Here is a 57,061-nt window from a genome sequence, read left to right as displayed (position 1 = left end):
CCAGACAGAATTTGGCGCTCACCCGGCGCGTAGGAAAAGTTCACGTCTTTTATAGAGACAACAACTTCACCTGCAAGTCGATTGCTTGCGTCCAAAGGGTTTGGCTGGCTTGAGTTCATATCCTCGCCATTATCGAGGCAAAACAGATGACCCCATTAAATACTGGTCGACTGCTTGGGCGCACTGACGACCTTCACGAATTGCCCAAACTACCAAAGATTGACCGCGACGCATATCGCCTGCAGCAAATACCTTAGGAACATTAGTTTGATAAGCATTTTGACCTTCTTCAGTCGCTTTTGCATTGCCCCGGGCATCTTTTTCAACGCCAAAAGCATTTAATACTTGCTGTACTGGGGATACAAAACCCATCGCCAAAAGCACTAGATCTGCCTTCACCTCAAATTCAGAATTAGGCACTTCTACCATTTTTCCGTCTTTCCACTCTAAGCGCACACCAATGAGTTTTTCGACTTTACCGTTCTTACCCTCAAAGCGCTTGGTTGCTACTGACCAGTCACGCTCGCAGCCCTCTTCATGAGAGGAGGATGTGCGTAATTTGGTTGGCCAGTAAGGCCATACCAATGGCTTGTTTTCTTCTTCTGGAGGTTGCGGCAACAATTCAAACTGTGTAATTTGTTTAGCACCATGGCGATTAGAGGTGCCAACACAATCTGATCCTGTATCACCACCACCGATAACAACGACATGTTTGTCAGTTGCACGAATTTCATTTTTAAAGTCGCCTGCGTTCTCTTTATTTTGAGGAATCAAAAATTCCAAGGCATAGTGAACGCCAGATAACTCACGGCCAGGTACTGGTAAATCACGCGGTTGCTCAGCGCCACCGGTAATTACTACAGCATCAAAATCTTTCATCAATTGCTCAGGTGAAACACTCTTAGTGGAATAATTCTTTACTTCAATACCCATCGCTTCTTTACCAACAAAGATACCTGTTTCAAATTTAACGCCTTCAGCCTGCATCTGCTCAACGCGGCGATCGATCAGCCACTTTTCCATTTTGAAATCAGGGATACCGTAACGCAGTAGGCCGCCAACGCGATCGTTTTTTTCATATACTGTGACATCGTGACCTACACGTGCGAGCTGCTGAGCAGCAGCCATACCTGCAGGGCCAGCGCCGACTATCGCTATTTTTTTACTAGTCTTGGTTTTAGAAGGTTGTGGTTTAACCCAACCGCTTTCCCAGCCCTTATCAATAATTGCATGCTCAATGGACTTGATGCCAACTGGCGCACGGTTAATTCCTAATGTACAAGCTGCTTCGCAAGGTGCTGGGCAAATACGGCCAGTGAACTCGGGGAAGTTATTGGTAGATTGCAAAACATCTAAGGCATTTTTCCAGTCATTATGGAAAACCAAATCGTTGAAATCTGGAATGATGTTATTCACTGGGCAACCGCTATTACAAAACGGAATACCGCAGTCCATACAACGTGCACCTTGAACCTTTGCCTCTTCATCCGTTAAAGCAACAATAAATTCCTTGTAATGATGCAGACGTTTAGCGGGCGCTTCGTATGTTTCATCGACACGCTCAAACTCCATAAACCCAGTGACCTTACCCATATCTAATCCTTAGTATCATTTCTTACTAGCCGTATTTATTAAGCAGCAACCGTTTTGTTTTGATCCTTTTCCCACAACTCACCTAAAGCACGCTTGTACTCAGTAGGAAGAACTTTGATAAAACGACCGCGTGAATTTTCCCACTCAGCTAAGAGTGCTTTTGCGCGCTCTGAACCGGTATGACGGAAATGGCGCTCAATCAGCGCTTTCAAAATTTGTTCATCTGTCAAACGTTCGCCACCATCTTTGACATCCACAGGTGCGTGCCATTGGGACTTAGGCATCTTGGCAATTTGCTCTGCTGAAGGTAGAACTTTTTCTAAAGTAGCCATGCTGGTATTACAACGCTTTTCAAACATGCCGTCCTCGTCATAAACATAAGCAATACCGCCACTCATGCCTGCTGCAAAGTTTCGGCCCGTTGCGCCCAAGACCACCACTGTTCCACCAGTCATATATTCGCAGCCATGGTCACCAGTACCCTCAACAACAGTAGTAGCGCCAGAGTTACGAACTGCAAAACGCTCGCCTGCAACGCCGTTAAAGAAGGCTTCACCAGCAATAGCACCATACAAAACGGTATTACCGACAATGATGTTCTTAGCAGTATCGCCACGGAATTCATGGGGGGCGCGCACAATTACCCGCCCACCTGACAAGCCTTTACCAACATAGTCATTACCATCACCCACTAAGTCCAGAGTGATGCCATGGGCCAAGAAAGCTGCAAAGCTTTGGCCTGCAGTGCCATTTAATTGAATATGGATCGTGTCATCAGGCAAGCCTGCGTGACCATAACGCTGAGCTACTTCTCCAGAAAGCATTGCACCAACTGTACGGTTCACGTTTTTCACAGGAACGATGAAGGATACTTTCTCGCCACGCTCAATAGCGGGCTCACTCTTTTCGATCAAGATATTGTCGAGCGCACTTGCTAGGCCATGATCTTGTGTGAGTACTTGATAACGTGGCACATCGCTTGCTACTTGAGGGGTAGCAAAGATCTTACTGAAATCTAAGCCATGTACTTTCCAGTTATCAATACCTTTGCGAGTATCTAAGAAATCAACGCGTCCAATTAAATCGTCAAACTTGCGAATACCTAATTGCGCCATGATTTCACGCGCCTCTTCTGCAACAAAGAAGAAGAAATTAACCACGTGCTCTGGCTTTCCAGAAAACTTCTTACGCAACTCTGGATCTTGAGTAGCTACTCCAACGGGGCAAGTATTCAAATGACACTTACGCATCATGATGCAACCCTCAACGACTAATGGGGCCGTTGCAAAACCAAACTCATCCGCGCCCAACAATGCGCCAATAACCACGTCGCGGCCTGTCTTCATTTGACCATCAGCCTGAACACGAATACGACTACGTAAACCATTGAGAACCAATGTCTGCTGAGTTTCAGCTAAACCTAACTCCCATGGTGAACCCGCATGTTTAATCGAAGATAGTGGTGATGCACCAGTACCGCCGTCATGCCCAGCGATCACAACGTGATCTGCTTTGGCCTTAGCGACACCAGCGGCTACCGTACCAACACCCACCTCAGATACCAGCTTCACAGATACATCAGCCTTTGGATTGACGTTCTTTAGGTCATGAATCAACTGAGCAATATCTTCAATCGAGTAAATATCGTGATGCGGAGGAGGGGAGATTAGGCCTACGCCTGGCACTGAAAAGCGCAACTTACCGATATAGTCAGAAACCTTACCGCCTGGTAATTGACCGCCCTCACCTGGCTTAGCGCCCTGCGCCATTTTGATCTGAATTTGATCCGCAGAACGCAAGTACTCAGTAGTTACACCAAAACGACCAGAGGCTACTTGTTTAATTTTGGAGCGCAATGAATCACCATCAAGCAATGGAATATTCGCTTCCACTACATCACTACCCAAAACGCTGGCTAAGGTTTCACCCTTCTTGATTGGAATACCCTTGAGCTCATTGATATAGCGATTGGGATCTTCGCCACCCTCACCAGTATTGGACTTGCCACCGATGCGGTTCATCGCAATGGCCAGTGTTGCATGTGCTTCTGTAGAAATTGAACCCAAAGACATCGCGCCCGTAGCAAAACGTTTTACGATTTCCTTAGCTGACTCTACTTCATCCAATGGAATCGCTTTCGCTGGATCAATCTTGAACTCAAACAAACCGCGTAAAGTCATTTGACGTTTGGTTTGGTCATTAATGATATTGGCGTACTCTTTATAAGTCTGATAACCCTTATCCGCTCCGATACGCGTAGAGTGCTGCAATTTTGCAATGGTGTCAGGAGTCCACATATGGTTTTCACCACGAATACGGAATGCATACTCACCACCGGCATCAAGCATATTGGTTAAGACTGGGTCATTACCAAATGCTGCACTATGCATACGTAATGCTTCTTCAGCCACCTCAAAGACACCAATACCACCCACGTTTGATGGGGTTCCCTTGAAATAGTGATCAATCACATCGTGATTCAAACCGATAGCTTCAAATATCTGTGAGCCGGTATAGGACATATAAGTTGAGATGCCCATCTTAGACATCACTTTTTGTAAGCCCTTGCCAACTGCTTTAACAAAGTTCTTCACAGCCTTTTCACCAGATAGATCACCTGACAATCCTCTAGCCATCTCAGCCAATGTTTGCATCGCTAGGTATGGATGAATTGCTTCCGCGCCATACCCCGCCAAGAGTGCAAAGTGATGGGTCTCACGAGCACTACCGGTTTCCACTACCAAGCCAACGCTTGTACGCAATCCTTTTTGTACTAAATGCTGATGAATTGCTGAGGTTGCTAGTAAAGCAGGAATGGCCACATGCTTTTCATCAACCTGACGATCACTCACGATCAAGATGTTGTAACCAGAACGAACAGCGTCGGCAGCTTCTGCACACAGGGAAGCCAAGCGTGCCTCAATACCGGCTTTGCCCCAAGATGCTGGGTAGCAAATATCTAACTCATAAGAGCGGAATTTACCGTTGGTGTAATGGCCAATATGACGGATCTTAGTAATGTCATCAAAATCCAGAATTGGCTGACTTACTTCCAAACGCATTGGTGGATTGATGTTGTTGGTATCTAATAAGTTAGGCTTAGGCCCAATAAAAGACACCAATGACATCACCATGTTTTCCCGAATAGAATCAATCGGAGGATTAGTCACCTGCGCAAATAATTGCTTGAAGTAGTTATAAAGCGGTTTATTTTTATTAGAGAGAACGGCCAAGGGACTATCGTTACCCATAGAACCAATGGCTTCTTCACCATTCATGGCCATTGGGGCCATAAGGTATTTAATATCCTCTTGGGTATAACCAAATGCTTGCTGACGATCGAGTAATTTAGCTGCTGGACGGATAGTCATTTTTTCGTCTATCAAGTCAGTCTTGCTCGCATCTATTTCATCTAATTTCACACGAACCGCATCAATCCAGCTTTTGTAAGGCTTCGCATTTGATACAGTATTCTTAAGCTCAACGTCATCAATGATGCGGCCTTGCTCCATATCAATCATGAACATCTTGCCTGGTTGTAAGCGCCATTTTTGAACAATCTTGCTCTCAGGAATAGGCAACACGCCAGCCTCTGAACCCATGATGACTAAATCATCATCAGTCACGTAATAGCGTGCAGGACGTAAACCATTTCGATCCAAAGTTGCGCCAATTTGACGACCATCAGTAAATGCCATTGCAGCAGGACCATCCCATGGCTCCATCATGGCAGCGTGATATTCATAAAAAGCACGACGGTTATCATCCATCAAGGTGTGTTGTTCCCAGGCCTCTGGAATCATCATCATCATTGCTTGAGCCAATGGATAACCAGACATTACCAATAACTCTAGGCAGTTATCAAAGCATGCAGTGTCAGACTGGCCAGGATAAATTAATGGCCATAATTTTTTTAAATCGTCCCCCAATACTGGGGAGCTAATTGCACCTTCACGTGCATTTACCCAATTGACATTCCCTTTAACGGTATTGATCTCACCGTTATGCGCAATCATCCGGTAAGGATGCGCTAATTCCCATGCCGGGAAGGTATTGGTGGAAAAGCGTTGATGGACCAGAGCCAGGGCCGATACAGTACGTGAATCTTGCAAATCCTGGTAATAAGCGCCAACCTGATTTGCTAAGAGCAAGCCTTTATAAACAATCGTACGTGCTGACATTGATGCAACAAAATATTCTTTGCCATGCTTTAGATGCAAATCTTGAATCGCATGACTTGCTGTTTTACGAATGACATACAACTTGCGCTCAAGCGCATCAGTGGTCATGATGTCACGACCACGACCAATAAATATTTGACGTATAAATGGCTCAGTCATTTGTACGGTTGGAGACATCGGCAACTTCACATCCACCGGCACATCTCTCCAACCTAATATAACCTGACCTTCTAAGCGAACTGTACGCTCGAGTTCTTGTTCACATGCCAAACGTGATGCATGTTCTTTAGGCAAGAAAATCATGCCGACACCGTACTCACCCAATGGCGGCAAAGTGATTCCTTGCTTAGCCATCTCTTCGCGATAGAGGGTGTCAGGAATCTGAATTAAGATTCCGGCGCCATCGCCCATCAAGGGATCTGCACCAACAGCACCGCGATGGTCTAGGTTTTCAAGAATTTGTAAGCCTTGAGCAACAATCTCGTGCGATTTTTTGCCTTTGATATGCGCGACAAATCCTACGCCACAGGCATCATGCTCATTACGTGGGTCATATAGACCTTGAGCAATTGGGCGAAGATCTGAACTCAATTGTGTAGTCATAGTGTTTCCGAGGGGCGACAAAGGCCTAATTACTTTTGGAGGATCAAATATAGGTGAATACCCATACCGATGCAATAGAAATAAAATGAGTCTGTCCCATTTATTTATAGCTAGCACCAGAATGAATTACTTAAAAAGGGACAGAGTCGAAAAAATGAGACTTGCAGTGCAATCTCAAGCCAATTTATAAGAGCCCTAAGCTACTGAATTTAAAGTATTTATTTTTCTTGGGCGGCCGCGATGACGAATCTGGGTAATTTCTGGGCTGTCTTTAAAGATCTTTTTGGCGTAAATATCACTCACCCAAGGCTTGGAGCGTATTAAAGATTCTGTGATTTGTCTGTCTTCCCAATGGGGTGCACCCTCTTTTACAAAGTTGGCCCAACCTATTTGTCTTTCAAAGGGCGTATTACCTAATCGCCAAAAGTTCTCATGGTCAACTAGCCAAGGTTCAGAATTTCCACCGATATGGCTAGCATAACTAGTCCAGCTTGACTCTTGCGGACTCGACTCATAGCCAGCCCTTACAGGATTTAATTCGATGTAACGCTGACAACGCAAAAAATAATCAGGGTCAATTAAGGAGGAGCGATAGCGTCCCTCCCAAATAGTTCCAGATCGTTTGTGTTGTTGATTGAAATACTGCGCATAGCGCCTACCTAAAGACTGCATGGTTTTTGCGAGCGAGTCTTCTTTCTGCGGAGTTAATAATAAATGCACATGATTGGGCATTAATGCAAAAGCATGCACCGAGCAAGCAAACTGCTTAGCTGCTTCTCGCAACCATTCTAAATAAATACGACGATCTTCATCACTAAAAAAGAGGGCTTCTCGGTTATTGCCTCGCACCATGACATGCATAACTTGACCTGGTATGACTGTGCGTGCTTGCCGAGCCATGATGTCAATTCACTATTGCAGTTCGCGAACGCCGCCAGCATTGGAGAACTCAGGGATAAACCAATCACCATCAACCTGTGTTACTCCACTAGGTACTTCGCGTGATTCTTGAGGCACGTCCCTTAAGGCTGTACCCATATAAGAAATCCACATTGGTAAAGCCAAACCGCCACCAGTCTCACGATCGCCCAAGCTTGCTGGCTTATCAAAACCAATCCATGCAACTGCGACAACTTTGGGGTTGTAGCCTGCAAACCAAGCATCGTGTGACTCATTGGTAGTCCCCGTTTTTCCAGCAATGTCGTTGCGGCCTAACTTGGCGCGAGCTGATGCTGCAGTACCTGTCTTTGTAACTTCTTGTAGCATGCTATCCATCACAAAAGCAGTGCGTGCATCCAAAACTCTCGTTGCATCCTCACGAGCATGTGTTGGCTTCGCTTCGAATAAAACAACTCCTTTGGAGTCAACCATCTTATCAATCAGAAAGGGGTCGACACGGTAGCCACCATTTGCAAAGACGCTATAGGCTGATGCCATTTGTAAAGGGGTCACAGATCCCGCACCCAATGCCATTGTTAGATAGGGTGGATGCTTCTCTGGCTCGAAGCCAAAACGCTGAATATATTCCTGAGCATAAGATGGACCGATAGCCCGAATGATACGAACTGAAACTAAATTTTTAGATTTTGCCAAGGCATTACGTAAGCGCATCATGCCGTCATATTTGCCATCGTAATTCTTTGGCTCCCACACCTGGCTCCCAGTCTCCATACTACCAATCGATAAGGGAGCATCGTTTACGATAGTGCTTGGAGAAAAACCTTTTTCAATTGCGGCTGCATAAATAAATGGCTTGAATGAGGAACCTGGCTGACGCAGGGCTTGGGTTACGTGATTGAATTGATTACGCCGGAAATCAAAACCACCAACCAAAGAGAGAATTGCGCCTGTTTCTGCGTTCATAGAAACAAAAGCTGCTTCTACTTGCGGTAACTGCGCTAACTTCCACACTCCTCCATCAGACAACAATCTCACAATCGCGCCTGGGCGCAAGCGCTTTTTAGGTTGCGCACTATCCGTGAGGGATGCCGTTGCCAACTTCAGGCCTTCACCTTTAATAGCAATCACGTCACCAGTTGAAGTCATCACCTGCATTTCCTTTGGTTTGACCTCAAGTACAACTCCTGACTGCAAATCATCTAACTGGGGATAAGCCAGTAGCGCTTCATCAATCGCACGCTGACGTTTTACTGGATCTTCCGGAAGTGTGATGAATCCCTCGGGTCCACGATAGGCATGACGCAAGTCATACTCAAAGATGCCGCGGCGCACTGCTTTATAAGCCGCTTCCTGGTCAGCCTTCAAGATTGTTGTATAAACATCGATGCCTTGGGAGTAGATTGCTTCGCCATACTGCGTAAAGAGTAATTGCCGCACCATCTCAGCAGGGAAATCTGCTCGCACATTAAATTCGTTACCCAGACCCCGAATACGCAATTCTTCAGCCATTGCTTTTTGATAGTCCTCTTGAGAGATATAGGATAAATCACGCATGCGCTGCAAAATATATTCCTGACGAATCTTGGCACGACGGAAATTGGTAACAGGGTTATAGGCCGATGGCGCTTTGGGTAAACCTGCCAACATGGCAGATTCTGCAATAGTGATGTCTTTTAGCTCTTTGCCAAAGTAGATCTGTGCGGCACTAGAAAATCCATAAGCCCTTTGGCCCAGGAAAATCTGATTCATATAGATTTCCAGAATCTTGTCTTTGGTCAGCTGAGATTCAATTTCCCAAGACAACAGGACTTCATAAATTTTGCGACTAAATGTTTTTTCATTGCTAAGGAAAAAATTTCGTGCTACTTGCATCGTGATAGTGGAGGCGCCCTGAGAAAGATTCCCGCGAAGATTGGTTATAGCTGCTCTTAAGATGCCGACGTAATCAACCCCACCATGAGAGTAAAAACGATCATCCTCAATTGCGAGGACTGCATTACGCATACTTTGCGGAATCTCATTTAAAGGAATCACCTTGCGGCGCTCTTCGCCAAACTCACCAATCAAGACCTTATCAGCCGTATAAATACGCAAAGGCGTTTTTGGGTTGTAATCCGTCAAAGCAGAAATTTTGGGTAAATTGGGCTTCGCTATTAAAAATGCGTAGCCCATCAACAAAGCAAGCACAACGGCAAAGACCACGCCAATAATAAGCACGGCTTTGACCAAGGGATTGCTTGATGACCTTTGAGGGTAGGCTTGTGCCCCATATTGCCGAGGACGCCTGTCAGGCTGACGGGAAGATCGCTGATTGATCGGCGGCTTGTCTTTGGGGGGTAGAGCCATATTGACAAATTATAGGGCGCTTAAGTAATTTCCCTGAAAGCTCCAAAATCCTTATTTGGCAGATCCCTAAAAGGCAGGTTCTGATGTCAATTTCAGTTCTGGCTGATGGTTTTTGTATTCGAAGAAATGAAGAATATTGCCATGCCATCACGCCATATTTCCCCCCAATCTTTCGACGCCATTTTGAGTGAGCTTGGTGATGATCCAGCCATCCCAGACCCACATGGAATCCGAAAGCCGAGCGCGCCAAAAAGCAACATTCCTGGAGCCCCTAAGCCGGCAAAATCTCCCTCTTTTCTCGAGCCCTTAAGTCAGCCGGATCTCATCAATCAAATTAAAAAAATGGGGGCTTTCTTAGTTGTGGCTCTGTGTTTTGTAGGCTTGATTTTCGGTTTATTTTTAGCTTACGACAGCTCTAAAAGCACCTCAGATACACAGCTTGAAGACTCCAATATTCAGATTTTAAAGCTACAAACGGACTTGGCCTTAATTCGCAAGGAACTTGATGAAGATTTTAATTCTCTATATGAGGAAATAGACTTGTTGGAAGTAAGTATTCACTCTTTAGAGGAAAAGAAGTCCAAAAATAAGGCTTTACTAAAGCCAAAACCGTATCCTCATGAGAAGGAGATACGCAGTTGGCGTTATTTGGGGAACAGCCAAATGGGGGATGCCCAACAGGCTTTTTTTCAACAAGGCAAGTCCCAAGCAATGTTTTCCAAAGGTGCTTTGGTCTTGGGTGAATGGCGCCTTTCCCATATCGAAAAAGAGGGGGCTACTCTTACCCACCCACAAGGTAAATCCATTGTTCTTCACCCAACGAAAAGCGAATGATCAAAGCCAAAAAAAGATCCCCCTACATCATCCTGATGGCAGTTATATGCATCGTTTTTTTGGCAGGCCCAAGCCAAGGAAATATGCCCAGCCAGAACCTAACTCAACTGCCCATTAGCCTTCATTTTTCAGATATTGAAGTTACAGAACTTTTGCAAATTTTGGCAAAGCTTGGTGGTAGTAATTTTTTGCTAAGCGATTCCATTAAAGGAAAAATCACCATCAATCTCAATAACACCCCCTGGCAAACTGCACTGCACTCTATATTGGCCAGTAGGGGTTTGCGGATTATTCGTCATGGTGATATTTACTGGATTGGACCTCATGCGGAAATCCAGGCCTTTCAAAAGTTTCGCCGTGAGGATGCAGCCCTGCCATTTGGGGGTGATCACATCAACAGCCCAAGACAGATTTTGATTGAAGCGCGCATTGTTGAAGCTGATGAACGCTTTGCACGCGAACTAGGGGTGAAGCTCGGCTCCCAAGCCAATACCTTGGGTGGCAATGCAGATCAAAATATTCTAGCTAGCCAAGATTTAGGCGTTTCCGGTCTCAATGGGTTTAATCCTGCGACTATGGCTGCCACACTAGTTTCCAAAAACGCCCAGCGCCTTTTGCAAATAGAACTCTCCGCCCTAGAGTCGGAGGGGCAAGGCAAAATTTTATCTAACCCCCGCATCATGACTGGGGACCAGGTAAAGGCCACTATTGAACAAGGAACTGAGCTCCCATATCAAACCACTTCACAAAGCGGCAGCAAACTTCAGTTTAGAAAAGCAAATTTACGCCTAGAGGTGCTTCCTAAGATTCATCCAGATGGAAAAATTTCTATGTTGGTTGGAATCAATAAAGACACTATTGGCATGAAAACTGAACAGGGCTATGCAATTGATACGAAAAGCCTCAGTTCGGAAGTCACTGTTGAAAATGGGGGCACTGCCATCATTGGGGGAATTTTTCAAACCACTGAACGCGAGGATGAGGTGAAGGTTCCCCTCTTGGGAGATATTCCCATCATTGGTCACTTATTTCGCCATAAATCCAAATTACAAGATAAAACTGAGCTCCTGGTGTTCTTAACACCCACAGTTCTCGACAAACCCTAATAAAATCGAAAGGTGAACTCTTCAACTAACAATATCTTCCTGATTGGCCTTATGGGCGCCGGAAAGTCAACCGTTGGAAAAGTTTTAGCAAAAAAATTAGGGCGCCGGTTTTTAGATGCAGATCACATCATTGAAGAGCGCTGTGGCGTCAAGATTCCTGTCATCTTCGAAATGGAGGGAGAAGAAGGATTTCGCAAACGTGAAGCACAAACTATTCGCGAAGCTACCGCTGAACATGACCTGATATTGGCAACTGGTGGGGGGGCAGTTTTGCTACCAGAAAATCGCCAAGCACTGAGTGAACGTGGCACTGTCATTTACCTTCATGCCAACCCTATTGAGCTATGGCATCGCACTAAAGGCGGTGAAGGACGCCCCCTGCTAAAAAGTGGTGACCCAAAAAAAATTCTAGAAAATTTATACGCGATTCGTGATCCTCTCTATCGTGAAATTGCTGACCATATCATTGAAACTGGAAAGCCCAGCGTAAACCAATTAGTCAATACCTTAATCATGCAGCTTGAACTTTCCAACTAAATACTATGATGAAAACACTTGAAGTTGATCTTGGTAGTCGCAGTTATCCTATTTATATTGGGGCAAACTTAATTGATCAGCCTACTTTATTTAGCGCATGTGAAAAAGCCACCTCTATTTACATTGTTACCAATACGACTGTGGCCCCTCTATATGCCGAGCGCCTCAGTAAAACCTTAGCAAGTTATGGCAAAGCTATTAGAACGATTGTTTTGCCAGATGGAGAGTCATATAAGGATTGGAAAAATCTTCAGCTGATTTTTGATGATCTATTAAAGTTTGGCGCTGATCGCCAAACCATGTTGGTGGCATTGGGTGGGGGTGTGATCGGTGACATGACTGGCTTTGCAGCGGCAAGCTTTATGCGGGGCGTGCGCTTTATTCAAGTACCTACGACCTTATTGGCGCAGGTAGATTCCTCAGTAGGTGGAAAAACTGGTATTAATCATCCGCTTGGAAAAAATATGATTGGGGCTTTTCATCAGCCCGTTGCAGTGGTTGCTGATTTAAACACCTTAAAGACATTGCCGCCGCGTGAACTCTCGGCTGGTCTGGCTGAAGTAATTAAGCATGGTGCTATTGCCGATGCAGTATTTTTAGATTGGATTGAAGCGAATGCTTCAGCCTTATTAGCATGCGATACTGATGCGATGGCTCACGCTGTTCTTCGCTCTTGTGAAATTAAATCCGCCGTAGTTTCAGCCGACGAACGAGAAGGTGGTATTCGTGCAACCCTAAACTTTGGCCATACTTTTGGTCATGCGATCGAAGCAGGCATGGGATATGGCGAATGGCTCCATGGAGAGGCAGTCGGATGCGGCATGGTGATGGGCGCTAACTTATCACGCCAACTTCATTACATCAGTCAAGCAGATGTACAACGCCTAACTAAAATTATTCAGTCCATGAACTTGCCGATAGTGCCTCCAAAATTTGGAGCTGAGCGATATTTGGAACTTATGCAGGTTGATAAAAAAACTGAGGGTGGGCAAATTCGCTATGTGATTTTAGAGAAGATCGGCAAAGCACAAATTAAGAGCGTGCCAGATGCACAGGTCATTGAAACTTTAGTAGCTACGGGCGCCGCTTAAAAAGCTGTACTAATCTTTTTTCAATGCAATATTGATAGTTTGCCCAGCTTGAGCACTAGAAAACTGAGATAGATCGCCTAATAACTCACGACCTGTTTTAGTATCCAACCATAAGGGTTGGGCAATGGATCCAGCCCAACGGTAGTGATAACCACCGGATTTAGCAGCAACCCAAATCTCATGCAAAGGCGGCTGTGTATTAACAACGATCACGCTTTTATCTCGAAAGCGAATATTGATGACGTTGCCCCCTTGGCGCTCTATATCCAAATCTAGGTCGAGCGTATCATCTGCCGCTTCCAGGGCCATTTCAATAGATTGCAATAAATGAGCCCCCAACTGATGAAATTGCTTGTCATCAATACTTTCAATGCTCAAATTATTTGGATTCATCTCAGTGCCCTGCATGCTATATTCAATCATTCGTTTTAGAGACATTCATGATAGCGATTATTAATAGAGCCTTTGGTATTAGCCTCCTAATATCCCTTGTTGGATGTGGGGTTAGGGGGCCATTAATTTTGCCCATTATTCCGCCAGTTCCCCCAGCGCCTACAGTGCCTGAACCCAAAGGAATACTTTATCCACCCCAGGCCCCAGAAGCTGCCCAAACACCAACCAGCAATGACAAGTAAAGCTATTCCACTTCCTCATTTAGTTGGATTTGAAGAGCGTAATGGCTCTTGGTATGCCGAAGATGTCCCTATGGCAGATTTGGCAAATGAATTTGGCACCCCGCTCTATGTTTACAGCAGGAAAGCGCTAACAGAAGCCTATCAAGCATACGACCGAGCATGCGTGGATGCGAGTGGTAAGCGACGCGCCCGCGTTCATTACGCCATGAAAGCAAACAGTAATTTAGCGGTGATCGATTGCTTTAAAAAATTGGGTGCTGGCTTTGACTTAGTGAGTGGCGGAGAGCTGGCGCGCGCCTTAGCAGTGAATGCAGAATCTCAAAGCCTTGTCTTTGCAGGCGTTGGTAAATCAGCCGCAGAAATTGCGCAAGCACTTGAGGCTGGGGTGAAATGTATTAATGTGGAATCCATTGCAGAGCTCCATCAGATCAATCGCATTGCCACCAAACTCAATTGTCGTGCACCGATTTCTTTACGAGTGAATCCCGATGTGGATGCACAAACACATCCTTATATTTCCACTGGATTAAAAGGTAATAAATTTGGTATTGCTTATCACGAAGTTTTAAAAACCTATCGTGAGGCAGCGCAACTTCCTCAAATTGATGTGGTTGGCATTGACTGTCATATCGGCTCTCAAATCACCACTACAGCACCCTACTTAGATGCACTCAATAAAGTCCTAGACTTAGTAGAGAACTTAAGGAAAGAAGGAATTGTTATTCACCATTTAGATCTTGGTGGTGGATTGGGCATTTCTTATGGCGATGAGATACCGCCTGATATCACCGAGTTCACCAATATCCTGCTTGATCGTGTAGCTGAGCGGGGCTTTGGACATCTCGATGTTGTATTAGAGCCAGGCAGATCTCTTGTCGGCAATGCTGGCGTACTGCTGACCAAGGTGGAATACCTGAAACCTGGCATCGAAAAGAATTTCTGCATTGTGGATGCCGCCATGACTGAACTCATGCGCCCTGCTCTCTACGAGGCACATCATGGCATTGTTCCGGTCAAAACTAAACCTGGAAAGGCTTTAACTTACGATGTCGTTGGCCCTGTTTGTGAATCAGGAGACTGGCTTGGAAGAGATCGACAGCTTGCTGTAGAAGAAGGCGATCTACTAGCAATACTATCGGCAGGCGCCTATGGTTTTGTGATGGCCTCTAACTACAACACTCGCCCAAAGCCAGCTGAAATTATGGTCGATGGCAAGAATGTATATGTCATTCGCAAACGTGAAAATACAAAAGACCTCTTTGCAAGTGAGAACACTCTGCCAGAGTAATTTGTAAAAATTTCAAATGAAGACTCTAGAGTTTCAAGAATTTTTGGGCAATAAAAAACCCCGCTGATGGAGCGAGGTTTTTGTTTTAGTTCGATTATTTAATACAGGCCAGCCATATAGTCTGAAACGGCTTTCATTTCATTATCAGAGAGCTTTGTGGCAATCATATTCATCTGAATATTTTTGCGAGTACCCTCACGAAATAACATTAATTGAGTGTTTGAGTATTCAGCCCATTGACCACCCTGACGAGGGTACTGTGCCGGAATTCCGGCGCCGTTGGGGCTATGGCAGCCAGAGCAAGCTGGAACATTCTTAGCCGCTATTCCGCCACGGTAAATACTCTTACCCAACTCAATGGTGTCTTTGTTTTCAGCAACACCTTGAGAGGGCTGCTGTTGTGACAAGTAAGCAGCAATATTATTCATATCTTGATCGGTTAATGCAGCAGCCATACCCATCATAATGGCGTTAACGCGAATACCTTCCTTGTAGTTCTTCAACTGTCGGGCAAGATAAGTCGGGTGTTGGGCAGCCAATTTGGGCCATGTGCCTGCTGCACTTTGGCCTTTAGGTCCGTGGCAAGTAATGCAGGCAATCACCCCACGCGTTGCATCGCCAGCAGAATATAAGGCCTCACCAGCAGCTGGATCGACCTTTGGCTTGCTAGGTACAGCGGCTTTGGCTTCAGCCACCGGTACTGCAGAAGCAGCATCAGCAGCGTTAGCAAGACCAGTCATGCTGGACAAAGCAAAAAATGAGAGGGCTACAAATACAGCACGAAAGCTAGTTAATTTGGAGATTTGGGTGGTTTGACGCATTATGTTTACCTTGGCAAAAATTCCTAAAAGTGTTTGGGCCCTGCATTTACAACCTTTTCCCCAACACCATGAGATATTTCATGATTTTGCGTGATTTTACAATAGCTTCTGGACATGTCTAAACTCTTTCAAGCCCGTTTCGCGACCACAGTCAATGATACCCATTGCCTACCTGCCACCCCACTGCGTGAGGTGGCTTTTGCCGGTCGATCGAATGCTGGTAAATCCAGCGCCATTAATGTCCTATGCAACCAAAAAAGACTAGCTTTTGCGAGTAAAACTCCGGGTCGCACACAACATATCAATTATTTTGGTCTTTTTGCCAAAGATGACCTTCTAGCCTATTTGGTGGACTTACCTGGCTACGGCTATGCTGCAGTCAATCATGAGACCAAATACCACTGGAATGAACTCCTAAGCGATTATTTGCAGGAGCGGGAGCAGTTAGTTGGCATGGTTCTGATTGTGGATGCTAGACGCGGCATTACTGATCTGGACGAACAAATGATTAAATGGTTTGTCCCTACGGGCAAGCCTATCCATATTTTGCTAAGCAAATGCGACAAACTGAATAAAAGTGAGTGCAAGCATGCCCTTGAGGCTGTTCAAAAGCAGCTCCAACAATATGACCCTGCTTTGCCAGATGGCACGGGAGAGTCAAAGCAACTTACGGCACAATTGTTTTCCAGCACCAAACGCATCGGTCTTGAAGAAGCGGATAATTTAGTGATTAAATGGTTATTTGAAGCAGAAACACATGAAGATGAAATCCCCAGCTAATTCTGTAATGCAATTTCCGGCTCACCGTCCGCGTCGCATGCGTCGGGATGATTGGTCAAGACGCTTAATGCAAGAAAATCGCCTTGCAGCGGATGACTTAATCTATCCCGTATTCTTACTTGAAGGCAAAGGTAAATCTGAAGCCGTTGCTTCGATGCCAGGCGTCAATCGTATTTCATTAGACTTGCTGTTTAATGCTGCACAAGAGTGTGTGGATCTAGGAATTCCTGTGCTAGCTTTGTTTCCCGTGATCGATCCTGCATTAAAAACACCAGATGGTAAAGAGGCATACAACCCTAATGGTCTGGTGCCCAATGCCGTCCGTGAGCTAAAGAAACGTTTTCCTAATTTAGGGATCATGACTGATGTTGCCTTAGATCCCTATACGAGTCACGGTCAAGATGGTGTCCTTGATGATCATAGTCGCATTCTCAATGATGAAACTTCAGCTATCTTGGTGCAACAAGCAATTACTCAAGCCGAAGCGGGTGTCGATATTGTTGCGCCTTCAGACATGATGGATGGTCGCATTGGAAAGATTCGTGAAGCGCTTGAACAAAAGAAATTAATTCACACTCGCATCATGGCTTACTCAGCTAAATATGCTTCTGCTTTTTATGGTCCATTTAGAGATGCCGTAGGCTCTGCCAAGAATCTAGGTAAGGCTGATAAAAAAACATATCAAATGGACTTCGCCAATACTGACGAGGCTTTGCGGGAGGTTGGCATGGATATTAGCGAGGGTGCAGACATGGTCATGGTCAAGCCAGGTATGCCCTATTTAGATATTGTTCGCCGTGTTAAAGAAGAATTTGATTACCCCACTTTTGCCTATCAAGTGAGTGGTGAATACGCCATGCTAAAAGCTGCCGCACAGAACGGTTGGCTAGATCATGATGCAGTAATGATGGAGTCTCTCATGGCGTTTAAGCGTGCTGGTGCTGATGGTGTTCTCACTTACTTTGCGCTAGAAGCTGCGCGCTTAATCAAAGCGGCAAAATAAATCTCAAGTGCTTTATTGCGACTCAGAAATCTTTTTGAGTCGCTCAAAAAAACGTTGTGGTGGCATGTAACCAATCACGCGCTGGTCTTGTAGTTCTTTAGAATCTAAATTAAAAAATAGAATTCCTGGCGGGCCAAATAATCCAAAACGTTTTAATAACGCTTGATTTTCAGGGCTGTTTTTAGTGACGTCGGCTTGAAGCAATACAAACTGTTGCAAGAGTTTATTTACCTCAGCATTTGCAAAGGTATTAACTTCCATTTCTTTGCAACTAATGCACCAATCTGCATAAAAATCTAAGAGCACTAATTTTTTATCTTCGCTTGCTTTGCGCAGTTGTGCTTCTAGTTGTGCCGTCGAAGAAATCACTACAAAAGACAGCTCGCCAACCTGATGTACTTTCTGGCCATTTACTATTTTTGCAGAGTCTGCAACATCGTTTTTTTGTAGCAAGGGTGATGCGATCCAAGCGGCCGTTGCTACTAACAAAACACCCAAGGTGCGTTGCAGCCAGATCATCCAAATTCCTGTTGAGGGAATCAAAATACGCGCCTCAATGGCAATAAAGAGCAAAGGCAGGCCCATCCCCAGGGCCATGACAAAGAGCAGCCCCGCGCCCAAGCTCATAGAGCCTGTCTGCGCAATAAAGGCCAAAACACCCGCTAAAGGGGCTGTAATACAAGGACTGGCTACTAATGTAGAAATGCCCCCTAAAGCAAATGCCCCTATTACATTGCCGCCTTCATGACGCCCTGCTAGCCTATCTACCCGCTGATGCCAGGAGTGGGGCAATCTGAGCTCATATAGGCCAAACAAACTGCCTGAAAGGGCTAATAGCAGGGTTGCAAAGGCTGCCAAAGCAATTGGGCTCTGCAAAGCCCTTTGGACACTAGCACCAAGAGCAGCCATCAAGATGCCCGCCAAGGCGTAGACCAAAGCCATGCCCAAAACATAGGATAACGCTAAAGCACTGGCGCGGGCTTTGGAAACCGTTTTGCCACCTTGGGCGCCAAAGATGACGCTAGACAGGATCGGTAACATCGGCAATACACAAGGCGTAAAGGCTAAAGCTAGACCCAAAATAAAGAAGGCTAAAAATAAATATGTGGTGGAAGTATTTTCTAAAAAACGGCCGATGGCATTGACATCATCTCGTTCACGCCATAAATCGGTCAGACCAAATTCTGCTTGTTTAGATATCGATGGTGATGCCTCCAATACCTCAGGTATTGGCGCTGCTTTTACACCGGGGCCCGTTAATAAAAAAGGTAAGGTCATTGGTGGATAACAAATTCCCGCTTCTGCACAACCCTGCAACGTTACCTCTACATGCATTGGGCTACCGGCCTGCGGCTTGATGTCAAGGAGCACCATAAAGGGTTGTTTATAAACCTGCAGTTTCTTTTGAAACGTTTCATCAAATTTCTCAATGCCCAATGGCAATGAAGGCTTGATGCTGCCTAGCTTGCCGGTTTGGCTACCCGCCTGAAATTTCAGGGATTCTTGGTAAATGTAGTAACCCTTCGCTGGGTGAAATTCGATTTCGATTTCATTGGAATTCTCAAGCCATGTCGCCTCTACTCGAAATGCTTTTTCTGGAGGTAGAAAATCAGGCGCAGCAAATACCGGTATTGATACTAGTGCCAGCACCAGCAAAACCTTTTTCAGAAATGATTGCATTCTCATGTCTTCGAATTTACCTCAGACTCCACCCACTTGCCGTATTGCCTTTCATATTGCTCTGGTGAATAAGCCAAAATTTCTGGCAAGTCATAAGGGTGAGCGCTTTGAATAAATGCAGAAATCTCTGGCCACCTCCCAGCAGTCGTCTTTGCGAAGAGCAGTACTTCTTGCTCTACGCAAATCTTTCCTTCCCAGCGATAAATCGATTGAATACCACCCATAAGCTGCACACAGGCAGCTAAATTGCTCTCTACTAAAGCATTAGCCATACCTTTAGCAGCCTCCAAATCAGGAAGACTAGTTACCACCACCAAAAGCTTGCTGGGACTAACTGGGGCGTTTTCTGACATTATGTATTTATAAACCCATCAATGAAAAAAGCCAGACCGAAGCCTGGCTTTTTAAATAGCTGCAAGACTTAAGCCTCTTGCGCTACTGCTGCTGTTTCTTCAACTTCTGGACGATCAACCAACTCAACCAAAGCCATTGGTGCATTATCGCCATGACGGAAGCCAAACTTCAAAATACGAAGGTAGCCGCCTGGTCTTGTTGCATAACGTGGTCCAAGCTCTGTAAAGAGTTTAGCCACGATATCGCGATCACGAGTGCGATTGAATGCCAAGCGACGGTTAGCTAAGTTGTCTTTTTTACCCAAGGTAATCAAAGGCTCAACAACCATGCGCAATTCTTTTGCTTTTGGCAAAGTCGTTTTAATGACTTCGTGCTCCAAAAGAGAATTGGACATATTGCGCAGCATCGCCAAGCGATGTGAAGATGTTCTATTTAGTTTGCGTAAGCCGTTTCCGTGACGCATGATGCTTCCTTTCTAATTATTTCTCGAGGTTAGCTGGAGGCCAGCTTTCGAGTTTCATGCCAAGACTTAAGCCACGAGCAGCCAATACGTCTTTAATTTCATTCAAAGACTTACGACCCAAATTAGGCGTCTTCAACAATTCATTTTCTGTACGTTGAATCAAGTCACCGATGTAGTAAATATTCTCAGCCTTCAAGCAGTTTGCAGAGCGCACTGTGAGCTCGAGGTCATCAACCGGACGCATCAACATTGGATCAACCATTGAAGAGCGGCTTGGTGCGAGATCACCAGAAACTTCGCTGCTTTCGAGGGCTGCGAATACAACTAATTGATCAACCAAGATGCTAGCCGCTTGACGAATTGCTTCTTCGGGGGACAACACACCGTTAGTTTCAATAGTCATCACGAGACGATCGAGGTCAGTACGTTGCTCAACACGAGCAGACTCAACAGCATAGCTAACACGGCTTACTGGACTAAATGAAGCATCCAATACGATACGACCAATGATCTTGGTAGTTTCGTCGTTATATTGACGAACATTACCTGGAACATAGCCACGGCCTTTTTCAACCTTGATCTGCATGTCCAACTTACCACCAGCAGATAAGTGGGCAATGACGTGATCAGGGTTAATGATTTCGACATCGTGTGGCAAATCAATATCTTTTGCCGTAACAACGCCTGGGCCTTCTTTACGCAAATTGATAGTGACTTCGTCACGAGACTGCAACTTAAATACGATACCTTTAAGGTTGAGCAAGAGGTTAACTACGTCCTCTTGAACTCCATCTAATGTGGAGTACTCATGAACTACGCCTGCAATAGCTACTTCAGTTGGCGCATAACCTACCATCGAGGAGAGAAGTACGCGACGTAATGCGTTTCCGAGTGTGTGGCCATAACCACGCTCGAACGGCTCCATAACAACCTTAGCTTGGTTGGCGGTAAGCGCTTCAACAGAAATAATTTTTGGCTTGAGCAAATTTGTTTGCATATTTTTCCTTGATAGTGCCTAATTAGCGTGAATACAATTCGACGATCAAACTTTCATTAATTTCACCACTGATGTCTTCGCGGTCGGGCACCTGCTTAAATGTTCCTTCTAGCTTAGTTGCATCAACAGACACCCAAGTAATAGCGGTCATTTGCCCAACTAAATTCAATGATTCAGCAATACGAACTTGCTTTTTCGCTTTTTCACGAATAGCAACGACATCGCCAGGCTTCACCTGAATGGATGGAATATTCACAGCGCTGCCATTTAATGTGATGGCGCCATGAGAAACCAACTGACGTGCTTCGGCGCGAGTTGAACCAAAGCCCATGCGATAGACCACGTTATCGAGACGTGACTCTAATAACTGGAGCAATGTAGAACCAGTATTACCCTTACGACGCTCAGCTTCTGCGAAGTAACGACGGAACTGGCGCTCTAAAATTCCGTACATACGCTTAACCTTTTGCTTTTCACGCAATTGATTACCGTAGTCAGATGTTCTTGAGCCAGATGTACGGCCATGTTGACCAGGCTTAGTATCTAACTTGCACTTGTCCGACAGGGCGCGACGTGCGCTCTTTAAAAATAAGTCGGTACCTTCCCGACGTGCTAACTTGGCCTTAGGCCCTAAGTAACGTGCCACGATGCTTTCCTTTCTTTGCCGCAGTCTTTCGACCGGCGGTGAGTTCACCTTTTAAATCAGATGAACAGTGGGCTTTAAAAAACTACTAAAACTTAAACTACCAACTTCCCAGCTTAAATACGACGACGCTTAGGAGGACGGCAACCATTGTGTGGAACTGGAGTTACGTCTTGAATCTCAGTGATCTTGATACCCAATGAGTTCAATGCGCGAACGGCTGATTCACGACCTGGGCCTGGACCCTTGATCTGAACTTCCAAATTCTTAATGCCGCATTCAACGGCAGCTTTACCAGCAACTTCTGCAGCTACCTGAGCAGCAAAAGGTGTTGATTTACGTGAGCCCTTAAAGCCCTGACCACCAGAAGTTGCCCATGAAAGCGCATTTCCTTGACGATCGGTAATCGTAATAATGGTGTTATTAAAAGAAGCGTGAACGTGTGCAATACCGTCAGCAACGTTCTTTTTAACCTTCTTACGAGTGCGCTGTGAAGCTGCAGAAGCGGATTGTTGTTTTGCCATGTCAATAAACTTTCTTGATTATTTCTTCAGTTGCACGCCAGACTTGCGTGGGCCCTTACGGGTACGCGCATTAGTCTTGGTACGTTGACCACGTACTGGCAAGCCTTTGCGATGACGTACGCCACGGTAGCAACCCAAGTCCATCAAACGCTTGATGCTCATAGTTACTTCACGACGAAGGTCACCTTCGGTGATGAACTTACCTACTTCATCACGCAACTTTTCCAAGTCAGCGTCAGTAAGATCTTTTACTTTTTTGTCGATAGCAACACCTGTGGTTTTGCAAATTTTGTTAGCACGAGTTGTACCAATGCCAAAAATTGCTGTCAAACCAATGACAGTGTGTTGATGATTTGGGATATTTACCCCAGCGATACGTGCCATGAGATTTCCTCTTAATTAATCAATCAGCCTTGACGCTGCTTATGACGTGCATCTGAAGAACAGATCACACGCACAACGCGTTTGCGCTTAATGATCTTGCAATTTCTGCAAATACACTTAACGGATGCTAAAACTTTCATAACTCACCTCTTAAAAATAGGTACAACTTAATCTTTACTTCGCTCGGAAAATAATTCTGGCTCTCGTCAGGTCGTATGGAGTCATCTCCACCGTCACCTTATCTCCCGGCAAAATTCGGATGTAATGCATCCGCATCTTTCCGGAAATATGGCCTAAAACTACATGTCCATTTTCCAACTTCACGCGAAACATCGCATTCGGCAAATTCTCTACAACTTCTCCCGCCATCTGAATTACATCGTCTTTAGACATTCAGTTAGGCGCCCATCTTAAAGTTAGCTTTTTTCATCAAAGAGCCGTACTGCTGCTGCATGACAAATGACTGTACTTGCGCCATGAAATCCATTGCAACAACAACAATAATCAACAATGAAGTACCGCCAAAATAGAACGGCACGTTGTACTTCAACACTAAGAATTCTGGTAACAAGCAAACCAAAACCATATAAATAGCACCGGCCAAAGTCAAGCGCACCAAAATCTTATCGATATAACGCGCTGTCTGATCACCGGGACGAATACCTGGAACAAAGGCGCCGCTCTTCTTCAAGTTTTCAGCTGTCTCACGACTATTGAATACCAATGCGGTATAGAAAAAGCAGAAGAAAATAATTGCAGCTGCGTACAAAATTGTATAAACAGGTTGTCCTGGAGCCAATGTTGCCGCCAAATCTTTAATGATTCTGCTAAACATATTAGTCGGCTCACCAGAAGTAAACCATCCAGCAATCGTTGCAGGGAACAAAATAATTGATGATGCAAAAATAGGAGGAATAACGCCTGCCATGTTCAGCTTCAATGGGAAATAAGAAGATTGACCACCATAAATCTTGTTACCGACTTGACGCTTAGCGTAGTTAACCAAGATACGGCGCTGACCGCGCTCTACAAACACCACAAAATAAGTCACTGCTACGCAAATTACCACGATGAGCAATGCGGAAATAATATTCATTGAACCAGTACGTACTAGTTCTAATAAGCTAGCTAAGGCATTTGGCAAACCAGAAACAATACCGCCAAAAATAATGATCGAAATACCATTACCTAAACCACGCTCTGTAATTTGCTCTCCAAGCCACATCAAGAACATCGTGCCAGTCACTAAAGTTACGACCGTATTTACTTCAAACATCAGGCCTGGATTAATCACCAATCCTGGCTGAGCTTGCAATGCAACTGAAATTCCCAGAGCCTGGAATGTCGCCAAGAGCACAGTACCGTAGCGAGTGTACTGAGTAATCTTGCGCTGGCCGGCTTGGCCTTCTTTTTTCAGGGCCTCTAAAGATGGAATCACAATCGTCATCAACTGCATGATGATCGAAGCAGAGATATACGGCATGATTCCCAAGGCAAATACAGTAAAGCGGGATAAAGCACCACCTGAGAACAGGTTAAACATTCCCAAGATTCCATCTTTTTGGCCAGAGAATAATTGCGCCAACTGATCAGGATCGATTCCAGGTACCGGGATATGAGCACCCAAACGGAACACGATCAAAGCCAACACCAGGAATATCAAGCGCTGGCGTAATTCGCCAAACTTGCCCCCTGTTGCTGCAGTGCTTGCGTTATTGGTAGGTGCTAATGCCATGTCTAATCAGTGAACCTATTAAGCTAACTCAACTAATTTGCCACCAGCCGCTTCAATAGCAGCTTTTGCACCAGCTGTTGCTGTAAGACCCTTAAGGGTTACAGCAATCTTGAGTTCACCAGTTTTGATAACCTTAACTGAAGTAATTTGCTCGCCTGCAAAGCCATGAGCCTTCAATACCAAAAGATCTACTTCTGGTAAGTTAATTTTTGCTAAGTCGTTCAAGGTAATTTGACCAACGTGACGACGTGTCAAAGACACGAAACCGCGTTTTGGCAAACGACGATACATAGGCATCTGACCGCCCTCGAATCCAACCTTGTGGAAACCACCAGAACGTGATTTTTGACCTTTATGACCACGGCCAGCAGTTTTACCAAGACCAGAGCCAATGCCGCGACCTACGCGACGACGGTTTTTCTTGGAGCCCTCTGCGGGCTTGAGTGTATTGAGTTCCATATTCTTCGCCTATTTACTTGCTAGTTATTAGCCAACGACCTTAACTAGATAAGAAACTTTATTAATCATGCCGCGAACAGCTGGCGTATCTTCTAATTCAGAAACTGAATTAATACGACCAAGGCCTAAGCCACGTACAGTTGCACGATGGCTTTCGCGTGTGCCGATCAAGCTGCGAACTAATTGCAGTTTGACTTTAGAGTTAGATGTTGTCATTTATAGATTCCTAATCTTTTGGTCTTAGCCCAGAATCTCTTCAACTGATTTGCCGCGCTTAGCAGCAATCTCAGCAGGAGTACTCATCTTGCTCAAACCATCAATCGTTGCACGAACCAAGTTGTATGGGTTTGTAGAGCCAAGTGACTTAGCTACCACGTTTGTTACGCCCATTACATCGAAAATCGCGCGCATTGGGCCGCCAGCAATAATTCCAGTACCGTCTTTAGCAGGAGAGATCAAAACGCGTGAAGCGCCATGCTGACCAGTAACTGTATGCTGCAAAGTGCCCTTGCGTAAGGAAACTTTGATCATCTTGCGACGAGCTTCGTCCATTGCTTTTTGAACAGCAACTGGAACTTCTTTAGATTTACCTTTACCCATGCCGATGCGGCCATCACCATCGCCAACTACAGTGAGCGCAGCGAAGCCGAGAATACGACCACCCTTAACCACTTTAGTTACACGATTGACAGCGATCATCTTCTCGCGAAGACCATCATCACGCTCTTCGTTTTGCATCTTAGTTTGCATTTTTGCCATGTTTTTTCCTAAACCCTTTTAGAACTTCAGGCCGGCTTCACGCGCAGCTTCAGCTAAGGCCTTAATACGGCCGTGGTAACGATGACCGGAACGATCAAAAGCAACATCAACAATGCCTGCCTTAACAGCACGCTCAGCAACTAACTTGCCGATTTGTTTCGCAGCTTCAGCGTTGCCGCCGTTTTTGATCGCCTGGCGTAATTCTTTTTCCATTGTTGAAGCAGCTGCAACAACTTTGGTTCCGCATGGGCTATATACCTGAGCAGAAATATGTGTATTGCTACGGATGACTGTTAAGCGATTTGCCAATGCTTCGGCAATGCGAATGCGAGTCTGCCGAGCACGTCTTTGTCTGGATTCGTCTTTATTCATTTTCTAATCTCGCTTACTTCTTCTTGGTTTCTTTCAGATGCACAACTTCGTCAACGTAGCGAACACCTTTGCCTTTGTATGGCTCTGGTGAACGATATGCACGAACTTCAGCTGCGACCTGGCCAACTTGCTGCTTGTTGGAGCCTTTAATAATGATTTCTGTTTGCGATGGAGTCTCTGCTTTTACACCTTTTGGAAGGTTGTAAATAATGTCGTGCGAGAAACCCAACTGCAATTTCAATGTATCGCCTTGTGCAGCAGCACGGTAACCAACGCCTACCAAGCTGAGCTTGCGCTCAAAGCCAGCAGTTACGCCCACAACCATGTTATTAACCAAAGCACGCGCCGTACCTGACTGAGCACCAGCTTCTGGTGAGTCGTTATTAACAACAACTGTCAATACGCCATCTTCTTGTTTTAAACCAACAGAAGGATGCAAGTTATGTGTCAAAGTGCCCAATGGACCTTTAACAGTAACGGTTGCGCCGTTGATGTTGATTTCAGCGCCCTTAGGAACTGTGATTGGTGATTTACCTACGCGGGACATATTTCGCTCCTTAAGCTACGTAGCAAATAACTTCGCCGCCCACGCCTGTTGCACGTGCTTTACGGTCTGTCATTACGCCTTGAGGGGTTGAAATAATTGCAATGCCCAAGCCATTCATTACTTCTGGAATGTCATGACGGCCTTTATAGATACGTAGACTTGGTGTAGAAACACGGTCAATACGCTCAATAACAGGACGGCCTGCATAGTATTTGAGATCGATGTGGAGCACTGGCTTAGCTGCTTCACCTTTGATTTCAAAACTCTCGATATAGCCTTCATCTTGCAACACTTTTGCGATGGCTACTTTAACTTTTGACGACGGCATCAAGACTACGGGTTTCTGCACTGCTTGCGCATTGCGGATCCTTGTCAACATGTCGGCGATTGGATCGCTGATACTCATGAGTTCTCCTAATTCTTTCGCCGCTTACCAGCTGGCCTTGGTTAAACCGGGGATTTCGCCACGAAAGGCGATTTCACGAATCTTGCTACGAGCCAAACCGAACTTGCGGAATGTGCCACGTGGGCGACCGGTTAATGAACAACGATTTCTTTGACGAATCGGGCTTGCGTTACGTGGAAGTGCCTGTAGTTTTAAGCGAGCTTCATAGCGCTCTTCATCGCTACGTGCTTGATCAGCAATGATCGCTTTCAATTCAGCACGCTTTACAGCGTACTTCTCTACAGTTTTTGCGCGCTTATTCTCGCGCTCAATCAGGGATAGTTTTGCCACGTTAGCCTCTTAATTGCGGAAAGGGAATTTGAACGCTGCCAACAAAGCTTTTGCTTCTTCGTCGGTTTTAGCGGTCGTCGTAATACTAATATTGAGACCACGGAGGGCATCAATCTTGTCGTATTCGATTTCAGGGAAAATGATCTGTTCTTTAACGCCGATGTTGTAATTACCGCGGCCGTCAAATGCTTTACCAGAGATTCCACGGAAGTCACGTACGCGTGGCAATGCAACAGTAACGAAGCGATCTAAGAATTCATACATGCGTTGACCACGCAATGTCACCATGGCACCGATTGGGTAGCCTTGACGAATTTTGAAACCTGCAATCGCTTTTTTGGCTTTAGTTACTACTGGCTTTTGGCCTGCAACTTTAGTTAAATCGCCAACTGCATTTTCGATAATCTTCTTGTCGTTCACTGCATCACCCAAGCCCATATTCAGGGTAACTTTAGTAATGCGTGGAACTTCCATTGCAGACTTGTAGCCAAATTTGGCAATCAAATCAGCAACAACTTTAGCTTGATAGTGCTCTTGAAAACGTGTGCTCATAATTTGTCCGTGCCCCTTATGCGCTCAATGTTGCGCCAGTGGTTTTGAGGAAACGCTGTTTTTTACCATCAACGAGTTTGATACCAACACGTGATGGCTTGCCGTTACCGTCAACCACAGCCACATTAGAAATGTGAACAGGCATCGTCTTGTCAATCATGCCGCCGGTTATACCTGCAGCTGGGTTTGGCTTAACGCTCTTTTTATAAATATTCACGCCTTCGATCACTAATTTGTTTTCGAGAACGGCAGTTACAGTTCCTTGCTTGCCTTTATCGCGGCCAGTCAATAGAACTACGGAATCACCTTTACGAATCTTTTTCATATCAGCCTCTTAAATAACTTCGGGGGCGAGAGAAACGATCTTCATGAACTTTTCAGTACGCAACTCGCGTGTTACTGGTCCAAAGATACGTGTGCCAATTGGCTCTAACTTAGCGTTAAGCAATACCGCAGCGTTTGCATCGAACTTAATCAATGAACCGTCTGGACGGCGAACACCCTTAGCAGTTCTCACTACTACGGCGTTATAAATATCACCTTTTTTTACACGGCCACGTGGAGCAGCGGATTTCACGCTAACTTTGATGACATCACCGATACTGGCGTAACGACGCTTTGAGCCGCCCAATACCTTGATGCATAAAACTTCACTGGCGCCAGTATTATCGGCGACCTGTAATCTACTTTCGGTTTGTATCATTTCTAATCCCCAACTTATTGGCCAAAGGCAAACAGTCTTGGTTCCGTCTATGGGTTTTAACGAAAGCTAAAACCCGGAATTAATGAAAAACACTGATTCTCCAATAAAACTAGAGAAGCCTTCTATTCTACTACTTAAATCAGGGATTTGGGAAGAAACTTCACCAAAATCCCTAATATTTCTTTAAATACCCTTTGAAGCTTGGACTAGACGAGTCACAACCCAAGATTTTGTGCGTGAAATTGGCCTAGATTCAGCAATTTCAACGGTGTCACCCATCTTGTATGTGCCAGCTTCATCATGAGCATGGTACTTTTTCGATTGGCCAACGTACTTACCAATCACTGGGTGCTTCACTTGACGCTCAACTAACACCGTCACAGTTTTTTGCATTTTGTCGCTAACAACACGGCCCACTAGGGTACGGCGCAAGGGTTTAGATAATTCAGTCATATCCCTTTTTCCTTATTTCTGTGCAGTCTTTTGGGCAATAAAAGTCTTCACGCGAGCAATGTCGCGCTTATTTTTACCCAATTGGCTGGTATTTGTGAGTTGCTGAGTGCCTTTTTGCATGCGGAGCTTAAAACCGGTCTTTAGGAGCTCGGTTAACTCTGTATTCAAAGCATTCAGATCTTTTGATGTTAATTCAGTATTTTTCATAATATCTATCCCGATCAACCTAAGTGGCGAATCACGAAAGTGGTCTGTAAAGGCAACTTAGCAGCAGCAAGCTTGAAAGCCTCACGTGCCAATTGCTCATCGACACCGTCCATCTCATAGAGCACTTTGCCTGGTTGAATTTCAGCTACGTAGTACTCTGGATTACCTTTACCATTGCCCATACGTACTTCAGCAGGTTTTTGTGAAATTGGCTTATCTGGGAAAATGCGAATCCAGATACGGCCACCACGCTTAATATGACGTGTCATCGCGCGACGTGCTGACTCGATTTGACGAGCAGTCAAACGACCACGGCCAACGGCCTTCAATCCAAAGTCACCAAAGGCTACAGAACTACCGCGTGTTGCCACGCCAGTGTTACGGCCTTTTTGTTCCTTACGATACTTACGACGCTTTGGTTGTAGCATTCTTACTCTCCTGACTTCTGCGTATCTGCGGCAGGTACTTCAACCTTACGCACACGCTTTATTGCTGGCTTAGCAGCAACTAATGGCTTGTCAGTGCCAGCAGCTGGTTTACGAGCAACTGTTTTGCTTGGAACACGACGCGTTTTCTTTTCTTCAGCAGCTGGTTCAGCAGATGGAGCAGCTACTTGAGCTTCAGCACCACGACCTAATGTGTCGCCTTTGTATACCCAAACTTTTACGCCGATAATGCCGTAAGTAGTTTCGGCTTCTGATGTTGCGTAATCAATATCAGCCTTCAATGTGTGAAGTGGAACGCGACCTTCACGGTACCATTCACGACGAGCAATTTCAGCGCCATTCAAGCGACCAGAAGACATGATCTTGATACCTTGTGCGCCAAGACGCATTGCGCTTTGCATTGCACGTTTCATCGCGCGACGGAACATGATGCGCTTTTCTAACTGTTGAGTAATGGAATCAGCAATCAATTGCGCATCAACTTCAGGCTTACGAATTTCTTCGATATTCACATGAACAGGAACGCCCATACGCTTTTGTAATTCGCGACGGAGCACTTCAATATCTTCACCTTTTTTGCCAATTACAACGCCTGGACGTGAACTATAGATAGTGATACGTGCGTTCTTTGCAGGACGCTCGATAATGACTTTGCTTACTGATGCATTTTTCAACTTCTTCTTCAAATAGATGCGGACATCTACGTCCTCTTTCAGCATCTTTGCGAAGTCAGTGTTGTTTGCGTACCAACGTGATGTCCAATTCTTCGTTACCGCGAGTCGGAATCCGGTGGGGTTAATCTTTTGGCCCATATCTTTCCTTAGTTACTCAAGGTCACGCTAATGTGACAAGTTTGTTTTTCAATTTGATTGCCACGACCCTTAGCGCGTGCGGTAAAACGCTTCAAAGAAGTACCTTTATCAACAATAATTGTTGCAACTTTGAGCTCATCAATGTCGGCACCTGAATTGTGTTCAGCGTTGGCCATTGCAGACTCAACTACTTTTTTCACAATGAAGGCAGCTTTCTTGGGGCTGAAGTTCAAAATGTTTAATGCGCGAGCAATCGGCAAACCACGAATTTGATCAGCGACCAAACGTGTTTTTTGTGCAGAAATACGAGCGCCCTTGTGAATAGCTTTAACTTCCATCATCATCCCCTTACTTCTTCGTTACTTTCTTGTCAGCAGCGTGACCTTTGAAAGTACGGGTCAAGGCAAATTCGCCTAACTTATGACCCACCATGTTTTCTGATACATAAACCGGAACGTGTTGACGACCGTTATGAACAGCAATTGTCAGACCAATAAAGTCTGGCAGAATTGTTGAACGGCGTGACCAAGTTTTAATCGGCTTTTTGTCTTTGTTGGCTTGTGCGGTTTCAACTTTACTTACCAAGCTGGCTTCGCAAAATGGGCCTTTTTTAGCTGAACGTGTCATATCTATTTTTCCTTAATCGCTTAGCGCTTTTGACGGCGTTGAACGATCATCGATGTTGTACGTTTATTACGACGTGTACGATAACCTTTAGTTGGAGTGCCCCATGGGGATACAGGTACGCGGCCTTCACCAGTCTTACCTTCACCACCACCGTGTGGGTGATCTACTGGGTTCATTGCCACACCGCGAACGGTTGGACGAATACCACGCCAGCGATTTGCACCCGCTTTACCAATAACACGCAAGCTATGTTCTTCGTTGCCGACTTCGCCAATAGTGGCACGGCACTCAATCAGAACTCGGCGAACTTCACCGGAGCGCAAGCGAACTTGAGCGTATACACCTTCACGAGCAAGCAGTACTGCTGAACCACCAGCAGAACGTGCAACTTGTGCACCTTTGCCCGGCAAAATTTCTACGCAGTGAATCGTACTACCAACTGGAATATTACGGATAGGCAAATTGTTACCAGATTTGATAGGGGCTTCAGATCCATTCACGATGGCTTGGCCAACAGTCATGCCCTTGGCAGCAGGAATATATCGACGCTCGCCATCGGCAAACACGATCAATGCAATATTTGCACTGCGGTTTGGATCATATTCCAAGCGCTCAACTTTTGCTGGAATACCATCTTTGTCGTTGCGTTTGAAGTCAACAACACGATAGTGATGCTTATGACCACCACCTTTATGACGGGTAGTGATGTGGCCGTTATTGTTACGACCTGCTTTTTGAAACTGTGGCTCGAGCAATGGTGCAAAAGGCTTACCTTTATGGAGGTCAGGATTGACCACCTTGACCATTGAGCGACGACCTGGTGAGGTCGGTTTTGTCTTCATCAAAGGCATGATTAATTCGCCTCCGCTTCAAAGTTAATTTCTTGACCTGGCTTCAAATTCACATAGGCCTTCTTAGTGTGGTCACGACGACCTTCAAAACGGCCATAGCGCTTAGGCTTACCTTTTTGATTCACGATTTGAACTGAGTCAACTTGCACTTTAAAGAGCAATTCAACTGCTTGTTTTACATCAAGCTTGTTTGCGTCGCGAGCTACTTGGAAAACTACTTGTTCATTTTTCTCTGCGACCATAGTGGCTTTTTCAGAGATAACCGGTCCAAGCAGAACCTTCATCAGATTGTGATCGTTTTTACGGACTTGGCTCATTTCAGCAACTCCTCAATTTTTGCAATCGCTGCTTTGCTAACCAATACTTTTTTGTATTGAACCAAAGCTAAAGGATCAGCATGCTGTGGCTCGCATACAGCAACTTTATGCAAGTTACGTGATGCCAAGAACAAATTCTCGCTAACCTGATCAACGATGATCAAGACTGAATCCAAGCCCATTGCTTTAACTTTGTCAGCTAATTCTTTGGTCTTAGGGGCATCGAGATTGAATTGATCAACTACATTCAAACGACCTTCACGAGCTAACTGAGACAAAATAGATCTCATACCAGCGCGGTACATTTTCTTGTTTACTTTTTGGCTGAAATTCTCTTCTGGAGAGTTTGGGAATATACGGCCACCTCCACGCCACAGCGGGGAAGAGCTCATACCAGCACGTGCACGTCCAGTACCCTTTTGACGCCAAGGTTTTTTGGTGGTGTGCTTAACTTGCTCACGGTCTTTTTGTGCACGGTTACCACTACGTGCATTTGCTTGGTAAGCCACTACAACTTGGTGTACCAATGCTTCGTTATATTCACGTTCGAATACTTCTGGTGAAGCTTGGAAGCCCGCACCTAAAGTACCGTTGTCTTGGAGAAGCTTAAGTTCCATATTCGCTCTCCTTATTTCTTCTTCAACGGTGTCTTCACCGCTGGAGTAACAATTACTTTACCGCCCGGAGCACCTGGAATAGCACCTTTAACCATGATGAGATTGCGTTCTGCATCAATGCGTGCGATGACTAAATTTTGTACTGTTTTAGTAACGTCACCAAGGTGGCCAGTCATGCGCTTACCTGGGAAAACACGGCCAGGATCTTGGGCCATACCGATAGAGCCTGGCACGTTATGTGAACGCGAGTTACCGTGGGATGCGCGACCAGAAGCGAAGTGATAACGCTTGATGGTACCTGCGTAACCCTTACCGATAGAAACGCCCTGAACGTCTACTTTTTGACCAGCAGTAAATGCAGTGTCAGCAGGTATAACTTGTCCTGGAGTCATTTCTGCAATTTTTGCTGCATCTAAACGAAATTCGTTAAGCCCATTACCGGCCATCACACCTGCTTTAGCAAAGTGACCAGCCATTGATTTAGTAACGCGAGTAGCTCTACGTGTTCCATGAGCCAACTGAATAGCATCATAGCCATCAGTTGCCTGGGTCTTGATTTGAGCGATTCTGTTGTCGCTCACGTCGATCACGGTCACAGGGATTGAATCCCCTTCGTCCGTAAAAAGACGGGTCATGCCGACCTTGCGGCCGATTAAGCCTAAGCTCATATTCATGCTCCACGCCGACTTCGATTGGTCGGCAAAATTAATTTAAGTGATTTACAAGTAAAAGTACTTCTAAATCAATAACTTACAACGTTTTTAGTGCTGATATAACTTTGAATTTCGCCCGAATAATTGAGCGAAGCCTTAGATTCTATCCAGAAAACCCGTTCTTGACAAGCAAATAGTCAAGAAACAACTATTTATTGCAACTTAATTTCGACGTCCACACCTGCTGGGAGATCTAATTTCATCAAAGCATCTACCGTTTTCTCTGTAGGATCAACGATATCCATCAAACGAAGATGGGTGCGGATCTCTAACTGATCACGAGATGTCTTGTTCACGTGGGGTGAACGCAAGATATCAAAACGCTCGATACGTGTTGGCAAAGGTACCGGACCCTTAACAACTGCACCAGTACGCTTAGCTGTATCAACAATTTCAGCTGCAGACTGGTCGATCAAACGGTAATCAAATGCTTTAAGGCGAATACGAATTTTTTGGTTTTGCATATTAATTCCAAAGAGCGTTGTGGTGCTGCCACGTTATACATCTAAAGAGCACGGTGACATCAGCAGCACTGATGTCACCGGGTTAGCAAACCGCTAAATATTATTTACTTCTACAGCCTTAAATCTATTTACTACTTAAGCCAAAATCTTTGCAACCACGCCGGCGCCAACAGTACGGCCACCTTCACGGATCGCAAAACGTAAACCTTCTTCCATCGCAATTGGCGCGATGAGTTTTACAGTAATCGTGACATTATCACCAGGCATCACCATTTCTTTATCTTTTGGCAACTCGATTGAACCCGTTACGTCCGTAGTACGGAAGTAAAACTGAGGACGATAGTTGTTAAAGAATGGGGTATGACGACCACCTTCATCTTTACCTAAGATGTAAACCTCGGCAGTAAAGTGAGTATGGGGAGTGATTGAACCAGGTTTGGCCAATACTTGGCCGCGCTCAACTTCTTCACGTTTTGTACCGCGTAACAAGATACCAACGTTATCGCCTGCTTGACCTTGGTCGAGCAATTTGCGGAACATTTCAACGCCAGTACAAGTGGTTTTGAGGGTGGGTTTGATGCCCACAATTTCAATCTCTTCGCCTACCTTAACGATACCGCGCTCGATACGGCCTGTCACTACAGTACCGCGACCAGAGATAGAGAACACGTCCTCTACTGGCATCAAGAACGCACCGTCAATAGCGCGCTCTGGAGTGGGGATGTAAGTATCGAGTGCATCAGCCAACTTCATAATGGCTTCTTTACCCAATGGGCCTTCGTCACCTTCAAGTGCTAATTTAGCAGAACCTTGAATGATCGGTGTGTCATCGCCTGGGAAGTCATACTTAGACAACAGCTCACGCACTTCCATTTCAACGAGCTCTAACAATTCAGCATCATCTACCATGTCGCACTTATTTAAGAAAACGACGATGTAAGGAACGCCTACTTGGCGTGCCAAGAGGATGTGCTCACGCGTTTGTGGCATTGGGCCGTCAGCAGCAGAGCACACTAAAATTGCGCCGTCCATCTGAGCAGCACCGGTAATCATGTTCTTGACGTAGTCAGCATGTCCTGGGCAATCAACGTGAGCATAGTGACGATTTGCAGTCTCATACTCCACGTGCGCAGTATTAATCGTAATACCACGTGCTTTTTCTTCAGGAGCAGCATCGATCTGATCGTAAGCTTTCGCTTCGCCACCAAATTGCTTTGAGAGCACAGTTGCAATTGCTGCTGTCAAAGTAGTTTTACCGTGGTCAACGTGACCGATGGTGCCTACGTTTACGTGCGGTTTTGTCCGCTCGAATTTTTCTTTTGCCATTTTTTTGTCTGCTTTCTTTAGCTAGTCAATATTCAAAATAATGTGGGTAAATTACTTCGCTTTAGCAGCCATTACTGCTTCAGCTACGTTTTTAGGTGCTTCTGTGTAATGCTTAAATTCCATGGTGTAGGTAGCGCGACCCTGGGTCAACGAGCGCAAGCCAGTTGAATAACCAAACATCTCTGCTAATGGCACTTCAGCGCGTACGATCTTGCCACCGCCAGGAATGTCATCCATACCTTGCAAAATACCGCGACGTGATGAGAGGTCACCCATTACGTTACCCATGAAATCCTCTGGTGTTTCAACTTCAACCGCCATCATCGGCTCAAGCAGCACTGGGGATGCTTTACGCATACCGTCTTTGAACGCCATCGAACCCGCCATCTTAAATGCGTTTTCATTGGAGTCAACGTCATGGTATGAACCGAAGAACAATGTTGCCTTGATATCTACTACTGGATAGCCAGCCAAAATACCAGAGTTCAATGTTTCGCGAATCCCTTTTTCTACTGCAGGAATATATTCACGTGGAACCACACCGCCCTTAATCGCGTCAATGAATTCAAAACCTTTGCCTGGTTCTTGTGGCTCAAGCTTTAGTACAACGTGGCCATATTGACCGCGTCCACCAGACTGCTTTACAAACTTGCCTTCAATCTCTTCGCAAACTTTACGAATTGTTTCGCGATAGGCAACCTGTGGCTTACCAACAGTTGCCTCGACACCAAATTCACGACGCATACGATCAACCAAAATTTCCAAATGGAGCTCGCCCATTCCGGAAATAATAGTTTGGCCTGATTCTTCATCCGTTTTAACTCGGAAAGATGGATCTTCTTGTGCCAAGCGATTCAAAGCAAGACCCATTTTTTCTTGGTCAGGCTTAGTCTTTGGCTCAACTGCCTGGGAAATCACTGGCTCTGGGAATACCATGCGCTCCAAAATCACGATGCTATCTGGATCACATAATGTTTCGCCAGTAGTTGCATCTTTCAGACCAACCGCAGCAGCGATATCGCCCGCATAGACTTCTTTAATTTCTTCGCGTTGATTTGCATGCATCTGCAGTAAACGACCAACGCGTTCTTTCTTACCCTTAATTGGGTTATAGATTGTGTCGCCTGACTTCATCATTCCAGAGTAAACACGGAAGAAAATAAGCTGGCCAACAAACGGGTCAGTCATGATCTTAAATGCCAATGCAGAGAATTTCTCATCATCTGCAGCTTTACGCGTAGTAGGAGTTCCATCTTCCAATTCACAAGGAACTGGTGGCACATCTAATGGGGAAGGCAATAATTCAACCACTGCATCCAACATCGCTTGAACGCCTTTGTTTTTGAAAGCAGTTCCACACATCATCGGAATGATTTCATTGGCAATCGTGCGTTGACGCAATGCCCCCTTAATTTCTTCTTCGGTCAGCGCTTCGCCACCGAGGTACTTTTCCATCAATTCTTCCGAGCTCTCGGCGGCTGCTTCAAGTAGCTTCTCACGCCACTCTTCAGCAGACGCTTGTAATTCAGCGGGAATTTCTTCGTAGCTAAATTTAGTGCCCTGTGAAGCCTCATCCCAGTAGATGGCTTTCATTTTGACCAAGTCAACAACGCCTTTGAAGTTTTCTTCGGCGCCAATTGGAATTTGGATCAAGATTGGGTTCGCCTTTAGACGAGCCTTCATCTGGTCATAAACTTTAAAGAAGTTTGCGCCAGTACGATCCATCTTGTTTACGAAAGCCAAACGGGGAACTTGATACTTGTTAGCTTGACGCCAAACAGTTTCTGATTGAGGTTGCACGCCACCTACCGCACAGTAAACCATGCAAGCGCCATCCAAAACGCGCATTGAGCGCTCGACCTCAATAGTGAAGTCTACGTGTCCTGGGGTATCAATAATATTGATACGGTGCTCGGGGAAATTACCGGCCATCCCCTTCCAGAAAGTAGTAGTAGCAGCAGATGTAATCGTGATGCCACGCTCTTGCTCTTGCTCCATCCAGTCCATAGTGGCTGCGCCATCATGAACTTCACCAATTTTATGGTTTACACCGGTATAGAACAAAACACGTTCTGTAGTCGTGGTCTTGCCCGCGTCAATGTGCGCAGAGATACCAATATTGCGATATCTGTCGATTGGAGTTTTACGTGCCACTGTTGGTGCCTTTTCTTTGCTATTTAATTAGAAGCGGAAATGTGAGAAAGCTTTATTAGCTTCTGCCATACGGTGTACTTCTTCACGCTTCTTCATTGCTCCGCCGCGACCTTCTGCAGCTTCTAATAATTCGTTGGCTAAACGTTGAGCCATCGATTTTTCGCCGCGCTTTTTAGCAGCTTCGCGTACCCAACGCATTGCCAAAGCAGAACGGCGTGATGGACGAACTTCAACAGGAACTTGATAGTTAGCGCCACCAACACGACGACTCTTCACCTCAACCATTGGCTTAACATTGCCCATAGCGGTTGAAAAAACTTCGAGTGGCTCTTTATTTGCTTTTTTCTCGATGTGATCGAAGGCACCGTAAACGATACGCTCTGCAACCGATTTCTTGCCGTCCAGCATGAGGACGTTCATGAATTTAGCTACTTCTACATTACCGAATTTTGGATCCGGCAAAATTTCCCGTTTGGGAACTTCACGACGACGTGGCATAACTACTCCTTCAGTTCAGTTAGGGGCGATCCACATAGATCACCCACTCCGGTTGTCCTACTATTTACAGATTGAAATACATCAAGCTCTAAACGGAACAACCACTTACTTGCCTTTTGAGTCTGACAAACAATGACTTAATACAAAATCTGCTACTGCTTAATTCTTAAAAATTAAGCTGCTTTCTTAGCACGCTTAGCACCGTACTTGGAGCGTGATTGCTTGCGGTCTTTAACACCTTGCAAGTCAAGCGAACCGCGAACGATATGGTAACGAACACCTGGCAAATCCTTTACTCGACCACCACGGATTAACACTACTGAGTGTTCTTGGAGGTTATGGCCTTCACCACCAATGTATGAAATCACTTCAAAACCATTGGTTAAGCGAACTTTAGCTACTTTACGCAGCGCAGAGTTAGGCTTTTTAGGAGTGGTTGTGTACACGCGCGTACAAACACCACGGCGCTGCGGGCTGTTTTGCAGCGCAGGGCTCTTGCTTTTAACGGTAAGCCTTGATCTTGGCTTGCGTATTAATTGATTAATTGTTGGCATAAAATAGCTCGGTTAGTAATTCTTTGTTGCTTTCTTCAAGAAAATCAATGACTTAGAGAATTTCTAGGTCAAAAAGACCTTCTTCTGAATCAGTAGAACTCAGCATTCTAGCCTGGCCAGCCTTTTCCGTCAACCAAATAGGGAAAAAACTGGCCATTAATGGCCAGAAACACCAAATTAGCTTGGATCAGCCTCCCCAGCAGGAGCAACGACTTCAGCCTCAATTTCTACAGGCATGTTAGCCATTGCTTCCTCTTCAGCGGCAATCATTTGAGCGCGATCGCGCTCGAATTGCTCTCTAACCTTACGTGCACGGCGATAAGACAAGCCGGTACCAGCAGGGATCAGACGACCAATTATGACGTTTTCCTTGAGGCCACGGAGTGTATCGGTCTTGCCCATAATTGCGGCTTCGGTCAATACACGGGTGGTTTCTTGGAAAGAAGCCGCTGAAATAAAGCTGTCGGTCGACAAGGATGCTTTAGTAATACCCAGTAATACGTTCTCAAATTGAGCTGGGCGCTTACCTTCGGCAATCACTAAATCGTTCGCATCATAGAGTTTTGAGCGCTCAACTTGCTCACCGGTAATGTAGGCAGTATCGCCACCATCAGTAATCTGCACGCGACGCAACATCTGACGCACGATCACTTCAATGTGCTTGTCATTAATCTTCACGCCTTGCAGACGGTAAACGTCTTGAACTTCATCTACGATGTAGATAGCCAACTCTTCAATACCTCTAAGTGTCAAGATGTCATGTGGATCGGCTGGGCCTTCCACAATCATCTCGCCCTTGTTCACAACTTGGCCGTCATGAACGAGAACTTGTTTCTCTTTAGGAATCAAGAATTCATTGGCTTCACCATCCATATCGGTAATAACCAAACGTTGCTTTCCTTTGGTTTCTTTACCAAAGGAAACTGTTCCAGTAACTTTCGCCAATACAGCAGCATCTTTTGGTGAACGTGCTTCGAACAATTCTGCAACGCGTGGCAAGCCACCAGTAATGTCGCGAGTCTTCTGTGATTCGATTGGAATACGCGCCAATACCTCACCAACTTCAACTTTTTGACCATCTTTAACTGTAATTAAAGCACCTACTTGGAGGCCGATGTTTACTGGGTGATCAGTGCCGGCGATCATTACTTCGTTACCTTTTTCATCAACTAAGTTGATCATCGGGCGAACGCCTTTGCTTGCTGCAGAGCGACGCTTGCCGTCAATCACCACTAAAGTCGAGAGGCCAGTAACTTCATCTACCTGCTTAGCAACGGTTACACCCTCTTCAACGTTGTCGAAGCGAGCGATACCAGCGTACTCAGAAATAATCGGACGTGTTAACGGATCCCAGGTTGCCAAGCTTGCGCCGGCCTTGACTACTGCATCTTCTTTTAACAAGAGTGTTGCACCGTAAGGCACTTTATGACGCTCGCGCTCACGACCATTCTCGTCAACGATCAAGGCTTCACCAGAACGTGAAATCACGATCTGCTCACCCTTCGCGTTTTTAACAACACGCATCGTGCCGGAGAACTTCAGTGCACCATTTGATTTGGCTTCAATATTGCTTGCAACCAATGCACGTGATGCCGCACCACCGATGTGGAAGGTACGCATAGTCAACTGTGTGCCTGGCTCACCGATGGACTGAGCAGCGATCACGCCAACTGCTTCACCAACGTTGACCAAACCACCGCGACCCAGATCACGTCCGTAGCACTTCGCGCATAAACCAAAGCGAGTTAAGCAAGACAATACTGTGCGAACTTTAACTTCGTCGATACCCAATGCAACGATTTGATCAACGTGATCTTCGTCAAGCAATGTGTCATTCGGGACGATCACTTCTTGCGTGTCAGGATGAACGATGTCACCAATGCATACGCGACCCAAAATACGATCACGCAATGCTTCGATAATTTCGCCGCCTTCAACAAGCGCCTTCATGGTTACACCATTCGTAGCGCCGCAATCATCTTCGATCACCACGAGATCTTGAGTAACGTCGCACAAACGACGTGTCAAGTAACCCGAGTTCGCCGTCTTCAAGGCAGTATCCGCTAGACCCTTACGAGCACCGTGTGTAGAAATGAAGTATTGCAATACGTTCAAACCTTCACGGAAGTTCGCAGTAATTGGAGTTTCGATGATGGAGCCATCAGGCTTTGCCATCAAACCACGCATACCAGCTAACTGACGAATCTGCGCTGCAGATCCACGCGCACCAGAATCCGCCATCATGTAGATGGAGTTAAAGGATTCTTGACGCACAGTTTTACCATGGCGATCGAGTACGTCAACATGTGACAACTCATCCATCATCGCCTTACCAACTTGGTCACCTGCAGCACCCCAAATATCAACCACGTTGTTATAACGCTCTTGATTGGTTACGAGGCCTGACATGAACTGCTTGTCATACTCTTTAACCTTGGCAGAAGCCTCAGTGATGATGCGCTCTTTAGAGCTTGGGATCAGCATATCGTCGATCGCAACTGAGATACCAGCGTTGGTCGCCAAACGGAAACCAGACTGCAAGAGGCGGTCAGCAAAAATAACGGTTTCACGCAATCCGCACTTACGGAATGAAGTGTTAATCAAGCGTGAGATTTCTTTTTTCTTCAAAGGCTTGTTGATTTCCTCGAAAGACATGCCTTTAGGCAAAATCTCAGACAAGATAGCGCGGCCAACTGAAGTTTGATAGATCTTGGTTTTTTCAGCAAAACGGGCCTCACCCTCTGCTTTTTTATCCACAATCTCAAACTCAGTAATACGCACAGCAACACGAGAAGCCAATTCAACTTGACCCGCTTCGTATGCACGTACTACTTCAGTAATGTTAGCGAAAACCATGCCTTCGCCCTTACCGTTGATCTTGTCACGTGTAGCGTAGTAGAGACCCAACACCACGTCCTGAGAAGGAACGATCGATGGCTCGCCGTTAGCTGGGAACAATACGTTGTTCGAAGCCAACATCAATGTACGCGCTTCCATTTGCGCTTCGAGCGACAAAGGAACGTGAACCGCCATTTGGTCACCGTCAAAGTCAGCGTTAAATGCCGCGCAAACTAATGGATGCAATTGGATCGCTTTACCTTCAATCAGCATTGGCTCGAAAGCCTGGATGCCGAGGCGGTGCAATGTAGGAGCACGGTTCAACATGATTGGATGTTCACGAATCACTTCTTCGAGAATGTCCCAAACAATCGGAGTCTGGCTTTCAACTTCTTTCTTCGCAGCCTTAATCGTGGTTGCAATTCCTAAAGTCTCCAGCTTGTTGAAAATGAATGGCTTGAATAACTCTAAGGCCATCAATTTTGGTAAGCCGCACTGATGCAATTTCAATGTAGGGCCAACCACAATGACTGAACGACCAGAGTAGTCAACGCGTTTACCCAACAAGTTTTGACGGAAGCGACCACTCTTACCTTTAATCATCTCAGCCAAGGACTTGAGCGGACGCTTGTTAGCGCCAGTCATAGCCTTACCGCGACGACCGTTGTCAAGCAATGAGTCAACCGCTTCTTGCAACATGCGTTTTTCGTTACGAACGATGATCTCTGGCGCACGCAACTCTAACAAACGCTTTAAACGGTTGTTACGGTTAATTACGCGACGATAGAGGTCGTTCAAATCGGAGGTAGCAAAGCGACCGCCATCCAATGGCACCAATGGGCGCAACTCAGGAGGCAATACTGGCAATACTTCCAAGATCATCCAGTCAGGCTTAATACCTGAAGTTTGGAACGCCTCAAGCACTTTTAAGCGCTTAGCGTATTTCTTAATCTTGGCATCGCTACCAGTAGCTTTTAAATCAGCACGAATAGTCTCTACTTCACGATCGATATCAATCGAGCGCAAGAGATCGCGAATACCCTCAGCGCCCATGATGGCGGTAAATGCACCGTCACCATACTCTTCTGTCTTAGCGATGTATTCGTCTTCAGACATGATCTGACCGCGCTTCATCGCGCCTTCAGGAGTCATGCCAGGATCAACCACTACATACGCTTCAAAGTAAAGAACGCGCTCGATATCACGCAATGTCATATCGAGAACCATTCCCAAACGGGATGGGAGGGACTTCAAGAACCAAATGTGTGCTACAGGGGCTGCCAACTCAATGTGGCCCATGCGCTCACGACGTACTTTAGCGAGAGTTACTTCAACGCCGCACTTCTCGCAGATTACGCCACGGAACTTTAAGCGCTTGTACTTACCGCATAAGCACTCGTAGTCTTTGGTTGGTCCAAAAATCTTGGCGCAAAACAAGCCATCACGCTCGGGCTTAAAAGTCCGATAGTTGATGGTTTCTGGTTTGCGTACTTCACCAAAAGACCATGAGCGAATTTTTTCAGGAGATGCGAGACCAATTTTGATGACATCAAACTGCTCTTCGCCCTGCGTTTGCTTAAATAAATCGAGCAATGCTTTCATATCAGTTGCGCTCCATGTCAATGTCAATACCCAACGAACGAATTTCTTTTACCAGCACGTTGAAGGATTCGGGCATGCCAGCATCAATCGTGTGCTCGCCCTTGACGATGTTTTCGTAAACCTTGGTACGGCCTGCGACGTCATCGGACTTCACTGTCAGCATTTCCTGCAAGACATATGAAGCACCGTATGCTTCGAGGGCCCAAACTTCCATCTCACCAAAGCGCTGACCACCAAACTGAGCTTTACCGCCCAATGGCTGTTGTGTTACTAATGAGTAAGGTCCGGTAGAACGTGCGTGCATCTTGTCGTCGACCAAATGGTGGAGTTTCAAGACGTGCATTACACCGACAGTCACTGGACGCTCAAACTGATCGCCAGTGCGGCCATCGCACAAAATCATTTGCTGACGTGAAGGTGTCATCTTCAAAGATGTTGCAACATCTTCTGGATAAGCCAACTCGAGCATGCGTCCGATTTCTGCTTCAGTAGCACCGTCAAACACTGGAGTTGCAAATGGCAAGCCTTGGCGAAGATTCTCAGCCAAAACAGTAATTTGCTCATCCGTGAAGTTATCGATGTCTTCAATGCGGCCGGTTTCGTTGTAAAGCTGCTTTAAAAACTTACGCAGCTCAGCCTGTTTCACTTGCTCGCGCACCATCTGGTCAATACGCTTGCCAATACCTTGAGCTGCCCAACCTAAGTGGGTTTCCAAGATCTGGCCAACGTTCATTCGGGAAGGAACGCCCAATGGGTTCAAGACGATATCTACTGGACGTCCGTCAGCCATAAATGGCATATCTTCAGCAGGAGCGATTTTAGAAACCACACCTTTATTACCGTGACGACCAGCCATCTTGTCACCAGGTTGCAAGCGACGTTTAACAGCTAAATACACCTTAACCATCTTCGTTACGCCAGGCTGCAAATCATCGCCCTGGGTAAGCTTGGTGCGCTTCTCTTCGAAAGCCTCATCAAACTGCTTACGTTTCGCTTCGATAGAAGATTTAATGGCTTCAACTTGTGAGGCAATCTCCTCATCTGATGGACGAATGTCAAACCAATGGTATTTTTCCAAATCAGCAAGGTAATCCTTGTCGATCTTAGTGCCTTTAGCTAATTTCTTAGGACCGCCGTTAGCAACTTTGCCAACTAACAGTTTTTCTAAACGCATGAAGGCATCGCCTTCAACAATACGCAACTGGTCATTTAAGTCCAAACGATAGCGTTGTAGCTCTTCTTGAATAATGGCTTGTGCACGTGCGTCGCGCTCAATGCCTTCACGGGTGAAGACTTGAACATCGATAACTGTACCAATCATTCCAGAAGGAACACGCAAAGAAGTATCTTTTACGTCAGATGCTTTTTCACCGAAAATCGCACGCAGTAATTTCTCTTCAGGCGTGAGAGTTGTCTCACCCTTCGGAGTTACCTTACCTACCAATACGTCGCCAGCTTCAACTTCAGCGCCGATGTAGACAATACCGCTCTCATCCAAGCGGGAGAGTTGTGACTCTGCCAAATTGGAAATATCGCGCGTAATTTCTTCTGAACCAAGCTTGGTATCGCGCGCAACGACCGACAACTCTTCAATATGAATAGAGGTATAGCGGTCATCAGCGACAACTTTTTCAGAGATCAAGATTGAATCTTCGAAGTTGTAACCGTTCCATGGCATAAATGCCACAGTCATGTTTTGACCCAAAGCCAATTCGCCCAAATCAGTAGACGCACCGTCAGCAACGACGTCGCCGCGTGCTACACGATCGCCAACCTTCACGATTGGGCGTTGATTGATATTGGTATTTTGGTTTGAACGGGTGTATTTGATGAGGTTATAAATATCAACACCAACTTCACCAGCTGCAGTTTCATCATCGTTCACACGGATCACCACACGGTTAGCATCAACATAGTCCACGATACCGCCGCGGTTTGCCAATACAACAGTGCCGGAGTCAACCGCCACAATACGCTCTAAACCTGTACCAACTAATGGCTTATCTGGACGCAAGCAAGGAACTGCTTGACGCTGCATATTCGCACCCATCAACGCACGGTTCGCATCATCGTGCTCTAAGAAGGGAACGAGTGAAGCAGCAGCAGAAACGATCTGGCTAGGAGCAACGTCGATGAAATCGATACGCTCTGGGCCAACCATCATCGTTTCACCAGCTTGACGAGCAGAAACCAATTCGTCAGCCAATTTACCGTTTTTGTCGATCGTCGCATTAGCCTGAGCAATGACATACTTTGCTTCTTCAATCGCAGACAGGTAAACCACTTCATCGCTTACCTTGCTATTGGCAACCTTGCGGTATGGAGTCTCTAAGAAACCATGCTCATTCAAACGCGCAAACAATGCGAGTGAGTTGATTAAGCCAATGTTTGGTCCTTCTGGAGTCTCAATTGGGCAAACACGTCCATAGTGGGTTGGATGTACGTCGCGCACTTCGAAGCCTGCGCGCTCGCGTGTCAAACCTCCAGGTCCCAATGCAGAAATACGACGCTTATGCGTGATTTCTGAGAGTGGGTTGGTTTGGTCCATAAACTGAGACAACTGTGAAGAACCGAAGAACTCACGAATTGCAGAAGAGATTGGCTTGCTGTTAATCAAGTCATGCGGCATGAGGTTTTCTGTTTCGGCTTGACCGAGACGTTCTTTAACCGCACGCTCAACACGTGACAAACCAGCACGGAATTGATTTTCAGCCAATTCACCAACGCAACGTACACGACGATTACCTAAGTGATCGATATCGTCTACTTCACCCTTACCGTTACGCAAATCTACGAGAGACTTAATAGTGTCGAGAATATCTTCATTCGACAGAACCATTGCGCCTTCCATTTCAGGGCGGTTCAGACGGCTATTGACCTTCATACGGCCAACGCGAGATAAATCGTAGGTATCTTCGCTGTAGAACAAACGCTGGAACAAGGCTTCAACAGCATCTTCTGTTGGAGGCTCGCCAGGGCGCATCATACGATAAATGGCAATACGAGCAGCCATTTGGTCAGCAGTTTCATCAGTACGTAATGTCTGAGAAATATATGCGCCAGAATCTAAATCATTGGTGTAAATGGTTTCCAATTGCTTGATGCCTGCATCGCGCAATGTAGCCAATAACTCTTCAGTGATCTCATCATTAGCATAAGCCAAGATTTCACCAGAATCTGGATCAACAATATTGCGTGCAACCACACGACCAACTAAATAGTCATCTGGTACAGCAATTGTTTTTGTCTTAGCAGCTTCGAGTTCGCGAATATGCTTTGCATTGATACGCTTATCTTTTTGAATGACAACGACGCCATTCTTATCAAGCACATCAAAATTAGCCAACTGACCACGTAAACGCTCAGGAACGAATTCCATAGAAGCGCCATTAGCGGTCAATGCAAAATGATCAAAATTGAAGAAGTTTGCAAGAATCTGTTCGTTGTTTAGACCAATTGCTTTAAGCAAAATGGTGACAGGCATCTTACGACGACGGTCAACGCGGAAATACAGAATATCTTTTGGATCAAACTCGAAATCGAGCCATGAGCCACGGTAAGGGATGATGCGTGCTGAGAACAGCAACTTACCAGAGCTATGAGTTTTACCCTTATCGTGCTCGAAGAACACGCCTGGGGAACGGTGCAACTGAGAAACGATCACGCGCTCAGTACCATTGATAACAAAAGAACCGTTTTCTGTCATGAGTGGAATTTCACCCATGTAGACTTCGCTCTCTTTTACCTCTTTAACCTTAGTAGGTGCTTCGCGATCATAAATAATCAAGCGAACTTTTGCGCGTAAGGCGGAGTGGTAGGTGTAACCACGCTGTTGACATTCTTTGACGTCAAACGGTGGTTGTGACAACTGATAAGACACGTATTCCATACGTGCATAGCCGTTGTTGGACACAATAGGGAATGCTGAAGTAAAGGCAGCCTGAAGTCCCTCAGTAAGACGAGACATTGCTGGCTTTTCAGCCTGTAAAAATTTAGCGTAGGATTCCAGCTGCGTTGCGATCAGGTACGGAACCTGGTGGTTGTTAACTCGCTTAGCAAAGCTTTTACGGACTCGCTTGCGTTCGGTGAAGCTATAGTTCATTTCATCTCCGAATTCAGCGACTGTACAAAGATTTGGCGATTGGCCACTACCAATCACTGGCGGACAACACTAGAACGTATAGATCCAGTGTCCGACCAAACTTGCATTCTGCAGTCGTATCAGAAGGCAAACCCGATTTCAATCAGAAATGAAATCGGGTTTGACCACTAATGGTCAAACCCAACATAGCTAACGCTCCTTTTTGAGAAGCGCTAGCGAGGTTTGTATTACTTGAGTTCTGCCTTAGCGCCAGCTTCTTCAAGCTTCTTCTTAGCTTCTTCAGCAGTTTTCTTGTCAACGCCCTCTTTGATTGGCTTCGGTGCACCGTCAACCAAGTCCTTAGCTTCTTTCAAGCCAAGACCAGTAATTTCACGAACCGCCTTAATTACTGATACCTTGTTTGCGCCAGTTTCGAGCAAGTTCACTGTGAACTCTGTTTGCTCTTCTGCAGCAGCAGCACCACCGCCTGCACCAGCAGGACCAGCAACAGCCATTGCTGCAGCTGAAACGCCAAACTTCTCCTCGAACGCTTTAACCAAATCGTTCAAATCCATAACGGACATGCTGCCTACTGCTTCAATGATTTCTTCTTTAGTAATCGCCATTTTTAGCTCCTAATACTTAATTAGTTAATCTGTCGCTTATTCAGCGGCAGGGGTTTCGTTTGCTTCTGTTCCAGTTTCTGGGGCTGCGGCTGCAGGCTCTGCACTTGCTTCTGGAGCGGCTGTTTGGGCAACTACCTCAGCTACAACTTCTGCTGGGGCTGTTACAACTTCAGCAACTTCAGCTACAGGTGCCGCAACTGGAGCGGGTGCTCCTGCTGCTTTTTGCGCTGCTACTGCGCCCAATACGCGAGCCATCGCAGAGACGGGTGCCAACATCACACCCAATAACTGAGATAACAACTCTTCGCGGCTTGGAATCGTTGCTAGGGCTTTTACACCTGCAACGTCTAACAACTTGCCGTTATATAAGCCAGCTTTAATGACTAGCAAATCTTGAGTCTTAGCAAAGCCTTGCAATACTTTTGCCGAAGCAATCGGATTTGCAGAGATGCCGTAAATCAAGGGGCCAACCATCGAATCAGCAAGAGGCTCAAACTGTGTGCCTTGTGCAGCACGGCGTGCCAATGTGTTCTTCAGAACGCGAAGATATACACCTTGGTCACGTGCGCTAGCACGTAGCTTTGTCAACTGCTCTACTGGAATACCACGGTATTCAGCGAGCACGACAGTTTGGGCTCCAGCCAATTGAGCGCCGACATCAGCAACAATCGCTTTTTTGTCTTGTACATTCAAAGGCACGGTTTAACTCCATAAAAACCAACTGTTTCCAGTTGGGGTTACACACCAGCGTCTGATCATTTGTTCACAAAAACTCTTGTGAAAATCTTTTCAGGGTCGCCATCTGCGCTGGCCATTACTTTCGTAACAATTAAGAATTAACTCTTTATAAGCAACTAATTCGCCAACGGTCTTTGATGTTCGACTCCCGCCCAAAGAGCAGGAGTCGACCCAAAGTTCTTTTTTGTTACAAGTTTTTAAGCAGCTGCCTGTAACGATGCTTGGTCCACACGTACGCCTGCACCCATAGTGCTGCTTACGGCAACCTTCTTTAAATAAATTCCCTTAGATGCAGGAGGTCTTGCTTTATTTAAGGCCTCAAGTAATGCAAGTAAGTTAGATTTCAATGCAGTTGGTTCGAATGAACGACGGCCAATACTTGCGTGCACGATACCGGCTTTGTCAACGCGGAACTGAACTTGACCTGCTTTTGCATTTTTTACTGCAGTAGCGACGTCAGGGGTCACTGTTCCCACTTTTGGATTTGGCATCAAACCACGTGGGCCTAATACTTGACCTAAAGTACCAACGATTTTCATTGTGTCTGGGGATGCGATCAAAATATCAAAATCAATTTTGCCGCCTTTAATTTGCTCAGCAAGCTCTTCCATGCCAACGATTTCTGCGCCAGCAGCTTTAGCTTGTTCAGCCTTCTCGCCTTGGGCAAAAACAGCAACACGAACATGCTTACCTGTACCAGCTGGGAGCACTACTGCGCCACGCACAACTTGGTCAGATTTCTTGGCATCAATACCTAACTGAACAGCAACATCAATAGACTCATCGAACTTTGCAGTTGCACACTCTTTAACGAGGTTCAATGCATCATCTAATGAATAGAATTTGTTGCGATCAACTTTAGATTGAATTGTTTTAACGCGTTTAGATAATTTAGTCATGATTAGAGACCTTCCACAGTGATGCCCATGGAACGGGCGCTACCAGCGATTGTTCTAACAGCGGCGTCCATATCGGCTGCTGTCAAATCTGGCATTTTTGCTTTAGCAATTTCTTCCGCTTGAGCACGTGTAATTTTTCCTACCTTATCGGTATGGGGGCGCGGTGATCCTTTTTCGATCTTCGCAGCCTTCTTAATCATGATGGTTGCTGGGGGAGTCTTCATGATGAAAGTGAAGCTCTTGTCAGCAAAAGCTGTAATTACGACAGGAATTGGAAGCCCTGGCTCCATGCTCTGAGTTTGAGCATTGAACGCCTTACAAAATTCCATAATGTTAAGACCACGTTGACCCAATGCAGGACCTACGGGTGGTGATGGATTTGCTTTACCTGCAGGGATCTGCAGCTTGATAAAGCCAATAATCTTCTTTGCCATGTGTGCTCCTTAAAGCGCGCCTAACCTCATTAGGGAAGACCGCTGTTGAGTAAACGCTTTGCTAGTTTTTGGCTTTCTAGCTCCGCTCCTCGGTTATTGCTAACCACTGAACTTCTTACTACTGAAACCAGGACTAAGTCCTTGTTTTTACATCTTTTCTACTTGGCCGAACTCTAGCTCAACTGGAGTACCTCGGCCAAAGATTGTAACAGAAACGCGCAATCTTGACTTCTCATAGTTAACTTCTTCGATATTTCCGTTGAAATCAATAAATGGGCCTTCTTTAACGCGCACGATCTCACCGACCTCAAATAGGGTCTTAGGCTTCGGTTTATCAACCCCAGCTTGCATTTGATCCATGATTTTGGCCACTTCTGCCGTAGAAATTGGGCTTGGGCGGTTACGAACACCGCCTACAAAACCAGTGACTTTTGGCGTATTTTTCACCAAATGCCAGCTTTCATCGGTCATTTCCATCTCAATCAGGACGTATCCTGGGAAGAAACGACGCTCAGTAACTGATTTTGTGCCTGCTTTGATTTCCACAACTTCTTCGGAAGGAACCAAAATACGGCCAAATTTCTCAGGCATACCAGAGCGGGCAATACGCTCCTCTAGACCTTTTTTTACGCTTTTTTCCATTCCGGAATAAGCATGAATAACGTACCAGCGCATATTGCCAGTTGCTTGGGGATTTACAGCCAAATCAGTATCAATCATTTTTCTTACTCACTTCCAGCCTAGTAGCACTGAAAAAACTAGCCACTCAATTAATTTGTCTGCCATCCATAAAAATAGAGACATGATCAGAACAAAGCCAAATACGACTAGTGTCATTTGGGTAGTCTCTTTACGAGTTGGCCAAACAACCTTTTTTACTTCATACCAAGAATCTTTAGCGTAGGCAATAAAGCGCCGCCCATCTGGTGAAATCGCCACAATCAAAACTGCTGCTGCTATGCCGCCAAACAAAACTGCCAAGCGCACCAATAAAGATTGGTCGACCAACGTGTAATAAAGCACTAACGCTGCAACGACTATTAAAGCGGCGAGTACGGATACCCAGCTGCTTTTTTCTTCAGAGTGACCTACTGTTTGTTGAGACATATAACTTTCAGTTCAAATCGTGGCAGGGGCGGAGGGCATCGAACCCCCAACCTTTGGTTTTGGAGACCAACGCTCTGCCAATTGAGCTACACCCCTTTATAAAAAACTACTTAAGCCAAAATCTTTGCAACCACGCCGGCGCCAACAGTACGGCCACCTTCACGGATCGCAAAACGTAAACCTTCTTCCATCGCAATTGGCGCGATGAGTTTTACAGTAATCGTGACATTATCACCAGGCATCACCATTTCTTTATCTTTTGGCAACTCGATTGAACCCGTTACGTCCGTAGTACGGAAGTAAAACTGAGGACGATAGTTGTTAAAGAATGGGGTATGACGACCACCTTCATCTTTACCTAAGATGTAAACCTCGGCAGTAAAGTGAGTATGGGGAGTGATTGAACCAGGTTTGGCCAATACTTGGCCGCGCTCAACTTCTTCACGTTTTGTACCGCGTAACAAGATACCAACGTTATCGCCTGCTTGACCTTGGTCGAGCAATTTGCGGAACATTTCAACGCCAGTACAAGTGGTTTTGAGGGTGGGTTTGATGCCCACAATTTCAATCTCTTCGCCTACCTTAACGATACCGCGCTCGATACGGCCTGTCACTACAGTACCGCGACCAGAGATAGAGAACACGTCCTCTACTGGCATCAAGAACGCACCGTCAATAGCGCGCTCTGGAGTGGGGATGTAAGTATCGAGTGCATCAGCCAACTTCATAATGGCTTCTTTACCCAATGGGCCTTCGTCACCTTCAAGTGCTAATTTAGCAGAACCTTGAATGATCGGTGTGTCATCGCCTGGGAAGTCATACTTAGACAACAGCTCACGCACTTCCATTTCAACGAGCTCTAACAATTCAGCATCATCTACCATGTCGCACTTATTTAAGAAAACGACGATGTAAGGAACGCCTACTTGGCGTGCCAAGAGGATGTGCTCACGCGTTTGTGGCATTGGGCCGTCAGCAGCAGAGCACACTAAAATTGCGCCGTCCATCTGAGCAGCACCGGTAATCATGTTCTTGACGTAGTCAGCATGTCCTGGGCAATCAACGTGAGCATAGTGACGATTTGCAGTCTCATACTCCACGTGCGCAGTATTAATCGTAATACCACGTGCTTTTTCTTCAGGAGCAGCATCGATCTGATCGTAAGCTTTCGCTTCGCCACCAAATTGCTTTGAGAGCACAGTTGCAATTGCTGCTGTCAAAGTAGTTTTACCGTGGTCAACGTGACCGATGGTGCCTACGTTTACGTGCGGTTTTGTCCGCTCGAATTTTTCTTTTGCCATTTTTAATCTGCCTTTAGTTAACTCTTAAACCAAACACGAAATACACAATTAATAAACCAAACTTGGTGCCCATGGGCAGGATCGAACTGCCGACCTCTCCCTTACCAAGGGAGTGCTCTACCACTGAGCCACATGGGCGAAATCACATACAAATTCTGGAGCGGGATAAGAGAATCGAACTCTTGACCGAAGATTGGAAATCTGCTGTTTTACCATTAAACTAATCCCGCACATCTGGTGGAGGGGGTAGGATTCGAACCTACGTAGGCATAGCCAACAGATTTACAGTCTGCCTCCTTTAGCCGCTCGGACACCCCTCCGCGAACCCAATATTCTGACTCCTAATGGAGCTTCTGTCAATCACTCTAAACGCTCTGCACAAGTAAAAACGCCCAGACCTAAAAGGGTCTGGGCGTCGCATTGGTGCCCGGCAGTTACCTACTTTCACACGGGTAATCCGCACTATCATCGGCGTAGAATCGTTTCACTGTCCTGTTCGGGATGGGAAGGAGTGGTTCCAATTCGCTATGGTCACCGGGCGTAGAGGGTCGAGTTGCTGATAAATCAACAACTCTATTTGAGTAAGCATGTAATAAGGATGCAGATTAAATCTGGCAAACATCCAACACAATAGTGCTGGTTATAGGATCAAGCCTAACGGGCAATTAGTATCGGTTAGCTTAATGCATTACTGCACTTCCACACCCGACCTATCAACGTTGTGGTCTTCAACGACCCTTTATGTAGGTTAAACCTACGGGAGATCTCATCTTCAGGCAAGTTTCCCGCTTAGATGCTTTCAGCGGTTATCTCTTCCATTCATAGCTACCCTGCGATGCTTCTGGCGAAACAACAGGTACACCAGCGGAATGTCCACTCCGGTCCTCTCGTACTAGGAGCAGCCCCCGTCAAATCTCCAACGCCCATGGCAGATAGGGACCAAACTGTCTCACGACGTTTTAAACCCAGCTCACGTACCTCTTTAAATGGCGAACAGCCATACCCTTGGGACCGGCTACAGCCCCAGGATGAGATGAGCCGACATCGAGGTGCCAAACACCGCCGTCGATATGAACTCTTGGGCGGTATCAGCCTGTTATCCCCAGAGTACCTTTTATCCGTTGAGCGATGGCCCTTCCATACAGAACCACCGGATCACTATGACCTGCTTTCGCACCTGCTCGACTTGTCGGTCTCGCAGTTAAGCACGCTTTTGCCATTGCACTTTAGGTACGATGTCCGACCGTACCAAGCGTACCTTCGTACTCCTCCGTTACACTTTGGGAGGAGACCGCCCCAGTCAAACTGCCTACCATGCACTGTTCCCGACCCGGATAACGGGCCAAGGTTAGAACCTCAAATAAATCAGGGTGGTATTTCAAGGTTGGCTCCAGCGAAACTAGCATTCCGCTTTCAACGCCTCCCACCTATCCTACACAGACCGATTCAAAGTCCAATGCAAAGCTACAGTAAAGGTTCATGGGGTCTTTCCGTCTAGCCACGGGTAGATTGCATCATCACAAACATTTCAACTTCGCTGAGTCTCAGGAGGAGACAGTGTGGCCATCGTTACGCCATTCGTGCAGGTCGGAACTTACCCGACAAGGAATTTCGCTACCTTAGGACCGTTATAGTTACGGCCGCCGTTTACTGGGACTTCAATCAAGAGCTTGCACCCCATCATTTAATCTTCCAGCACCGGGCAGGCGTCACACCCTATACGTCCACTTTCGTGTTTGCAGAGTGCTGTGTTTTTATTAAACAGTCGCAGCCACCTTTTTATTGCAACCCTTTCGTCCTCCCCTTGTACAGAGTCAAACTACCAGGGCGTACCTTATCCCGAAGTTACGGTACAAATTTGCCGAGTTCCTTCTCCTGAGTTCTCTCAAGCGCCTTAGAATACTCATCTCGCCCACCTGTGTCGGTTTGCGGTACGGTCTTGTTAGACTGAAGCTTAGAGGCTTTTCTTGGAACCACTTCCAATTGCTTCGCGAATAAATTCGCTCGTCTCACGCCCTTGAATTACGCTACCGGATTTACCTAATAGCCATCTCCAACGCAAGAACCGGGACTTCCAACACCCGGACAACTTTCCGCGATCCGTCCCCCCATCGCATCTAACAATGGTCAAGGAATATTAACCTTGTTCCCATCAGCTACGCATCTCTGCCTCGCCTTAGGGGCCGACTCACCCTGTTCCGATGAACGTTGAACAGGAAACCTTGGGCTTACGGCGAGGGGGCTTTTCACCCCCTTTATCGCTACTCATGTCAGCATTCGCACTTCTGATACCTCCAGCATCCTTTACAAGACACCTTCACAGGCTTACAGAACGCTCTCCTACCATCACATTGCTGTGATCCGCAGCTTCGGTTATATGCTTAGCCCCGTTACATCTTCCGCGCAGGACGACTCGATCAGTGAGCTATTACGCTTTCTTTAAAGGATGGCTGCTTCTAAGCCAACCTCCTGACTGTTTTAGCCTTCCCACTTCGTTTCCCACTTAGCATATATTAGGGACCTTAGCTGGCGGTCTGGGTTGTTTCCCTCTTGACACCGGACGTTAGCACCCGATGTCTGTCTCCCGTGCTTGCACTTGTAGGTATTCGGAGTTTGCTATGGCGCAGTAATCCGCAATGGACCCCACTACCATGACAGTGCTCTACCCCCTACAGTGATACACGAGGCACTACCTAAATAGTTTTCGGAGAGAACCAGCTATTTCCAGTTTTGTTTAGCCTTTCACCCCTATCCACAGCTCATCCCCTAACTTTTCAACGTTAGTGGGTTCGGTCCTCCAGTACGTGTTACCGCACCTTCAACCTGGCCATGGATAGATCAACTGGTTTCGGGTCTACACCCAGCAACTAGCGCCCTATTCGGACTCGCTTTCGCTACGCCTTCCCTATTCGGTTAAGCTTGCTACTGAATGTAAGTCGCTGACCCATTATACAAAAGGTACGCAGTCACCCCTTACGAGGCTCCTACTGTTTGTATGCACACAATTTCAGGATCTATTTCACTCCCCTCCCGGGGTTCTTTTCGCCTTTCCCTCACGGTACTTGTTCACTATCGGTCGATTACGAGTATTTAGCCTTGGAGGATGGTCCCCCCATATTCAGACAGGATTTCTCGTGTCCCGCCCTACTTGTCTCTAGCCTAGTACCACTCAATAATTTTCACATACGGGACTATCACCCTTTATTGTTGGACTTTCCATTCCATTCTGTTAATTACTGAGATATCACTAGAAGGCTCTTCCCATTTCGCTCGCCACTACTTTGGGAATCTCGGTTGATGTCTTTTCCTCTTGCTACTTAGATGTTTCAGTTCACAAGGTTCGCTTCTCATACCCTATGTATTCAGGTATGGATACCACAAAAGTGGTGGGTTTCCCCATTCAGAAATCCCCGGATCAAAGCTTATTTACCAGCTCCCCGGGGCTTATCGCAGGTTATAACGTCTTTCGTCGCCTGTAATCGCCAAGGCATCCATCATGTGCACTTATTCACTTGATCCTATAACGAGCACCATTGCTAGTACCTGTTACAGGTTTTACTTCTACTTCTGACATGTTTGCCGTAATCCAAACTGTAAGTACTTGTTAAGAACTTTGTAAAACTCGTTTGATATTACTGATTGATGATTCAATCTTTACCCTTATTACATTGTCAAATGTCCTCTCAAAGAAACATTTGACACTTTGCTTACTCAAATTTTTAAAGAACAGCCATAAATGGCAAAACTAAGCGATTAAGTTTTCGCTTAGTTTTGACATTTAGATGATGGTGGAGGATGACGGGATCGAACCGACGACCCCCTGCTTGCAAAGCAGGTGCTCTCCCAGCTGAGCTAATCCCCCAACGTCCCACTAAGTATGTTTCTGGCTGGTGGTGGGTCTGGTAGGACTTGAACCTACGACCCCTGCGTTATCAACACAGTGCTCTAACCAGCTGAGCTACAGACCCGTGGCTTTTATTGTCAACCGATAAGTGTGGGCACTAAAGATCCAGCATCTTTTCTCTAGAAAGGAGGTGATCCAGCCGCACCTTCCGATACGGCTACCTTGTTACGACTTTACCCCAGTCATGAACCCTGCCGTGGCAGTCGCCCTCCTTGCGGTTAGGCTAACGGCTTCTGGCAAAACCCACTCCCATGGTATGACGGGCGGTGTGTACAAGACCCGGGAACGTATTCACCGCGACATTCTGATCCGCGATTACTAGCGATTCCAGCTTCACGTAGTCGAGTTGCAGACTACGATCCGGACTACGATGCATTTTCTGAGATTAGCTCCCCCTCGCGGGTTGGCAACCCTCTGTATGCACCATTGTATGACGTGTGAAGCCCTACCCATAAGGGCCATGAGGACTTGACGTCATCCCCACCTTCCTCCGGTTTGTCACCGGCAGTCTCTTTAGAGTGCTCTTGCGTAGCAACTAAAGACAAGGGTTGCGCTCGTTGCGGGACTTAACCCAACATCTCACGACACGAGCTGACGACAGCCATGCAGCACCTGTGTTCACTTTCTCTTACGAGCACCTAATGTATCTCTACTTCGTTAGTGACATGTCAAGGGTAGGTAAGGTTTTTCGCGTTGCATCGAATTAATCCACATCATCCACCGCTTGTGCGGGTCCCCGTCAATTCCTTTGAGTTTTAATCTTGCGACCGTACTCCCCAGGCGGCTGACTTCACGCGTTAGCTACGTTACTCAGGATGTAAATCCCGAACAACTAGTCAGCATCGTTTAGGGCGTGGACTACCAGG

The 57,061-nt window shown here is 46.0% G+C and carries 58 protein-coding genes, 6 tRNA genes, 3 rRNA genes and 1 pseudogene (2 of these 68 running past the window's edge); 8 read left to right on the top strand and 60 right to left on the bottom strand.

The genetic code is table 11. The features are described 5' to 3' along the window. From ICN38_RS01835 to ICN38_RS01815, 5 genes are all read right to left on the bottom strand, one after another. Positions 1–119 carry the start of an ABC transporter ATP-binding protein gene (locus tag ICN38_RS01835; protein ID WP_216254297.1) on the bottom strand. It extends 733 nt beyond the left edge of the window, so only the first 119 of its 852 coding nucleotides appear in the window; it begins with the start codon at positions 117–119; its stop codon lies off the left edge, out of view. A gap of 10 nt (positions 120–129) precedes the next feature. Continuing rightward, positions 130–1,593 (bottom strand): glutamate synthase subunit beta, encoded by a 1,464-nt coding sequence (locus tag ICN38_RS01830; protein WP_216254294.1) that lies wholly within the window; start codon positions 1,591–1,593, stop codon positions 130–132. 38 nt (positions 1,594–1,631) lie between these two features. After that, a complete protein-coding gene (locus ICN38_RS01825) occupies positions 1,632–6,377 on the bottom strand; it encodes a glutamate synthase-related protein (protein ID WP_216254291.1) in 4,746 nt (1,581 codons plus the stop codon). Positions 6,378–6,572: 195 nt separating this feature from the next. Then, entirely contained in the window at positions 6,573–7,277 is a 705-nt protein-coding gene (locus ICN38_RS01820) for a transposase (RefSeq protein ID WP_216254288.1), read from the bottom strand. Positions 7,278–7,289: 12 nt separating this feature from the next. After that, the gene (locus tag ICN38_RS01815; RefSeq protein ID WP_216254285.1) at positions 7,290–9,623 is read right to left on the bottom strand and encodes a penicillin-binding protein 1A; all 2,334 of its coding nucleotides are present in this window, start codon (positions 9,621–9,623) and stop codon (positions 7,290–7,292) included. 105 nt (positions 9,624–9,728) lie between these two features. Between ICN38_RS01815 and ICN38_RS01810 the strand changes: the two genes are divergently transcribed. Genes ICN38_RS01810 through aroB form a run of 4 tightly spaced genes read left to right on the top strand, consistent with a single transcriptional unit; the run spans position 9,729 to position 13,191 of the window. Further along, a complete protein-coding gene (locus tag ICN38_RS01810; protein ID WP_216254283.1) occupies positions 9,729–10,457 on the top strand; it encodes a hypothetical protein in 729 nt (242 codons plus the stop codon). Between the two features lie 35 nt (positions 10,458–10,492). After that, positions 10,493–11,563, top strand: coding sequence for a secretin and TonB N-terminal domain-containing protein (locus ICN38_RS01805; RefSeq protein ID WP_255562666.1), 1,071 nt, complete (start codon positions 10,493–10,495; stop codon positions 11,561–11,563). 12 nt (positions 11,564–11,575) lie between these two features. Further along, positions 11,576–12,100 carry a shikimate kinase gene (locus ICN38_RS01800; RefSeq protein ID WP_370624350.1) on the top strand — a complete coding sequence of 175 codons (525 nt, stop codon included), beginning with the start codon at positions 11,576–11,578 and terminating at the stop codon, positions 12,098–12,100. 8 nt (positions 12,101–12,108) lie between these two features. Continuing rightward, entirely contained in the window at positions 12,109–13,191 is a 1,083-nt protein-coding gene (aroB, locus tag ICN38_RS01795; RefSeq protein ID WP_216255171.1) for a 3-dehydroquinate synthase, read from the top strand. Positions 13,192–13,200: 9 nt separating this feature from the next. On the opposite strand, the gene cyaY is transcribed toward aroB, so the two are convergent. After that, positions 13,201–13,614, bottom strand: a complete 414-nt coding sequence (gene cyaY / locus ICN38_RS01790; RefSeq protein WP_255562665.1) for an iron donor protein CyaY — start codon at positions 13,612–13,614, stop codon at positions 13,201–13,203. Positions 13,615–13,631: 17 nt separating this feature from the next. Between cyaY and ICN38_RS11600 the strand changes: the two genes are divergently transcribed. Continuing rightward, complete coding sequence (locus ICN38_RS11600; RefSeq protein WP_223146588.1) at positions 13,632–13,826, top strand: lipoprotein; 195 nt, start codon at positions 13,632–13,634, stop codon at positions 13,824–13,826. Next, the gene (gene lysA / locus ICN38_RS01785) at positions 13,816–15,114 is read left to right on the top strand and encodes a diaminopimelate decarboxylase (RefSeq protein WP_216254280.1); all 1,299 of its coding nucleotides are present in this window, start codon (positions 13,816–13,818) and stop codon (positions 15,112–15,114) included. The genes ICN38_RS11600 and lysA overlap by 11 nt, the downstream gene beginning before the upstream one ends. A gap of 98 nt (positions 15,115–15,212) precedes the next feature. On the opposite strand, the gene ICN38_RS01780 is transcribed toward lysA, so the two are convergent. Continuing rightward, on the bottom strand, positions 15,213–15,935 hold the full coding sequence (locus ICN38_RS01780; protein WP_216254276.1) for a cytochrome c: 723 nt from the start codon (positions 15,933–15,935) through the stop codon (positions 15,213–15,215). A gap of 114 nt (positions 15,936–16,049) precedes the next feature. Between ICN38_RS01780 and yihA the strand changes: the two genes are divergently transcribed. Together yihA and hemB are read left to right on the top strand one after the other, a co-directional pair. Continuing rightward, entirely contained in the window at positions 16,050–16,715 is a 666-nt protein-coding gene (gene yihA, locus ICN38_RS01775) for a ribosome biogenesis GTP-binding protein YihA/YsxC (protein WP_216254274.1), read from the top strand. Further along, entirely contained in the window at positions 16,693–17,718 is a 1,026-nt protein-coding gene (gene hemB, locus ICN38_RS01770; protein WP_370624349.1) for a porphobilinogen synthase, read from the top strand. Before yihA ends, hemB begins: the two co-directional genes overlap by 23 nt. Positions 17,719–17,730: 12 nt before the next feature. Here hemB and dsbD read toward each other — a convergent pair whose 3' ends face one another. The 53 genes and pseudogenes from dsbD to ICN38_RS01505 all read right to left on the bottom strand — a co-directional run. Beyond that, the gene (gene dsbD, locus ICN38_RS01765; RefSeq protein ID WP_216254272.1) at positions 17,731–19,404 is read right to left on the bottom strand and encodes a protein-disulfide reductase DsbD; all 1,674 of its coding nucleotides are present in this window, start codon (positions 19,402–19,404) and stop codon (positions 17,731–17,733) included. Then, positions 19,401–19,751: a divalent-cation tolerance protein CutA gene (cutA, locus tag ICN38_RS01760; RefSeq protein ID WP_216254270.1), complete on the bottom strand. Its 351-nt coding sequence runs from the start codon at positions 19,749–19,751 to the stop codon at positions 19,401–19,403. Before cutA ends, dsbD begins: the two co-directional genes overlap by 4 nt. Before the next feature lie 68 nt (positions 19,752–19,819). Beyond that, positions 19,820–20,215 (bottom strand): 50S ribosomal protein L17, encoded by a 396-nt coding sequence (gene rplQ, locus ICN38_RS01755; RefSeq protein WP_216254268.1) that lies wholly within the window; start codon positions 20,213–20,215, stop codon positions 19,820–19,822. A 16-nt stretch (positions 20,216–20,231) separates the two neighbouring features. Then, positions 20,232–21,212, bottom strand: coding sequence for a DNA-directed RNA polymerase subunit alpha (rpoA, locus tag ICN38_RS01750; protein WP_071464451.1), 981 nt, complete (start codon positions 21,210–21,212; stop codon positions 20,232–20,234). 22 nt (positions 21,213–21,234) lie between these two features. Further along, positions 21,235–21,858: a 30S ribosomal protein S4 gene (gene rpsD / locus ICN38_RS01745; protein ID WP_216254266.1), complete on the bottom strand. Its 624-nt coding sequence runs from the start codon at positions 21,856–21,858 to the stop codon at positions 21,235–21,237. Positions 21,859–21,971: 113 nt separating this feature from the next. Further along, entirely contained in the window at positions 21,972–22,379 is a 408-nt protein-coding gene (gene rpsK / locus ICN38_RS01740) for a 30S ribosomal protein S11 (RefSeq protein ID WP_088525623.1), read from the bottom strand. 18 nt (positions 22,380–22,397) lie between these two features. Continuing rightward, positions 22,398–22,763 carry a 30S ribosomal protein S13 gene (gene rpsM / locus ICN38_RS01735; protein ID WP_096673340.1) on the bottom strand — a complete coding sequence of 122 codons (366 nt, stop codon included), beginning with the start codon at positions 22,761–22,763 and terminating at the stop codon, positions 22,398–22,400. Between the two features lie 23 nt (positions 22,764–22,786). Next, entirely contained in the window at positions 22,787–22,903 is a 117-nt protein-coding gene (gene rpmJ, locus ICN38_RS01730) for a 50S ribosomal protein L36 (RefSeq protein WP_012357167.1), read from the bottom strand. A 34-nt stretch (positions 22,904–22,937) separates the two neighbouring features. Beyond that, positions 22,938–23,156 carry a translation initiation factor IF-1 gene (gene infA, locus ICN38_RS01725; RefSeq protein WP_068320132.1) on the bottom strand — a complete coding sequence of 73 codons (219 nt, stop codon included), beginning with the start codon at positions 23,154–23,156 and terminating at the stop codon, positions 22,938–22,940. A gap of 4 nt (positions 23,157–23,160) precedes the next feature. Further along, on the bottom strand, positions 23,161–24,498 hold the full coding sequence (gene secY, locus ICN38_RS01720; protein ID WP_216254263.1) for a preprotein translocase subunit SecY: 1,338 nt from the start codon (positions 24,496–24,498) through the stop codon (positions 23,161–23,163). Positions 24,499–24,516: 18 nt separating this feature from the next. After that, positions 24,517–24,957 carry a 50S ribosomal protein L15 gene (gene rplO / locus ICN38_RS01715; RefSeq protein ID WP_216254261.1) on the bottom strand — a complete coding sequence of 147 codons (441 nt, stop codon included), beginning with the start codon at positions 24,955–24,957 and terminating at the stop codon, positions 24,517–24,519. Between the two features lie 27 nt (positions 24,958–24,984). After that, a complete protein-coding gene (gene rpmD, locus ICN38_RS01710) occupies positions 24,985–25,173 on the bottom strand; it encodes a 50S ribosomal protein L30 (protein WP_215374680.1) in 189 nt (62 codons plus the stop codon). 24 nt (positions 25,174–25,197) lie between these two features. After that, on the bottom strand, positions 25,198–25,716 hold the full coding sequence (rpsE, locus tag ICN38_RS01705) for a 30S ribosomal protein S5 (protein ID WP_068947703.1): 519 nt from the start codon (positions 25,714–25,716) through the stop codon (positions 25,198–25,200). Between the two features lie 18 nt (positions 25,717–25,734). Next, positions 25,735–26,088, bottom strand: coding sequence for a 50S ribosomal protein L18 (gene rplR / locus ICN38_RS01700; RefSeq protein WP_215293454.1), 354 nt, complete (start codon positions 26,086–26,088; stop codon positions 25,735–25,737). A 13-nt stretch (positions 26,089–26,101) separates the two neighbouring features. After that, positions 26,102–26,635, bottom strand: a complete 534-nt coding sequence (gene rplF, locus ICN38_RS01695; RefSeq protein WP_216254258.1) for a 50S ribosomal protein L6 — start codon at positions 26,633–26,635, stop codon at positions 26,102–26,104. Positions 26,636–26,645: 10 nt separating this feature from the next. Further along, positions 26,646–27,041: a 30S ribosomal protein S8 gene (gene rpsH / locus ICN38_RS01690; protein ID WP_011901914.1), complete on the bottom strand. Its 396-nt coding sequence runs from the start codon at positions 27,039–27,041 to the stop codon at positions 26,646–26,648. A 24-nt stretch (positions 27,042–27,065) separates the two neighbouring features. Next, positions 27,066–27,371 (bottom strand): 30S ribosomal protein S14, encoded by a 306-nt coding sequence (gene rpsN / locus ICN38_RS01685; RefSeq protein ID WP_216254255.1) that lies wholly within the window; start codon positions 27,369–27,371, stop codon positions 27,066–27,068. Positions 27,372–27,380: 9 nt separating this feature from the next. After that, positions 27,381–27,923, bottom strand: coding sequence for a 50S ribosomal protein L5 (rplE, locus tag ICN38_RS01680; protein WP_068947699.1), 543 nt, complete (start codon positions 27,921–27,923; stop codon positions 27,381–27,383). A gap of 16 nt (positions 27,924–27,939) precedes the next feature. After that, positions 27,940–28,248 carry a 50S ribosomal protein L24 gene (gene rplX / locus ICN38_RS01675; protein WP_114692179.1) on the bottom strand — a complete coding sequence of 103 codons (309 nt, stop codon included), beginning with the start codon at positions 28,246–28,248 and terminating at the stop codon, positions 27,940–27,942. 9 nt (positions 28,249–28,257) lie between these two features. Next, positions 28,258–28,626, bottom strand: a complete 369-nt coding sequence (gene rplN / locus ICN38_RS01670) for a 50S ribosomal protein L14 (protein ID WP_011901910.1) — start codon at positions 28,624–28,626, stop codon at positions 28,258–28,260. 183 nt (positions 28,627–28,809) lie between these two features. Beyond that, positions 28,810–29,079, bottom strand: a complete 270-nt coding sequence (gene rpsQ, locus ICN38_RS01665) for a 30S ribosomal protein S17 (protein WP_216254252.1) — start codon at positions 29,077–29,079, stop codon at positions 28,810–28,812. 12 nt (positions 29,080–29,091) lie between these two features. Continuing rightward, positions 29,092–29,286 carry a 50S ribosomal protein L29 gene (gene rpmC, locus ICN38_RS01660; protein WP_216254249.1) on the bottom strand — a complete coding sequence of 65 codons (195 nt, stop codon included), beginning with the start codon at positions 29,284–29,286 and terminating at the stop codon, positions 29,092–29,094. A gap of 14 nt (positions 29,287–29,300) precedes the next feature. Next, on the bottom strand, positions 29,301–29,714 hold the full coding sequence (gene rplP / locus ICN38_RS01655) for a 50S ribosomal protein L16 (protein ID WP_011901907.1): 414 nt from the start codon (positions 29,712–29,714) through the stop codon (positions 29,301–29,303). 2 nt (positions 29,715–29,716) lie between these two features. Continuing rightward, positions 29,717–30,544, bottom strand: coding sequence for a 30S ribosomal protein S3 (rpsC, locus tag ICN38_RS01650; RefSeq protein WP_216254245.1), 828 nt, complete (start codon positions 30,542–30,544; stop codon positions 29,717–29,719). A gap of 8 nt (positions 30,545–30,552) precedes the next feature. Next, complete coding sequence (rplV, locus tag ICN38_RS01645) at positions 30,553–30,885, bottom strand: 50S ribosomal protein L22 (RefSeq protein WP_216255164.1); 333 nt, start codon at positions 30,883–30,885, stop codon at positions 30,553–30,555. 7 nt (positions 30,886–30,892) lie between these two features. Further along, positions 30,893–31,171, bottom strand: coding sequence for a 30S ribosomal protein S19 (gene rpsS, locus ICN38_RS01640; protein WP_216254242.1), 279 nt, complete (start codon positions 31,169–31,171; stop codon positions 30,893–30,895). Positions 31,172–31,191: 20 nt separating this feature from the next. Next, positions 31,192–32,022, bottom strand: coding sequence for a 50S ribosomal protein L2 (gene rplB / locus ICN38_RS01635; protein WP_216254238.1), 831 nt, complete (start codon positions 32,020–32,022; stop codon positions 31,192–31,194). 2 nt (positions 32,023–32,024) lie between these two features. Then, on the bottom strand, positions 32,025–32,339 hold the full coding sequence (gene rplW / locus ICN38_RS01630) for a 50S ribosomal protein L23 (RefSeq protein WP_071464440.1): 315 nt from the start codon (positions 32,337–32,339) through the stop codon (positions 32,025–32,027). Beyond that, positions 32,336–32,956 carry a 50S ribosomal protein L4 gene (rplD, locus tag ICN38_RS01625; RefSeq protein ID WP_216254235.1) on the bottom strand — a complete coding sequence of 207 codons (621 nt, stop codon included), beginning with the start codon at positions 32,954–32,956 and terminating at the stop codon, positions 32,336–32,338. Before rplD ends, rplW begins: the two co-directional genes overlap by 4 nt. Positions 32,957–32,967: 11 nt before the next feature. Next, positions 32,968–33,624 carry a 50S ribosomal protein L3 gene (gene rplC / locus ICN38_RS01620; RefSeq protein ID WP_216254231.1) on the bottom strand — a complete coding sequence of 219 codons (657 nt, stop codon included), beginning with the start codon at positions 33,622–33,624 and terminating at the stop codon, positions 32,968–32,970. Positions 33,625–33,821: 197 nt separating this feature from the next. Further along, positions 33,822–34,133 carry a 30S ribosomal protein S10 gene (gene rpsJ / locus ICN38_RS01615; RefSeq protein ID WP_011901899.1) on the bottom strand — a complete coding sequence of 104 codons (312 nt, stop codon included), beginning with the start codon at positions 34,131–34,133 and terminating at the stop codon, positions 33,822–33,824. Between the two features lie 135 nt (positions 34,134–34,268). After that, entirely contained in the window at positions 34,269–35,459 is a 1,191-nt protein-coding gene (gene tuf, locus ICN38_RS01610) for an elongation factor Tu (protein WP_216254207.1), read from the bottom strand. Between the two features lie 51 nt (positions 35,460–35,510). After that, positions 35,511–37,613, bottom strand: coding sequence for an elongation factor G (gene fusA, locus ICN38_RS01605; RefSeq protein ID WP_216254229.1), 2,103 nt, complete (start codon positions 37,611–37,613; stop codon positions 35,511–35,513). Positions 37,614–37,640: 27 nt separating this feature from the next. Continuing rightward, positions 37,641–38,111 carry a 30S ribosomal protein S7 gene (gene rpsG, locus ICN38_RS01600; RefSeq protein ID WP_015420229.1) on the bottom strand — a complete coding sequence of 157 codons (471 nt, stop codon included), beginning with the start codon at positions 38,109–38,111 and terminating at the stop codon, positions 37,641–37,643. Positions 38,112–38,284: 173 nt separating this feature from the next. Then, entirely contained in the window at positions 38,285–38,665 is a 381-nt protein-coding gene (rpsL, locus tag ICN38_RS01595) for a 30S ribosomal protein S12 (RefSeq protein WP_216174745.1), read from the bottom strand. Between the two features lie 177 nt (positions 38,666–38,842). Next, on the bottom strand, positions 38,843–43,105 hold the full coding sequence (gene rpoC, locus ICN38_RS01590; RefSeq protein WP_216254226.1) for a DNA-directed RNA polymerase subunit beta': 4,263 nt from the start codon (positions 43,103–43,105) through the stop codon (positions 38,843–38,845). A gap of 1 nt (position 43,106) precedes the next feature. Continuing rightward, positions 43,107–47,207 carry a DNA-directed RNA polymerase subunit beta gene (rpoB, locus tag ICN38_RS01585; RefSeq protein ID WP_216254222.1) on the bottom strand — a complete coding sequence of 1,367 codons (4,101 nt, stop codon included), beginning with the start codon at positions 47,205–47,207 and terminating at the stop codon, positions 43,107–43,109. Positions 47,208–47,434: 227 nt separating this feature from the next. After that, positions 47,435–47,812 (bottom strand): 50S ribosomal protein L7/L12, encoded by a 378-nt coding sequence (gene rplL, locus ICN38_RS01580; RefSeq protein ID WP_216254220.1) that lies wholly within the window; start codon positions 47,810–47,812, stop codon positions 47,435–47,437. 180 nt (positions 47,813–47,992) lie between these two features. Then, positions 47,993–48,511 (bottom strand): annotated as a pseudogene (gene rplJ / locus ICN38_RS01575) (50S ribosomal protein L10); the annotation flags it as partial. A 236-nt stretch (positions 48,512–48,747) separates the two neighbouring features. Beyond that, the gene (gene rplA, locus ICN38_RS01570; protein ID WP_216254213.1) at positions 48,748–49,449 is read right to left on the bottom strand and encodes a 50S ribosomal protein L1; all 702 of its coding nucleotides are present in this window, start codon (positions 49,447–49,449) and stop codon (positions 48,748–48,750) included. 2 nt (positions 49,450–49,451) lie between these two features. Further along, positions 49,452–49,883 (bottom strand): 50S ribosomal protein L11, encoded by a 432-nt coding sequence (gene rplK, locus ICN38_RS01565; protein ID WP_011901890.1) that lies wholly within the window; start codon positions 49,881–49,883, stop codon positions 49,452–49,454. 147 nt (positions 49,884–50,030) lie between these two features. Continuing rightward, complete coding sequence (nusG, locus tag ICN38_RS01560; protein WP_255562664.1) at positions 50,031–50,603, bottom strand: transcription termination/antitermination protein NusG; 573 nt, start codon at positions 50,601–50,603, stop codon at positions 50,031–50,033. Positions 50,604–50,612: 9 nt separating this feature from the next. Then, the gene (gene secE / locus ICN38_RS01555) at positions 50,613–50,990 is read right to left on the bottom strand and encodes a preprotein translocase subunit SecE (RefSeq protein ID WP_216254211.1); all 378 of its coding nucleotides are present in this window, start codon (positions 50,988–50,990) and stop codon (positions 50,613–50,615) included. Between the two features lie 20 nt (positions 50,991–51,010). Beyond that, positions 51,011–51,086 (bottom strand) — tRNA-Trp (locus tag ICN38_RS01550). 14 nt (positions 51,087–51,100) lie between these two features. Then, positions 51,101–52,291, bottom strand: a complete 1,191-nt coding sequence (tuf, locus tag ICN38_RS01545; protein ID WP_216254207.1) for an elongation factor Tu — start codon at positions 52,289–52,291, stop codon at positions 51,101–51,103. Positions 52,292–52,354: 63 nt separating this feature from the next. Next, positions 52,355–52,429, bottom strand: a tRNA-Thr gene (locus ICN38_RS01540). Positions 52,430–52,447: 18 nt separating this feature from the next. Continuing rightward, a tRNA-Gly gene (locus ICN38_RS01535) sits at positions 52,448–52,521 on the bottom strand. Between the two features lie 5 nt (positions 52,522–52,526). Next, positions 52,527–52,611: transfer RNA gene (locus tag ICN38_RS01530), tRNA-Tyr, on the bottom strand. A 105-nt stretch (positions 52,612–52,716) separates the two neighbouring features. Then, a 5S ribosomal RNA gene (gene rrf, locus ICN38_RS01525) occupies positions 52,717–52,830 on the bottom strand. Between the two features lie 105 nt (positions 52,831–52,935). After that, positions 52,936–55,809 (bottom strand): 23S ribosomal RNA (locus ICN38_RS01520). Positions 55,810–56,077: 268 nt separating this feature from the next. Then, positions 56,078–56,153 (bottom strand) — tRNA-Ala (locus tag ICN38_RS01515). Between the two features lie 29 nt (positions 56,154–56,182). Further along, positions 56,183–56,259 (bottom strand) — tRNA-Ile (locus ICN38_RS01510). 59 nt (positions 56,260–56,318) lie between these two features. Next, positions 56,319–57,061: ribosomal RNA gene (locus ICN38_RS01505) — 16S ribosomal RNA — on the bottom strand; it runs 790 nt beyond the window's last position. Together the 16S, 23S and 5S rRNA genes with 5 tRNA genes alongside form the textbook arrangement of a ribosomal RNA operon.

Origin of the sequence: Polynucleobacter sp. AP-Melu-500A-A1, from assembly GCF_018882125.1 — a bacterium.
Lineage (GTDB): Bacteria > Pseudomonadota > Gammaproteobacteria > Burkholderiales > Burkholderiaceae > Polynucleobacter.
Note: the sequence above shows the minus strand (reverse complement) of the source record. Positions and strands in the feature narration are given on the sequence as shown.

What these genes read in the sequence shown, in the direction of transcription:
- ICN38_RS01830 (WP_216254294.1), bottom strand. Translation starts at nt 1,593, where the DNA reads ATGGGTAAGGTCACTGGGTTTATGGAGTTTGAGCGTGTCGATGAAACA.
- ICN38_RS01825 (WP_216254291.1), bottom strand. Translation starts at nt 6,377, where the DNA reads ATGACTACACAATTGAGTTCAGATCTTCGCCCAATTGCTCAAGGTCTA.
- ICN38_RS01820 (WP_216254288.1), bottom strand. Translation starts at nt 7,277, where the DNA reads ATGGCTCGGCAAGCACGCACAGTCATACCAGGTCAAGTTATGCATGTC.
- ICN38_RS01815 (WP_216254285.1), bottom strand. Translation starts at nt 9,623, where the DNA reads ATGGCTCTACCCCCCAAAGACAAGCCGCCGATCAATCAGCGATCTTCC.
- ICN38_RS01810 (WP_216254283.1), top strand. Translation starts at nt 9,729, where the DNA reads ATGGTTTTTGTATTCGAAGAAATGAAGAATATTGCCATGCCATCACGC.
- ICN38_RS01805 (WP_255562666.1), top strand. Translation starts at nt 10,493, where the DNA reads ATGGCAGTTATATGCATCGTTTTTTTGGCAGGCCCAAGCCAAGGAAAT.
- aroB (WP_216255171.1), top strand. Translation starts at nt 12,109, where the DNA reads ATGAAAACACTTGAAGTTGATCTTGGTAGTCGCAGTTATCCTATTTAT.
- cyaY (WP_255562665.1), bottom strand. Translation starts at nt 13,614, where the DNA reads ATGATTGAATATAGCATGCAGGGCACTGAGATGAATCCAAATAATTTG.
- ICN38_RS11600 (WP_223146588.1), top strand. Translation starts at nt 13,632, where the DNA reads ATGATAGCGATTATTAATAGAGCCTTTGGTATTAGCCTCCTAATATCC.
- lysA (WP_216254280.1), top strand. Translation starts at nt 13,816, where the DNA reads ATGACAAGTAAAGCTATTCCACTTCCTCATTTAGTTGGATTTGAAGAG.
- ICN38_RS01780 (WP_216254276.1), bottom strand. Translation starts at nt 15,935, where the DNA reads ATGCGTCAAACCACCCAAATCTCCAAATTAACTAGCTTTCGTGCTGTA.
- yihA (WP_216254274.1), top strand. Translation starts at nt 16,050, where the DNA reads ATGTCTAAACTCTTTCAAGCCCGTTTCGCGACCACAGTCAATGATACC.
- hemB (WP_370624349.1), top strand. Translation starts at nt 16,693, where the DNA reads ATGAAGATGAAATCCCCAGCTAATTCTGTAATGCAATTTCCGGCTCAC.
- dsbD (WP_216254272.1), bottom strand. Translation starts at nt 19,404, where the DNA reads ATGAGAATGCAATCATTTCTGAAAAAGGTTTTGCTGGTGCTGGCACTA.
- cutA (WP_216254270.1), bottom strand. Translation starts at nt 19,751, where the DNA reads ATGTCAGAAAACGCCCCAGTTAGTCCCAGCAAGCTTTTGGTGGTGGTA.
- rplQ (WP_216254268.1), bottom strand. Translation starts at nt 20,215, where the DNA reads ATGCGTCACGGAAACGGCTTACGCAAACTAAATAGAACATCTTCACAT.
- rpoA (WP_071464451.1), bottom strand. Translation starts at nt 21,212, where the DNA reads ATGCAAACAAATTTGCTCAAGCCAAAAATTATTTCTGTTGAAGCGCTT.
- rpsK (WP_088525623.1), bottom strand. Translation starts at nt 22,379, where the DNA reads ATGGCAAAACAACAATCCGCTTCTGCAGCTTCACAGCGCACTCGTAAG.
- rpsM (WP_096673340.1), bottom strand. Translation starts at nt 22,763, where the DNA reads ATGGCACGTATCGCTGGGGTAAATATCCCAAATCATCAACACACTGTC.
- rpmJ (WP_012357167.1), bottom strand. Translation starts at nt 22,903, where the DNA reads ATGAAAGTTTTAGCATCCGTTAAGTGTATTTGCAGAAATTGCAAGATC.
- infA (WP_068320132.1), bottom strand. Translation starts at nt 23,156, where the DNA reads ATGTCTAAAGACGATGTAATTCAGATGGCGGGAGAAGTTGTAGAGAAT.
- secY (WP_216254263.1), bottom strand. Translation starts at nt 24,498, where the DNA reads ATGGCATTAGCACCTACCAATAACGCAAGCACTGCAGCAACAGGGGGC.
- rplO (WP_216254261.1), bottom strand. Translation starts at nt 24,957, where the DNA reads ATGGAACTCAATACACTCAAGCCCGCAGAGGGCTCCAAGAAAAACCGT.
- rpmD (WP_215374680.1), bottom strand. Translation starts at nt 25,173, where the DNA reads ATGACAACATCTAACTCTAAAGTCAAACTGCAATTAGTTCGCAGCTTG.
- rpsE (WP_068947703.1), bottom strand. Translation starts at nt 25,716, where the DNA reads ATGGCAAAAATGCAAACTAAGATGCAAAACGAAGAGCGTGATGATGGT.
- rplR (WP_215293454.1), bottom strand. Translation starts at nt 26,088, where the DNA reads ATGAATAAAGACGAATCCAGACAAAGACGTGCTCGGCAGACTCGCATT.
- rplF (WP_216254258.1), bottom strand. Translation starts at nt 26,635, where the DNA reads ATGTCCCGCGTAGGTAAATCACCAATCACAGTTCCTAAGGGCGCTGAA.
- rpsH (WP_011901914.1), bottom strand. Translation starts at nt 27,041, where the DNA reads ATGAGTATCAGCGATCCAATCGCCGACATGTTGACAAGGATCCGCAAT.
- rplE (WP_068947699.1), bottom strand. Translation starts at nt 27,923, where the DNA reads ATGAGCACACGTTTTCAAGAGCACTATCAAGCTAAAGTTGTTGCTGAT.
- rplX (WP_114692179.1), bottom strand. Translation starts at nt 28,248, where the DNA reads ATGAAAAAGATTCGTAAAGGTGATTCCGTAGTTCTATTGACTGGCCGC.
- rplN (WP_011901910.1), bottom strand. Translation starts at nt 28,626, where the DNA reads ATGATACAAACCGAAAGTAGATTACAGGTCGCCGATAATACTGGCGCC.
- rpsQ (WP_216254252.1), bottom strand. Translation starts at nt 29,079, where the DNA reads ATGACTGAATTATCTAAACCCTTGCGCCGTACCCTAGTGGGCCGTGTT.
- rpmC (WP_216254249.1), bottom strand. Translation starts at nt 29,286, where the DNA reads ATGAAAAATACTGAATTAACATCAAAAGATCTGAATGCTTTGAATACA.
- rplP (WP_011901907.1), bottom strand. Translation starts at nt 29,714, where the DNA reads ATGCTACAACCAAAGCGTCGTAAGTATCGTAAGGAACAAAAAGGCCGT.
- rpsC (WP_216254245.1), bottom strand. Translation starts at nt 30,544, where the DNA reads ATGGGCCAAAAGATTAACCCCACCGGATTCCGACTCGCGGTAACGAAG.
- rplV (WP_216255164.1), bottom strand. Translation starts at nt 30,885, where the DNA reads ATGATGGAAGTTAAAGCTATTCACAAGGGCGCTCGTATTTCTGCACAA.
- rpsS (WP_216254242.1), bottom strand. Translation starts at nt 31,171, where the DNA reads ATGACACGTTCAGCTAAAAAAGGCCCATTTTGCGAAGCCAGCTTGGTA.
- rplB (WP_216254238.1), bottom strand. Translation starts at nt 32,022, where the DNA reads ATGCCTTTGATGAAGACAAAACCGACCTCACCAGGTCGTCGCTCAATG.
- rplW (WP_071464440.1), bottom strand. Translation starts at nt 32,339, where the DNA reads ATGAGCCAAGTCCGTAAAAACGATCACAATCTGATGAAGGTTCTGCTT.
- rplD (WP_216254235.1), bottom strand. Translation starts at nt 32,956, where the DNA reads ATGGAACTTAAGCTTCTCCAAGACAACGGTACTTTAGGTGCGGGCTTC.
- rplC (WP_216254231.1), bottom strand. Translation starts at nt 33,624, where the DNA reads ATGAGCTTAGGCTTAATCGGCCGCAAGGTCGGCATGACCCGTCTTTTT.
- rpsJ (WP_011901899.1), bottom strand. Translation starts at nt 34,133, where the DNA reads ATGCAAAACCAAAAAATTCGTATTCGCCTTAAAGCATTTGATTACCGT.
- tuf (WP_216254207.1), bottom strand. Translation starts at nt 35,459, where the DNA reads ATGGCAAAAGAAAAATTCGAGCGGACAAAACCGCACGTAAACGTAGGC.
- rpsG (WP_015420229.1), bottom strand. Translation starts at nt 38,111, where the DNA reads ATGCCACGTCGTCGTGAAGTTCCCAAACGGGAAATTTTGCCGGATCCA.
- rpsL (WP_216174745.1), bottom strand. Translation starts at nt 38,665, where the DNA reads ATGCCAACAATTAATCAATTAATACGCAAGCCAAGATCAAGGCTTACC.
- rpoC (WP_216254226.1), bottom strand. Translation starts at nt 43,105, where the DNA reads ATGAAAGCATTGCTCGATTTATTTAAGCAAACGCAGGGCGAAGAGCAG.
- rpoB (WP_216254222.1), bottom strand. Translation starts at nt 47,207, where the DNA reads ATGAACTATAGCTTCACCGAACGCAAGCGAGTCCGTAAAAGCTTTGCT.
- rplL (WP_216254220.1), bottom strand. Translation starts at nt 47,812, where the DNA reads ATGGCGATTACTAAAGAAGAAATCATTGAAGCAGTAGGCAGCATGTCC.
- rplA (WP_216254213.1), bottom strand. Translation starts at nt 49,449, where the DNA reads ATGACTAAATTATCTAAACGCGTTAAAACAATTCAATCTAAAGTTGAT.
- rplK (WP_011901890.1), bottom strand. Translation starts at nt 49,883, where the DNA reads ATGGCAAAGAAGATTATTGGCTTTATCAAGCTGCAGATCCCTGCAGGT.
- nusG (WP_255562664.1), bottom strand. Translation starts at nt 50,603, where the DNA reads ATGATTGATACTGATTTGGCTGTAAATCCCCAAGCAACTGGCAATATG.
- secE (WP_216254211.1), bottom strand. Translation starts at nt 50,990, where the DNA reads ATGTCTCAACAAACAGTAGGTCACTCTGAAGAAAAAAGCAGCTGGGTA.
- tuf (WP_216254207.1), bottom strand. Translation starts at nt 52,291, where the DNA reads ATGGCAAAAGAAAAATTCGAGCGGACAAAACCGCACGTAAACGTAGGC.